The sequence below is a fragment of the Streptomyces sp. 142MFCol3.1 genome (assembly GCF_000424945.1).
In the GTDB taxonomy this organism is placed as follows: domain Bacteria; phylum Actinomycetota; class Actinomycetes; order Streptomycetales; family Streptomycetaceae; genus Streptomyces; species Streptomyces siamensis.
In genome coordinates, this window is record NZ_AUKV01000006.1 from 57,672 (window position 1) to 115,086 (window position 57,415).

47 protein-coding genes (1 of these 47 running past the window's edge) are annotated in these 57,415 nt (G+C 71.4%); 25 read left to right on the forward strand and 22 right to left on the reverse strand.

Annotated features, from left to right (window positions below; translation table 11 throughout):
* Window positions 1-181, reverse strand: partial view of an aldo/keto reductase gene (locus tag H305_RS0110115; protein WP_028800275.1) — the 5' end (the start) only. The gene continues 785 nt to the left of window position 1, outside the view; the window shows 181 of its 966 coding nt (coding positions 1-181); it begins with the start codon at window positions 179-181; its stop codon lies off the left edge, out of view.
* Between the two features lie 95 nt (window positions 182-276).
* Window positions 277-411: a hypothetical protein gene (locus H305_RS55740; RefSeq protein WP_267880791.1), complete on the reverse strand. Its 135-nt coding sequence runs from the start codon at window positions 409-411 to the stop codon at window positions 277-279.
* Window positions 412-472: 61 nt separating this feature from the next.
* On the opposite strand from H305_RS55740, the gene H305_RS0110125 reads away from it, so the two are divergent.
* The 5 genes from H305_RS0110125 (at window position 473) to H305_RS0110145 (ending at window position 9,832) form a co-directional block, all read left to right on the forward strand.
* Window positions 473-1,153: a class I SAM-dependent DNA methyltransferase gene (locus H305_RS0110125; RefSeq protein WP_028800276.1), complete on the forward strand. Its 681-nt coding sequence runs from the start codon at window positions 473-475 to the stop codon at window positions 1,151-1,153.
* Window positions 1,154-1,217: 64 nt separating this feature from the next.
* The gene (locus H305_RS45315; RefSeq protein ID WP_051370506.1) at window positions 1,218-3,278 is read left to right on the forward strand and encodes an ATP-binding SpoIIE family protein phosphatase; all 2,061 of its coding nucleotides are present in this window, start codon (window positions 1,218-1,220) and stop codon (window positions 3,276-3,278) included.
* 212 nt (window positions 3,279-3,490) lie between these two features.
* On the forward strand, window positions 3,491-7,582 hold the full coding sequence (locus H305_RS0110135; protein WP_234020742.1) for a bifunctional nitrate reductase/sulfite reductase flavoprotein subunit alpha: 4,092 nt from the start codon (window positions 3,491-3,493) through the stop codon (window positions 7,580-7,582).
* Window positions 7,583-7,734: 152 nt separating this feature from the next.
* On the forward strand, window positions 7,735-8,922 hold the full coding sequence (locus H305_RS0110140; protein ID WP_028800278.1) for a cytochrome P450: 1,188 nt from the start codon (window positions 7,735-7,737) through the stop codon (window positions 8,920-8,922).
* 160 nt (window positions 8,923-9,082) lie between these two features.
* Complete coding sequence (locus tag H305_RS0110145) at window positions 9,083-9,832, forward strand: class I SAM-dependent DNA methyltransferase (RefSeq protein ID WP_028800279.1); 750 nt, start codon at window positions 9,083-9,085, stop codon at window positions 9,830-9,832.
* Between the two features lie 105 nt (window positions 9,833-9,937).
* On the opposite strand, the gene H305_RS45320 is transcribed toward H305_RS0110145, so the two are convergent.
* The 3 genes from H305_RS45320 to H305_RS0110160 all read right to left on the reverse strand — a co-directional run bounded on the left by H305_RS45320 (window position 9,938) and on the right by H305_RS0110160 (window position 12,631).
* A complete protein-coding gene (locus H305_RS45320; protein WP_037763344.1) occupies window positions 9,938-11,419 on the reverse strand; it encodes a DEAD/DEAH box helicase in 1,482 nt (493 codons plus the stop codon).
* Between the two features lie 171 nt (window positions 11,420-11,590).
* Window positions 11,591-11,794: a cold-shock protein gene (locus H305_RS0110155; protein WP_028800280.1), complete on the reverse strand. Its 204-nt coding sequence runs from the start codon at window positions 11,792-11,794 to the stop codon at window positions 11,591-11,593.
* 414 nt (window positions 11,795-12,208) lie between these two features.
* Window positions 12,209-12,631, reverse strand: coding sequence for a YjbQ family protein (locus tag H305_RS0110160; protein ID WP_028800281.1), 423 nt, complete (start codon window positions 12,629-12,631; stop codon window positions 12,209-12,211).
* Between the two features lie 134 nt (window positions 12,632-12,765).
* On the opposite strand from H305_RS0110160, the gene H305_RS0110165 reads away from it, so the two are divergent.
* Entirely contained in the window at window positions 12,766-13,854 is a 1,089-nt protein-coding gene (locus H305_RS0110165) for an NAD(P)-binding domain-containing protein (protein ID WP_028800282.1), read from the forward strand.
* A 16-nt stretch (window positions 13,855-13,870) separates the two neighbouring features.
* Here H305_RS0110165 and mltG read toward each other — a convergent pair whose 3' ends face one another.
* Both mltG and H305_RS0110175 read right to left on the reverse strand, forming a co-directional pair.
* On the reverse strand, window positions 13,871-14,851 hold the full coding sequence (gene mltG, locus H305_RS45325) for an endolytic transglycosylase MltG (protein WP_078628977.1): 981 nt from the start codon (window positions 14,849-14,851) through the stop codon (window positions 13,871-13,873).
* Window positions 14,852-14,912: 61 nt separating this feature from the next.
* Window positions 14,913-16,712, reverse strand: a complete 1,800-nt coding sequence (locus tag H305_RS0110175; RefSeq protein ID WP_028800283.1) for an ABC transporter ATP-binding protein — start codon at window positions 16,710-16,712, stop codon at window positions 14,913-14,915.
* Between the two features lie 94 nt (window positions 16,713-16,806).
* Here H305_RS0110175 and H305_RS0110180 point away from each other — a divergent pair, with 94 nt between their 5' ends.
* Window positions 16,807-17,262, forward strand: coding sequence for a MarR family winged helix-turn-helix transcriptional regulator (locus H305_RS0110180; RefSeq protein ID WP_028800284.1), 456 nt, complete (start codon window positions 16,807-16,809; stop codon window positions 17,260-17,262).
* Between the two features lie 260 nt (window positions 17,263-17,522).
* On the opposite strand, the gene H305_RS0110185 is transcribed toward H305_RS0110180, so the two are convergent.
* Window positions 17,523-18,260 (reverse strand): L,D-transpeptidase family protein, encoded by a 738-nt coding sequence (locus tag H305_RS0110185; protein WP_078628992.1) that lies wholly within the window; start codon window positions 18,258-18,260, stop codon window positions 17,523-17,525.
* Between the two features lie 300 nt (window positions 18,261-18,560).
* Between H305_RS0110185 and H305_RS0110190 the strand changes: the two genes are divergently transcribed.
* From H305_RS0110190 to H305_RS0110205, 4 genes are all read left to right on the forward strand, one after another.
* Window positions 18,561-20,444, forward strand: coding sequence for an ABC transporter transmembrane domain-containing protein (locus tag H305_RS0110190; RefSeq protein WP_028800286.1), 1,884 nt, complete (start codon window positions 18,561-18,563; stop codon window positions 20,442-20,444).
* On the forward strand, window positions 20,441-22,222 hold the full coding sequence (locus tag H305_RS0110195; protein WP_028800287.1) for an ABC transporter ATP-binding protein: 1,782 nt from the start codon (window positions 20,441-20,443) through the stop codon (window positions 22,220-22,222). The genes H305_RS0110190 and H305_RS0110195 overlap by 4 nt, the downstream gene beginning before the upstream one ends.
* Window positions 22,223-22,522: 300 nt before the next feature.
* Complete coding sequence (locus tag H305_RS0110200) at window positions 22,523-22,993, forward strand: DUF5709 domain-containing protein (protein ID WP_028800288.1); 471 nt, start codon at window positions 22,523-22,525, stop codon at window positions 22,991-22,993.
* Between the two features lie 21 nt (window positions 22,994-23,014).
* Entirely contained in the window at window positions 23,015-23,284 is a 270-nt protein-coding gene (locus H305_RS0110205) for a type B 50S ribosomal protein L31 (protein ID WP_028800289.1), read from the forward strand.
* Between the two features lie 53 nt (window positions 23,285-23,337).
* Here H305_RS0110205 and H305_RS0110210 read toward each other — a convergent pair whose 3' ends face one another.
* Complete coding sequence (locus H305_RS0110210) at window positions 23,338-24,132, reverse strand: metal-dependent hydrolase (protein ID WP_028800290.1); 795 nt, start codon at window positions 24,130-24,132, stop codon at window positions 23,338-23,340.
* Between the two features lie 145 nt (window positions 24,133-24,277).
* Here H305_RS0110210 and H305_RS0110215 point away from each other — a divergent pair, with 145 nt between their 5' ends.
* On the forward strand, window positions 24,278-26,791 hold the full coding sequence (locus tag H305_RS0110215; RefSeq protein ID WP_028800291.1) for a DEAD/DEAH box helicase: 2,514 nt from the start codon (window positions 24,278-24,280) through the stop codon (window positions 26,789-26,791).
* Window positions 26,792-26,810: 19 nt separating this feature from the next.
* Complete coding sequence (locus tag H305_RS0110220) at window positions 26,811-27,677, forward strand: acyl-CoA thioesterase (RefSeq protein WP_028800292.1); 867 nt, start codon at window positions 26,811-26,813, stop codon at window positions 27,675-27,677.
* A 65-nt stretch (window positions 27,678-27,742) separates the two neighbouring features.
* Here H305_RS0110220 and H305_RS45330 read toward each other — a convergent pair whose 3' ends face one another.
* Both H305_RS45330 and H305_RS0110230 read right to left on the reverse strand, forming a co-directional pair.
* The gene (locus tag H305_RS45330) at window positions 27,743-28,678 is read right to left on the reverse strand and encodes a DUF6397 family protein (RefSeq protein WP_037763350.1); all 936 of its coding nucleotides are present in this window, start codon (window positions 28,676-28,678) and stop codon (window positions 27,743-27,745) included.
* A gap of 127 nt (window positions 28,679-28,805) precedes the next feature.
* The gene (locus H305_RS0110230; RefSeq protein ID WP_028800293.1) at window positions 28,806-29,219 is read right to left on the reverse strand and encodes a roadblock/LC7 domain-containing protein; all 414 of its coding nucleotides are present in this window, start codon (window positions 29,217-29,219) and stop codon (window positions 28,806-28,808) included.
* Window positions 29,220-29,315: 96 nt separating this feature from the next.
* On the opposite strand from H305_RS0110230, the gene H305_RS0110235 reads away from it, so the two are divergent.
* Window positions 29,316-29,744 carry a PPOX class F420-dependent oxidoreductase gene (locus tag H305_RS0110235; RefSeq protein WP_028800294.1) on the forward strand — a complete coding sequence of 143 codons (429 nt, stop codon included), beginning with the start codon at window positions 29,316-29,318 and terminating at the stop codon, window positions 29,742-29,744.
* 54 nt (window positions 29,745-29,798) lie between these two features.
* Here the strand turns inward: H305_RS0110235 and H305_RS0110240 are convergent, their stop codons facing one another.
* The 5 genes from H305_RS0110240 to H305_RS0110260 all read right to left on the reverse strand — a co-directional run bounded on the left by H305_RS0110240 (window position 29,799) and on the right by H305_RS0110260 (window position 34,858).
* Window positions 29,799-30,407, reverse strand: a complete 609-nt coding sequence (locus tag H305_RS0110240) for a GTP-binding protein (RefSeq protein ID WP_028800295.1) — start codon at window positions 30,405-30,407, stop codon at window positions 29,799-29,801.
* Window positions 30,408-30,635: 228 nt separating this feature from the next.
* Window positions 30,636-31,031 (reverse strand): DUF742 domain-containing protein, encoded by a 396-nt coding sequence (locus tag H305_RS0110245; RefSeq protein ID WP_028800296.1) that lies wholly within the window; start codon window positions 31,029-31,031, stop codon window positions 30,636-30,638.
* Between the two features lie 19 nt (window positions 31,032-31,050).
* A complete protein-coding gene (locus tag H305_RS0110250) occupies window positions 31,051-31,485 on the reverse strand; it encodes a roadblock/LC7 domain-containing protein (RefSeq protein WP_028800297.1) in 435 nt (144 codons plus the stop codon).
* Window positions 31,482-34,019 carry a nitrate- and nitrite sensing domain-containing protein gene (locus H305_RS0110255; RefSeq protein ID WP_028800298.1) on the reverse strand — a complete coding sequence of 846 codons (2,538 nt, stop codon included), beginning with the start codon at window positions 34,017-34,019 and terminating at the stop codon, window positions 31,482-31,484. Before H305_RS0110255 ends, H305_RS0110250 begins: the two co-directional genes overlap by 4 nt.
* A 65-nt stretch (window positions 34,020-34,084) precedes the next feature.
* Window positions 34,085-34,858, reverse strand: coding sequence for an MHYT domain-containing protein (locus tag H305_RS0110260; RefSeq protein WP_028800299.1), 774 nt, complete (start codon window positions 34,856-34,858; stop codon window positions 34,085-34,087).
* A gap of 152 nt (window positions 34,859-35,010) precedes the next feature.
* Here H305_RS0110260 and H305_RS0110265 point away from each other — a divergent pair, with 152 nt between their 5' ends.
* The gene (locus tag H305_RS0110265) at window positions 35,011-35,610 is read left to right on the forward strand and encodes a class I SAM-dependent methyltransferase (RefSeq protein ID WP_037763448.1); all 600 of its coding nucleotides are present in this window, start codon (window positions 35,011-35,013) and stop codon (window positions 35,608-35,610) included.
* A gap of 66 nt (window positions 35,611-35,676) precedes the next feature.
* On the opposite strand, the gene H305_RS0110270 is transcribed toward H305_RS0110265, so the two are convergent.
* Window positions 35,677-36,435, reverse strand: coding sequence for an alpha/beta fold hydrolase (locus tag H305_RS0110270; RefSeq protein ID WP_028800301.1), 759 nt, complete (start codon window positions 36,433-36,435; stop codon window positions 35,677-35,679).
* 120 nt (window positions 36,436-36,555) lie between these two features.
* Between H305_RS0110270 and H305_RS0110275 the strand changes: the two genes are divergently transcribed.
* The 3 genes from H305_RS0110275 to H305_RS0110285 all read left to right on the forward strand — a co-directional run bounded on the left by H305_RS0110275 (window position 36,556) and on the right by H305_RS0110285 (window position 38,563).
* Entirely contained in the window at window positions 36,556-37,089 is a 534-nt protein-coding gene (locus tag H305_RS0110275; RefSeq protein WP_028800302.1) for a PadR family transcriptional regulator, read from the forward strand.
* A gap of 121 nt (window positions 37,090-37,210) precedes the next feature.
* Window positions 37,211-37,516 (forward strand): hypothetical protein, encoded by a 306-nt coding sequence (locus tag H305_RS0110280; RefSeq protein ID WP_028800303.1) that lies wholly within the window; start codon window positions 37,211-37,213, stop codon window positions 37,514-37,516.
* A gap of 135 nt (window positions 37,517-37,651) precedes the next feature.
* Window positions 37,652-38,563: a hypothetical protein gene (locus tag H305_RS0110285; RefSeq protein WP_028800304.1), complete on the forward strand. Its 912-nt coding sequence runs from the start codon at window positions 37,652-37,654 to the stop codon at window positions 38,561-38,563.
* Window positions 38,564-38,694: 131 nt separating this feature from the next.
* Here the strand turns inward: H305_RS0110285 and H305_RS45335 are convergent, their stop codons facing one another.
* Window positions 38,695-42,090, reverse strand: coding sequence for a hypothetical protein (locus tag H305_RS45335; RefSeq protein WP_037763354.1), 3,396 nt, complete (start codon window positions 42,088-42,090; stop codon window positions 38,695-38,697).
* Between the two features lie 381 nt (window positions 42,091-42,471).
* Window positions 42,472-42,984 (reverse strand): CAP domain-containing protein, encoded by a 513-nt coding sequence (locus tag H305_RS45340; RefSeq protein ID WP_051370507.1) that lies wholly within the window; start codon window positions 42,982-42,984, stop codon window positions 42,472-42,474.
* A gap of 537 nt (window positions 42,985-43,521) precedes the next feature.
* Between H305_RS45340 and H305_RS0110305 the strand changes: the two genes are divergently transcribed.
* Both H305_RS0110305 and H305_RS0110310 read left to right on the forward strand, forming a co-directional pair.
* Window positions 43,522-43,842 (forward strand): GYD domain-containing protein, encoded by a 321-nt coding sequence (locus H305_RS0110305; protein WP_028800306.1) that lies wholly within the window; start codon window positions 43,522-43,524, stop codon window positions 43,840-43,842.
* 148 nt (window positions 43,843-43,990) lie between these two features.
* Window positions 43,991-45,367 (forward strand): tannase/feruloyl esterase family alpha/beta hydrolase, encoded by a 1,377-nt coding sequence (locus H305_RS0110310; RefSeq protein WP_028800307.1) that lies wholly within the window; start codon window positions 43,991-43,993, stop codon window positions 45,365-45,367.
* A gap of 4 nt (window positions 45,368-45,371) precedes the next feature.
* Here H305_RS0110310 and H305_RS0110315 read toward each other — a convergent pair whose 3' ends face one another.
* Window positions 45,372-45,554 (reverse strand): hypothetical protein, encoded by a 183-nt coding sequence (locus tag H305_RS0110315; RefSeq protein ID WP_028800308.1) that lies wholly within the window; start codon window positions 45,552-45,554, stop codon window positions 45,372-45,374.
* A gap of 480 nt (window positions 45,555-46,034) precedes the next feature.
* Here H305_RS0110315 and H305_RS0110320 point away from each other — a divergent pair, with 480 nt between their 5' ends.
* The 3 genes from H305_RS0110320 to H305_RS0110330 all read left to right on the forward strand — a co-directional run bounded on the left by H305_RS0110320 (window position 46,035) and on the right by H305_RS0110330 (window position 51,644).
* A complete protein-coding gene (locus H305_RS0110320; RefSeq protein WP_037763357.1) occupies window positions 46,035-48,935 on the forward strand; it encodes a DEAD/DEAH box helicase in 2,901 nt (966 codons plus the stop codon).
* A complete protein-coding gene (locus H305_RS45345; RefSeq protein ID WP_037763361.1) occupies window positions 48,932-50,212 on the forward strand; it encodes an SWF or SNF family helicase in 1,281 nt (426 codons plus the stop codon). The genes H305_RS0110320 and H305_RS45345 overlap by 4 nt, the downstream gene beginning before the upstream one ends.
* 88 nt (window positions 50,213-50,300) lie before the next feature.
* Window positions 50,301-51,644, forward strand: coding sequence for an esterase-like activity of phytase family protein (locus tag H305_RS0110330; protein ID WP_028800310.1), 1,344 nt, complete (start codon window positions 50,301-50,303; stop codon window positions 51,642-51,644).
* 154 nt (window positions 51,645-51,798) lie between these two features.
* Here H305_RS0110330 and H305_RS53955 read toward each other — a convergent pair whose 3' ends face one another.
* Both H305_RS53955 and xylA read right to left on the reverse strand, forming a co-directional pair.
* Entirely contained in the window at window positions 51,799-52,413 is a 615-nt protein-coding gene (locus H305_RS53955) for a hypothetical protein (protein ID WP_199791376.1), read from the reverse strand.
* Window positions 52,414-53,046: 633 nt separating this feature from the next.
* Window positions 53,047-54,213, reverse strand: coding sequence for a xylose isomerase (xylA, locus tag H305_RS0110340; RefSeq protein ID WP_028800311.1), 1,167 nt, complete (start codon window positions 54,211-54,213; stop codon window positions 53,047-53,049).
* Between the two features lie 165 nt (window positions 54,214-54,378).
* Here xylA and xylB point away from each other — a divergent pair, with 165 nt between their 5' ends.
* Both xylB and H305_RS0110350 read left to right on the forward strand, forming a co-directional pair.
* Window positions 54,379-55,812 (forward strand): xylulokinase, encoded by a 1,434-nt coding sequence (gene xylB / locus H305_RS0110345; RefSeq protein WP_028800312.1) that lies wholly within the window; start codon window positions 54,379-54,381, stop codon window positions 55,810-55,812.
* A 73-nt stretch (window positions 55,813-55,885) separates the two neighbouring features.
* Entirely contained in the window at window positions 55,886-57,094 is a 1,209-nt protein-coding gene (locus H305_RS0110350) for an ROK family transcriptional regulator (protein WP_028800313.1), read from the forward strand.
* Window positions 57,095-57,415: the final 321 nt, after the last annotated feature.

Sequence of the window (57,415 nt, forward strand, 5' to 3'; positions counted from 1 at the left end):
CGCTCTCGCCGTAGCCGCGGGCGGTGTCGACGAAGTTGACCCCCAGATCGACGGCACGGTGCAGGGCACGTACCGATTCGTCCTCCGACGCTCCCACCCAGCCGGACTCACCGATCCCCCACGCTCCGAAACCGATCTCGGACACGGACAGTCCACTGCGGCCCAGCTCCCGGTAACGCACAATCACCCTCCACTTCAGCACCCCCGCCGGCCACCCGGACGGGCCGCGCGCCCCGCCGGAAATCACGTTGACCATAGGCGAGTTGAGCGATTCGGTCAGGTGAGTTTCACTTGGGTCCGCCACGGGCGGGCGTCGGCCGCGGCGCGCGCGAGCGTGCCCTTCTTCCGGCGCACCTCGGCGACGGTCACGTCGGTACCGAGGTCCTCGGCACCCTCCAGGGGCCCGGCCACACAAGGTCACCCCCGACTTAATCATGGGATAATCCCATATGCCCGATGAAAGGTTACTTTCGTGGCCAACAGCGACCATGGGACCGCATACGAGAGCATCTGGCTCGACCGCAGCGGGCAGGCCGAGGCCTTCGACGCCATCGGCGACCGCTACGACGAGGCATTCCCCCACAAGGACGGCCAGCTCTTCGCCGGCAAGTGGCTGATCGAGCAGCTGCCGGCCCGGTCCCGGGTCCTGGACCTCGGTTGCGGCACCGGAGTGCCGACATCTCGCCAGTTGGCGGACGCCGGGTTCGAGGTCGTGGGCATCGACCTGTCCGGCCGGATGGTGGAGCTGGCCCGGGGCTATGTGCCGACGGCGATGTTCCACCAGATGGACATCGCCGACCTGAGGCCGGGCGGCCCCCGGGACCTCGGCCGGTTCGACGCCGTCGCGGCCTTCTTCTCCCTGCTCATGCTGCCGCGGGCGGAGATACCCCTCGCACTGGCGACGATCCGCCATCTGCTGGTTCCCGGCGGACTGTTCGTCCTGTCGATGGTCGAGGCCGACGTGGACGACTTCTCGATCCCCTTCCTCGGCAACACGATCCGGGTCTCCGGCTTCCTGCGGGAGGATCTGCTCAAGGTCATCGAGGCGGCGGGCTTCGACGTCGCCGAGGAGTCCTCCTACACCTACGCCCCGGCCGTTTCCGACGTCCCGCCCGAGGAACAGGTGTTCCTCTGCTGCCGTCGGGCGGACTGAGCACGACGATCCATCACCGCGGACCGCGACATCCCCGCGGCACCCACTGGACGGAACGAGAAGCGTGACGGAGCAGCACACACCCCGCGAAGGCTCGGGCGACGCACCCCGGCGGTCCGGCGCCCCGCCGACCCGGACCGAGCACCCCGGCACGCCCGAGCCGTCCCCGGGCCGGTGGCGCGCGGAGCACTCCTCCCCCTCGTCCTCGCCCGACGGGAAGCGGCCCGCGTCCTCGGACTCGGCGCGGCCCTCCTCTCCGGACGGGCACCGGCCCCAGCCCTCCGGCCCGGAACGGTCCGCGGGCCCCGGCGCGGGCCGGTCCGGGGCACGGCACCACGCGCCCGCGGACGTCCCCTCGCACGAGGCGGTCCCGGACGGCGCCGACCCGCAGACCGACCGGCTGCGCTACCTCGACGTGGCGACACGGCGCATCGCCCGCGGGATGGACCTGGACGAGACGCTGCGCGAATTACGGCGGGCGGCCGTTCCGTCCTTCGCCGACGCGATCTTCGTCCATCTCCACGATCCGCTGCCGGTCGGACAGGAGAAGTCGGCCGCACCCGTCGTCCTCCAGTTGCACAGCGTCGACCGGGCGCCGGAGACATCCGGTACCGGAAGGCCCGCCCCTTCGCCGCCGGCGGTCCATCCCCTGCACACGAACGTGGCCGAGCGGGTGCACGTGACGGTCACCGGGCGTCTTGCGGAACTCCTGCTCGCCGGGCGTCCGGCGTTCGGTGACGCCCCCGGCATCGGGGCCGCGGTGGCCGAGCTGCTCGGCCCGGTGACGGGCGAGCCGGGCACTCTGCCCCCGGGACGCAGGCTGATCATCGCTCCCCTGCACGGCCGCCATCACGTCATGGGTACCGTCGTCCTGCTGCGCCGGCCCGAGCACCCCGCATTCACCGCGGACGACCTGCTCGTCGCCTCGCAATTGGCGACGCATACGGCGATCGGTGTCCAGAAGGCGGTGATGTACCGGCACGAGGCCGCGGTGGCGGACACCTTGCAGCGCACCATGCTCCCGTCGTCGCTGCCCGAACCCACCGGCGTCCGGCTCGCCAGTCGCTATCTGCCCGCCTCCCGAACCGCTCAGGTCGGCGGCGACTGGTACGACGCGATCCCGGTTACCGGCAACCGGATCGCACTGGTCGTCGGCGACGTCATGGGCCACTCCATGACGTCGGCCGCGATCATGGGCCAGCTGCGCACCACCGTGCAGACCCTCGCCGGGCTCGACCTGCCCCCGGACGAGGTCCTGCACCACCTGGACGAACAGGCCCGGCGCCTGGGCAGCGACCACATCGCGACCTGCCTCTACGCGATCTACGACCCGATCTCCCACCGGCTGCTCATGGCGAACGCGGGTCACCCGCCCCCCGTCCTGCTGCATCCGGACGGACGGACCGAGATCCTGCGCGTTCCGCCGGGCCCACCCATCGGCGTCGGCGACGTCCTGTTCGAGTCCGTGGAGCTGCCCGCGCCCACCGGAGCCACACTGCTGCTGTACACCGACGGCCTGGTCGAGACCCGCGACACGGACGTGGGCACCGGCGTCGAGGCGCTGCGCAGGCGGCTGGAGACCGCCGTCGACGGACGCCCCACACTCTCGCTGGAACTGCTGTGTGACCAGGTGCTGGGCAACTTGGGTCCGGCCGCACGGGACGACGACATCGCGCTGCTGGCCGCCCGGTTCGAGGGATTCCCACCGGACAGCGTCGCGTACTGGTTTCTGGACCCTCGGCCGAGAACCGCCGGACAGGCACGCCGGCTGGCCCGCAGGGTCCTGCACCGCTGGGGCCTGGAGTCCCTGCTGGACACGACCGAGCTCATGGTCAGCGAAGTCGTCACCAACGCCGTGCGCTTCGCCTCGCGCCCCATCTCACTGCGGCTGCTGCGCACCGACGTACTGCGCTGCGAGGTGACCGACGACTCGCCCGAGGTGCCCCGGATGCGGCATGCCGCACCGGCCGACGAGGGAGGCCGCGGCCTGTTCCTGGTCAGCCAGCTCGCGCGGCGCTGGGGCGCGACACGGCTGAGCACCGGGAAGGTCGTCTGGTTCGAGCAGCCGACCCCGCGGAACCAGCGGCCGACCCCGCGGGACCAGCGGCCGACCCCGCGGGACTAGCGGCTCCGGACGCGGGCACGGAGCCGGTCTCACAGATCACCGGTCGCCGGTGTGTGGTGCACGTAACCACCGATGATCAGCTCGTGTGACACCCGCGTAACGGGCATTTCGTACGGTCGACGGGACGAATCCGGTGACGAGAGGGACCGCCCGTGACCACGACCGCGACGCAGGTGCGCACGGTCTGCTCGTACTGCGGTGTCGGCTGCGGGATGGTGCTCGACATCGGCATGGGACCCGACGGCCGGCGTACGGTCCTCAAGGCGTCCGGCGACAAGGCGCACCCCGCGAACTTCGGCCGTCTGTGCACCAAGGGCGCCACGACGGCCGAGATGCTCGCCGCACCCGGCCGGCTGGAGACCGCTCTCGTCCGGGAGCGGCGCGAGGAGGAGCCGGCGCCCACGGACGTGCACGCGGCGATCAAGGAGACGGCCCGTCGGCTGCGGTCGGTCGTCGACGAGCACGGCCCGGACGCGGTCGCCTTCTACGTCTCCGGGCAGATGGGGCTGGAGGCGCAGTACCTGGCGAACAAGCTGGCCAAGGGCTTCGTGCGGACCAACCAGATCGAGTCGAACTCACGGCTGTGCATGGCCGGCGCGGGCACCGGCTACAAGCTGTCGCTCGGCGCCGACGGCCCGCCGGGCTCGTACCAGGACTTCGACCACGCGGACGTCTTCCTCGTCATCGGCTCCAACATGGCCGACTGCCATCCCATCCTGTTCCTGCGGATGACGGAGCGGGTCAAGAAGGCCGGCGCCAAGGTGATCGTGGTGGACCCCCGACGCACCGCCACCGCGGCCAAGGCCGACCTGTTCCTGCAGCTCAGGCCCGGAACCGACCTGGCGCTCCTGAACGGCCTGCTGCACCTCCTGCACGAGAACGGCCACACCGACACGGAGTTCGTCGCCGCCCACACCGAGGGCTGGGAGGCGATGCCGCGGTTCCTCGCCGACTACCCGCCGGCCACGGTCAGCGAGATCACCGGCATCGCCGAGGAAGACCTGCGCGCGGCGGCCCGGCTGATCGGCGAGGCCGGGGAGTGGATGAGCTGCTGGACCATGGGCCTGAACCAGTCCACTCACGGCACCTGGAACACCAATGCCCTGATCAACCTCCACCTGGCCACCGGGGCGATCTGCCGTCCGGGCAGCGGCCCGTTCTCGCTGACCGGGCAGCCCAACGCCATGGGCGGCCGGGAGATGGGCTACATGGGGCCCGGTCTGCCGGGCCAGCGTTCGGTCCTGGTGGACGAGGAGCGGGCGTTCACCGAGGAGTTGTGGAGGCTGCCGCCGGGCTCGATCCGCGAGGACGGGGCCGGCCGGGGCACGGTGGACATGTTCCGGCGGATGGCGGACGGCCACATCAAGGCCTGCTGGATCATCTGCACGAACCCGGTCGCGTCGGTCGCCAACCGCAAGACCGTCATCGAAGGGCTGGAGACGGCCGAGTTCGTCGTCACCCAGGACGTCTTCGCCGACACCGAGACCAACGCGTACGCCGACGTGATCCTGCCCGGTGCGCTCTGGACCGAGACCGAGGGCGTGCTGGTCAACAGCGAGCGCAACCTCACGCTCGCCCGGCCCGCGGTGGAGCCGCCCGGCGAGGCGATGGCGGACTGGCGCATCATCGCGGCCGTCGCGCGCGAGATGGGCTACGCGGAGGGCTTCTCGTACGGCAGCGCGGAGGAGGTCTTCGAGGAGATCAAGCGCGCCTGGAACCCGAATACCGGCTACGACCTGCGCGGCGTGTCCTACGAGAGGCTGCGCTCGACCCCCGTGCAGTGGCCGACGGCAGCCGCCGACGGGCCGGACCGCAACCCGATCAGGTACCTGGGAGCCGACGGGCGGCCGTCCTTCCCGACCGCGAGCGGCCGGGGTGTATTCCACGCCCGCCCGCACGTGCCGCCGGCCGAGATGCCCGACGACGACTACCCATTCGTGCTGAACACGGGGCGCGTGCAGCACCAGTGGCACACCCTCACGAAGACGGGCAGGGTCGCCAAGCTCAACAAGCTGAACCCGGGGCCTTTCGTGGAGCTGCACCCGGACGACGCCCTGGCTCTGGACGTGCACGACGGGGACGCGGTGGAGGTCGCCTCGCGGCGCGGCCGGGCCGTGCTGCCCGCGGTGGTGACGGACCGGGTGCGGCCGGGGAACTGCTTCGCCCCGTTCCACTGGAACGACCTGTTCGGCGAGTACCTCAGCGTCAACGCCGTGACCAACGACGCCGTGGACCCGCTGTCCTTCCAGCCCGAGTTCAAGGTGTGCGCGGTGTCGCTGGCGAAGGTGACCGCGCCGGCTGCCGCACGAGCGGACGGGCCCGGACCGGGTGCGGAGGTGGCGCACGTGCCCGGTACTCCGCCTCCCGGGGCCGGCGCGGCGGTACCGCCCGTGTCCGTCGGCCCGGCTCCCGTGGCGGCCCCGGTCGCACCGGGCACGGCGGGCGCCGGCCCCGCGGCTGCCGTGCTCGGTCTGGCCCCCGTCCCGGTGCCGCCCGTGCTGAGCGAGACCGAACGCCGCTATCTCGTCGGCTTCCTCGCCGGTGTCGAAGCGGGTACCCCGGGTGTGCCGGTGCTCCCGCCGACGGCGCCGTTCAGTCCCGAGCACGCGCTGTGGGTGAACGGTGTACTGGCCGGGATGTACTCCAGGGCGGCCGAACCCTCCCCGGTCCTCGCCGCGTCCGCGTCCGCGGGACGCGAGGTCGTCGTGCTGTGGGCGTCGCAGACCGGCAACGCGGAGGAGTTCGCGACGGCCGCCACCGAACGGCTCTCCTCGGCCGGGCACAGCGCGAGCCTCGTCCCCATGGACGACGTCGACCTCTCCGCGCTCCCGCCCGCCGCCGGTCTGCTGCTGATCACCAGCACGTTCGGCGACGGGGACGCTCCGGACAACGGCGCCTCGTTCTGGGACGTGCTGGCCTCGTCCGACACCCCGAGCCTGGCGGGCCGGCCGTACGCGGTCCTCGCCCTGGGCGACTCCTCCTACGACGACTTCTGCGGGTACGGCCGACGGCTGGACCACCGGCTGGACGAGCTCGGCGCGGTGCGTCTGGCACCGCGCACGGACTGCGAGCCGGACTACGAGCCCTCCGCGACGGCCTGGCTGGACCAGGTCCTCACCGCGCTGACCGACGAGGCCGCCCCGGCCCCGGCAGCCGCCCCGGTGGCGCCCCCGAGCACCCGGAAACCCGCCCCGGTCACCGCACGTCTCGTCGGCAACCGGCTGCTCAGCGGCCCGGGGTCGGGCAAGGAGGTGCGACGCTTCACCTTCGACACCCGCGACAGCGCCGTACCGCTGACCTACGAGACGGGTGACGCACTCGGCGTACGCCCCGTCAACGCCCCGGAACTGGTGGCGGAGTGGCTTGCCGTCACCGGGCTCGCCGCGGACGCCGAGGTGACGGTGCCTGGCGTCGGCGGGACGACGTTCCGTCAAGCCCTCCACGAACACCTGGACATCACCCGCGTCACCACCGACATGCTGCGTTTCCTCGGCGAACGCGTCCACGAGCCGCGCGAGCTGAAGAAGCTGCTGCGCCCCGACAACAAGGACGAGCTCGCCAAGTGGTGCTGGGGCCGGCAGGCCGTCGACGTCGTGGCGGACCTGCCCGTACGGGCCAGTGCCCAGGAATGGGCCGACACGCTCAAGCGGCTGCAACCGCGGCTGTACTCCATCTCGTCCAGCCCGCTCACCGATCCCGCCCTGGTCTCGCTGACGGTCTCCGTCGTCCGCTGGGAGAACCGGCACGGCCGCACCCGTCAGGGCGTGTGCTCGCCGTTCCTCGCCGACGCCGCGCCGGACAGCCCCGTGCCGGTCTTCGTCCAGCGGTCCCCGCACTTCCGGCCGCCCGCCGACCCCGCCGCGCCTATGGTGATGGTGGGCCCCGGGACCGGGGTCGCACCGTTCATGGGCTTCCTCGACGAACGTCGCGCGCTCGGACACCGGGCCCCCAACTGGCTGTTCTTCGGCGAACAGCACCGCGCCGGCGACCACTACTACGAGGAAGAGCTCACCGCCCACCTGGACGCAGGCACCCTCGCCCGGCTCGACACCGCGTTCTCGCGCGACCAGCGCACCAAGGTGTACGTCCAGGACCGCATGCGCGAACACGGGCCCCAGCTGTGGTCCTGGCTCCAGGACGGCGCCCACTTCTACGTCTGCGGCGACGCCTCCCGGATGGCCAAGGACGTCGACCGGGCGCTGCGCGACATCGCCGTGGTGCACGGCGGTCTCGACGAGGACGGCGCCGCGGCCTTCGTCAGACAACTCGCCGCCGACAAGCGCTATGTGCGCGACGTGTACTGACACGTCGGTGACGTGCGCGTGCGGGGTACAGCCGGCCGAAGGAGGCGGTGCCACGACGTGGGACCGCCTCGACTCGCCACCGAAGGCGCATAGGCTCTGAGTGGCCTCCGGGGCGGCCGGAATTCCAGGGACGGGAGCAGAGGGCAACTTCCATGGTGACAGAGCGCCGGTTTCCCCTCGGCTCCGCGACCACGCTCACGGAACTGGAGGACGATCCCCACCCCCGGCTGGCCCTGCTGCGCGCCCGCGAACCGGTGTCATGGGTCCCCGTGCTGGGCGGCTGGCTCGTGACCCGGCATGATCTCGCACTGCGCGTGATGCGCGACGCGGCGACCTTCACGGTGGACGACCCCCGCTTCTCCACCGCCCAGGTCGTCGGTCCGAGCATGCTCTCCCTGGAGGGCGCCCAGCACAAGCGGCACCGTGCCCCCTTCACCGACCCGTTCCGCCCGCACGACGTGCACGACCGGTTCACCGGATTCGTGGAACACGAAGCCGCCCGGCTCGTGGAAGGCATCCGGCCGCGTGGCAGCGCCGAACTGCGCCGGGCCGTGGCCGGGCCTCTGGCCGTCGCCGTCGTCGCCGAGTCGCTGGGCCTGGTCGACGCGGACGCCGAGGCGGTGCTGTCCTGGTACGACGCCATCGTGGGCGCGGTCTCCGACATCACCGCCGGGCAGCCGGCGAACCCCGACGGGGCGGCGGCGTTCGAGCAGTTGCGGGGAAGCGTCGAGATGACGGTCGCGACCGGAACCGATGCGTCAGTGCTGGTCGCGGCGGCCGCGAGCGAACGCCTGAAAATGCCGGAGGTGGTCGCCAACGCCGCCGTCCTGATGTTCGGCGGTATCGAGACCACCGAGGGCATGATCGCCAACGCCGTACTGCACCTGTTGGCACACCCCGATCAACTCGCCCTCGTACACGCCGATCCGGGCCTGGTCGACGCGGCGATCGAGGAATCGCTCCGGCTGGAACCCGCCGCTGCCGTCGTGGACCGCTACGCCACTGCCGACGTGACGATCGGCGGGGCCGACGTGCGGCGCGGTGATCTCGTGGTCGTGTCGCTGGCCGGCGCGAACCGCGACCCCGAGGTCTTCGAGGACCCCGACAGCTTCGACCTGCGACGGAGCAACTCCCGCCTTCAGCTGGCCTTCGCGCACGGTCCGCACTTCTGTCTGGGCGCCCACCTCGCCCGGCTGGAGACCCGCGTCTGCCTCCTCGCACTTCTCGACAGCCTCCCCGGCCTGCGGCTCGACCCGGCCTCGCCCACCGCGCCCAGGGGCCTGGTCTTCCGGAAGCCCCCGGCTCTGCGCGTCCGCTGGGACGTGCCCGCACAGCGCTGACTCGACGCCGGCCACTCCTGCCTTGCCATCGGGCCGACGCCGCCGCGGCAGGCCAGCCGTGTGCGGCAGCACCGAACGGTGACCGGCTGTCGCGACTCCTTCAGTCGTGGAACGTAAATACGTCGACAACGCCCCACCGCGCCCGGCACAGTGGCCACCCGTGACTAGCAGTGAGCCATGGACCCGTGCGACCGCCGACCGCTACGACGCCGAGGAGGTCGAGATGTCCTCGGCCGCCGTCCTCGGACCGACTCTCGCCTTCCTCGCCGAACTCGCCGGAGACGGCCGGGCGCTGGAGTTCGCCATCGGAACCGGACGCGTGGGCATCCCGCTCCGGGAACGCGGCGTGCCCGTGGTGGGCATCGAGCTGTCCGAGCACATGGCGGCGGTCCTGCGGCGCAAGATCGACGAGCACACGCTTCCGGTCGCCATCGGGGACATGGCCACAACCCTCGTCCCCGGCGAGTTCACCCTGGTCTATCTCGTCTACAACACCATCACGAACCTGCTCACGCAGGACGAGCAGGTCGAGTGCTTCCGCAACGCCGCGCGCCATCTGTCGCCCGGCGGCCGGTTCGTCATCGAACTGGGCGTACCGCCACTGCGGTTCCTGCCGCCCGGGCAGGTCGCGGTGCCGTTCGACGTCTCCGAGCGGCACCTCGGCTTCGACACGTTCGACCTGGTCGAGCAGATCCTCGTCTCGCACCACCTCACCCGCGACGGCGACGACGGCCGCTACCGCAGCGACAACTCCCGGCACCGGTACGCATGGCCGGCCGAGCTCGACCTGATGGCACGGATCGCGGGACTCGAACTGGAACGACGCGTCGCGGACTGGGACGGGACGCGGTTCGGCCAGGACTCCGCGAAGCACATCTCCGTGTGGCGCAAGCCGGTCCACCCCGAGTGAGGGCGTCGCTCTTCCTGAAGCCGCCGGTCGAACCCGGGCGTACGCGGTGCTGCGACTCGACGCGCTCGCGGAGGAGGTGGAGCTCAGGACCAAGAGCGGCGACCGTCAGCCACGTGAGTCACGACGGACCCGGGCGGCCTTGCGGGCCTCGGCGATCCGGCGGGCCTCGGCGGACCGGCGGGACTCGCCACCCCCGCCGTCCCGTCCCGGGCGCGTGCCCAGACCTCGGAAGGGGGCACCGCCGCGCTTCGGGCGCTCGACCGGTCCGCTGCCGCCGACGGGGACACCGGAGGGAGCCTGGGCGCCGGTGATGCGGCTCAGCTCGGCCTCGCCGGAGCGGACCTGCGTGATCCGAGCCCTGATGCCTGCGTCGGACAGGAGACGGGCCATGTCGCGGCGTTGGCCCGGCAGGACCAGCGTGACGACACTGCCGGACTCTCCGGCGCGGGCGGTGCGGCCGCCACGGTGCAGGTAGTCCTTGTGGTCGCTGGGCGGATCGACGTTGACGACGAGATCGAGGTCGTCGACGTGAATGCCCCGGGCCGCGACGTTGGTGGCCACCAGCGTCGTGACATCACCTGTCTTGAACTGGGCCAGGGTGTGGGTGCGCTGAGGCTGGGACTTGCCGCCGTGCAGCGCCGCGGCCTTCACGCCGCTGCTCAGCAGGTGCCTGGTGAACTGGTCGACGGCATGCTTGGTGTCCAGGAACATGATCACGCGCCCGTCGCGGGCGGCGATCTCGGTGGCGGTGGCGTACTTGTCGGCGCCGTGCACGTGCAGTACGTGATGCTCCATCGTGGTGACCGCGCCCGCCGACGGATCGACCGAATGAACCACCGGGTCATGGAGGTAACGGCGGACCAGGAGGTCGACTTCGCGGTCCAGCGTGGCCGAGAACAGCATGCGTTGGCCGTCGGGACGCACCTGGTCGAGCAGTTCCGTGACCTGCGGCATGAAGCCCATGTCCGCCATCTGGTCGGCCTCGTCCAGGACGGTGATCCTCACTCGGTCCAGACGGCAGTCCTTGCGTTCTACGAGGTCCGCGAGGCGGCCGGGCGTCGCGACCACCACCTCGGCCCCCTCACGCAGCGCTCCTGCCTGCCGGCCGATCGACATGCCGCCGACCACCGTGGCCAGCCGCACCTTCAGCGACCGGGCGTACGGGGTGAGCGCGTCGGTGACCTGCTGGGCCAGCTCGCGTGTGGGGACGAGGATCAGGGACAGCGGCTTCCGCGGCTCCGCGCGCTGCCCGGCCGTGCGCGCGAGGAGCGCCAGGCCGAAGGCGAGCGTCTTGCCCGATCCGGTGCGCCCGCGGCCCAGGACGTCGCGGCCCGCGAGGGAGTCCGGCAAGGTGGCGGCCTGGATCGGGAACGGCGCGTTCAGGCCGCGACCGGCGAGCGTCTCCAGCAAGGCGACGGGCATGTCCAGTTCACCGAAGGTCGCAGCGGCGGGGAGCGACAAAGTGGCGGTGACCGGCAGCGCCAACTCCCCCTCCGACGGTGCGGAACGGCGCTCGGTGTCGCCCGGACCTGCATCGGCGCGGCCCTGCCCCCGTGGCTGATCGTTCGTGCGGGCTGAACGGCTCATGGAAAACCTTCCTCAAAGGGCACGCATCGAGGAATTCCCGACAAGAATGAGCCGGACAAATTGCAAGAACGAGCCGAATATGAATATCGAATTACTCCAGCGAAATACGAAAAGCAGTGAGCTGGAGCCCCGCCACATGGCGGGGCCCCAGTCATCTCGTCCGCTTGGACGTCAGGCGGGAGTGATGTTCTCCGCCTGCGGGCCCTTCTGGCCCTGCGTGATGTCGAAGTTCACCCGCTGGCCTTCCTGGAGCTCACGGAAGCCCTGGGCGGCGATGTTCGAGTAGTGGGCGAACACGTCGGGACCGCCACCGTCCTGCTCGATGAAGCCGAAACCCTTTTCCGAGTTGAACCACTTGACGGTGCCAGTAGCCATGTCACATCTCCTTGGGGGCAGTACTCGGGGACCCACGGCGTGCGAACCCCTTGTTGTCACAATGCGCCCCGTCCGGACAAACACCGGAGATACAAAAAATGCCCGACGCTACACAGGCACCAAGACACTTGAAGTTCGGGAACCACAACTGCAACTGACGTCAAGTTTAGCACGGTTCACACTTCCGCCACATTTTTGCCCATGCCGCACGACAGCGGCCTGGCGGGAGCACACCAGGGGGTCGGCCGACGTGAACTCGACCGAATGAGGAAGGTTAATTTTCGAATGATACAAAGTGCGATCGAGGAAAAATCGACTCTTCAGTGACCAGCACCTGGCCTCCACGATCGACGGACGAACCGGCTCGCCCGGAGCGGCCGGCCACCCGGCGCGCGGTCGTCGCGCCGCGTCGTCTCAACCCAGGAACGACAGGCGGACGTTCCGATTCGGATTGTCCTTGTTCGTATCCACCAGGCACACCGACTGCCAGGTCCCCAGCTCCAGCCTGCCGCCCAGGACCGGCAGCGTCGCGTGGGGCGGGACGATCGCCGGGAGAACGTGGTCACGGCCGTGGCCGGGGCTGCCGTGACGGTGCTGCCAGCGGTCGTCGGCGGGAAGCAGGGAGTGCAGGGCGGTGAGGAGGTCGTCGTCGCTGCCGGCACCGGTCTCGATGATCGCGATGCCGGCGGTGGCGTGCGGCACGAAGAGGTTCAGCAGGCCGTCACGGCCTGCCGCGACCTCACGCAGGAACGCCTCGCAGGCGTGGGTGAGATCGACGACCGTCTCGGACGAACCGGTGGCGACGTTCAGGACGCGGGTGCTGAAGGCATCGGACATGGCTCAATCCTCGCCCATGATCCGGATTCCGTGCCCGAACCGGATTTCGCGCCCCGCCCGCTCGCCGATCGCTGATCGCTCGCTCCCGCGGAGCCTTCGGGAAGATCCACGGCTCCTGCCGAGTTGGTGGAAGCGTGAACGATTCCGGGACGAGTGTGCGTGAGGTCGCCGTGGTGGTGATCGGCGCCGGGCAGGCGGGCCTGTCCAGCGCCTTTCATCTGCGGCGCACCGGCTTCGAACCCGGGCGGGACTTCGTGGTCCTCGACCACGCCCCCCGCCCGGGCGGCGCGTGGCAGTTCCGCTGGCCGTCGCTGACGTACGGCAAGGTGCACGGTATGCACTCGCTGCCCGGCATGGAGCTGACGGACGCGGACCCCGCACGCCCGTCCTCCGAGGTCATCGCGGAATACTTCGACACGTACGAGCGGACCTTCGACCTGCGGGTACGGCGGCCGGTCGACGTCAAGGCCGTCCGGGAGGGCTCCGACGGGTCGCTGCTCGTGGAGACCGACGACGGCGTGTGGTCGACCCGGGCGCTGATCAGCGCGACCGGCACCTGGGACCGGCCGTTCTGGCCGCACTACCAGGGACAGGAGACCTTCCGTGGGCGCCAGCTGCACACGGCGCAGTACCCCGGCCCGGAGGCGTTCGCCGGCAAGCGCGTGATCGTGGTGGGCGGGGGCGCGTCCGGCACGCAGCACTTGATGGAGATCGCCCCGTACGCGGCCGCCACCACCTGGGTGACGCGACGGCCGCCGGTGTTCCGCGAAGGCCCCTTCACGGAGGAGTACGGCCGGGCCGCCGTCGCGCTCGTGGAGGAGCGGGTCCGCCGTGGGCTGCCGCCGCGGAGCGTCGTCTCGGTGACGGGACTGCCCCTGAACGAGGCGATCCGGCAGGCGCTGGCCGACGGCGTGCTGGACCGGCAGCCGATGTTCGACCGGATCACCCTCGACGGCGTGGCGTGGGACGACGGCCGTCGCGTCGACGCCGACGTCATCCTGTGGGCGACGGGCTTCCGGGCCGCCATCGACCATCTGGCGCCGCTGCGGCTGCGCGAGCCGGGCGGTGGCATCCGCGTCGAGGGGACCCGCGTCGTCGCCGACGCGCGGATCCATCTCGTCGGATACGGGCCCTCGGCGAGCACCATCGGCGCCAACCGTGCCGGGCGCGCCGCGGTACGGGACATCAGGCGGCTGCTGGCGGAGGAGCCGGTCGCCGCCTGACGTCCCGCCGGGCGGCTCACTCGGTGGACGTACCCGCGGGTGCGTCGGCGGAGTCGCCCGCAGGGGCACCCGCGGAGACACTCGCGGCGACGCCGGGAGATGCGCCCGCGGACGCCGGCGGCGTCGCGGGGACTGAGGAGGACGCCGAGGGCGCGGCGGGGGACGCGGGGACCGCGCTCCTGCGATAGGCGTTGAACTCGGCGACGTTCTTCAGGTGTTCCTCGTAGTCCGCCGTGAAGCGTGTGTCGCCCGGCTTGACCGTCACGAAGTACAGCCAGTCGCCCGCGGGCGGACTGATGGCCGCGTGCATCGCCTCCTCGCCCGGGTTGGCGATCGGCGTGGGCGGCAGCCCCATGCGCTGGTAGGAGTTGTAGGGACTGTCGACGGCGGTGTCGTTCTGCGTGGTCTTCAGGGTGGACCGGTTCAACCCGTAGTTGATCGTCGAGTCCATCTGCAGCGGCATGCCGCGCTCCAGGCGGTTGAAGACGACCCTGGCCACCTTGCCCATGTCCGCCTTGGTCGCCGCCTCGGCCTGGACGATGCTCGCGATGGTGACGGCCTGGTAGAGGTTCATGGCGTTGCGCTGCGCTCCGGCGGCGACCGGCGCCTTGTTGAACTTCTGGTTCGCCGTGTCGACCATGTACTTCAGCAGCGACTCCGGGGTCGCCTTGTCGCCGATCGGATACGTCGCCGGGAACAGGTATCCCTCGGGGTTGCCCCCGGCGTCGTTCGGCAGCTTGAGCTTGGCCTTCCCGATGGCCTTCTTCGTGGTGCCGGAGGGCACCTTGAGGGCCTTGTCGACGGCCTCGTAGACCTGGCCGGCACGCCAGCCCTCCGGGATGACGAGGGTCCTCGGCTTCTCGTGACCGCCTGCCCCCAGGGTCAGCAGCGGCACCGCCACGGCGGTGGCCGCCACGACGGCTCCCGTCGCGATGAGGGCGGCCCGGCCCCGGCGCGTCAGTCGGATCGTGCTCCGTGGCGGAGTGTTCGTCTCCATGCGGGCACGGTAACCCGCAGATCATCGCAAACCCGGCATATCGTCATCTTGTCGACCCCCGTCAGGTCGTCGGCTCCAGTTGGGCGTCCCTTCTGACGAGGGCGGCGTACCGGCCGTCCAGGCCGAGGAGTTCCTCGTGGGTGCCGCGCTCCACCGTGTGCCCGGCGTCGAGGACCACGATCTGGTCCGCGCCCCGGACGGTCGACAGCCGGTGCGCGATGGTGAGCGTGGTGCGGTTCGCCGACAGGGCGTCGATGGCCTCCTGGACGGCGTACTCGGTGCGGGTGTCCAGGGCGCTCGTGGCCTCGTCGAGGATGAGCACGGGCGGGTCGCGCAGGATCGTGCGGGCGATGGCCAGACGCTGCTTCTCGCCACCGGAGAACCGGTGGCCGCGCTCGCCGACGATCGTGTCGTACCCGTCGGGGAGGGACGCGATGTGCTCGTGTATCTGGGCCGCGCGCGCCGCCGCGTACAGCTCCTCGTCGGTCGCGTCCGGCTTGGCGAAGCGCAGGTTCTCGGCGACCGAGGCGTGGAAGAGGTACGTCTCCTGGGAGACGACACCGACCGCGCGCGCGAGCGTGTCGAAGTCCAGATCGCGCACGTCGACGCCGTCGAGGGTCACGCGTCCGCCCGACACGTCGTACAGCCGGGGCACCAGGTGGCTCAGCGTGGACTTGCCCGAGCCGGTCGGGCCGACGACGGCGAGGCTCCCGCCGGCGGGGACGGTGATGTCGATGCCGTCGAGGATCGGTCCGCTCTTGCCGTCGTAGCGGAACACCACGTCCTCGAAGCGGATCTCGCCCTTGACCTGGTCGAGGTGGACCGGGCGCTCGGGTTCGGTGATGTCGATCGGCAGGTCGAGGTACTCGAAGATCCGCTGGAAGAGGGCGAGCGAGGTCTGGATCTGCACGCCGGTGGAGAGCAGGCTCACCGTCGGCCGGAACAGGCCCTGCTGGAGCGAGACGAAGGCGACGAGCGTGCCGATCGATATGGACGGGCCGCCCATCTGGAGGGCGATGCCCGCCGTCCAGTAGATGACGGCCGGCATGGCGGCCATCACGATGCCGATGACGGACATGCGCCAGCGCCCCGCCATGTTCGACCGCACTTCGAGGTCGACCAGGCGCTCGGACTCGTCCGCGAAGGAACGGGTGAGCGAGTCGGCGCGGCCCATGGTGCGGCCCAGCAGGATGCCGCTGACCGAGAGCGACTCGGTGACGGTGGCGGCCATCACGGCCATCTGCTTCTGGCGCTGCGTGGTGATCTTCTTGCGTTCGTTGCCGACGCGTCGGCTGATCCAGACGAACACCGGCAGCAGGAGCAGCGAGACGACGGTCAGGCGCCAGTCCAGGGCGACCATCGCGACGATGGTCGCGACCACGCTCGTGAGGTTGGAGACGAGCGACGTGGCGGTGGAGGTGACGGTCGCCTGCATGCCGCCGATGTCATTGGCGATGCGCGACTGGACCTCGCCCGTGCGGGTCCGCGTGAAGAAGGCGAGCGACATGCGCTGGAGCCGGCCGTACACGGCGGTGCGCAGGTCGTGCATGACGCGCTGGCCGACCGTCGTGGAGATGAGGGTCTGGAGCACGCCGAAGACGCTGGTCAGGACCGCGCTGAGGATCATGCCGAGCGCGAGCAGGCTGAGCAGGCCCGTGCGACCCTCGGGGATCGCGACGTCGAGGATCTCCTTCAGCAGGAACGGCGTCGCGACGGAGACGAGTGACGCCGCCCCGACGAGCAGGCCGACGATCACGAGCCGGCCTCGGTAGGGCCGGAAGAGTTTCAGGATGCGGCGCACCTGCCGCGGCTGTTCCGTGTCGGCAGGTGCGGGGGTCCAGGTGGGTTGGTCGGGATGCATGGGCTCCTACGGGAGGTGAGGGGTCGATGACGAACGGAGCGTAGCTCATTGTTACCTATACTCACAATGAACGGCATCCTGATATTGTTCCCTCATGACCACCCCCGATGCCGACGGCCTCCTCGCCGAGCAGTTGCTGCGGCTGACGCGCCGCGTGCACCGCATCCAGAAGCGCCATCTGGAGCAGCGGGAGCTGGGCATCACTCCGGCCCAGTCCAGGCTGCTGCGCACCCTCGCCCACTACAGCGCACCGCCCCGCATGGCCGATCTGGCCGAGCGCCTGGAGGTGGTGCCGCGCGCGGTCACCACTCTGGTCGACGGTCTGGAGGCGAGCGGCAAGGTGCGCCGCGTGCCCGACCCCACCAACCGCCGCGTGATCCGCATCGAGGTCACCGACGAGGGACGCAAGGCGCTGCGGGAGCTGCGTGCCGCGCGCCGTTCGGCCGCGGAGGAGATCCTGGCTCCGTTGACGGACGAACAGCGCGACGTGCTCGGCGGCCTGCTGAACACCCTGGTGGACGGCGTGCCGCACACGGAGCACCGCTGCTGAACCGCCGCGGCTACTGCTCCGTACCGCTGGAGCTGGAGCGCGCGACCCGGCCGACGGACGACGACACCTGACCTGCCCCGCCCTTCCACCGGAACACGGCGCGCGTGTCGACGCCCCTGGGGCCCGCTGATCAACGGCCCCTGGGAACGGCGGATTCGCGGACGAACCCACCCATCGGCGGACCCCACGTGCTGGCGGACGCCACAGAACGGCGGGCCCCGGGTATGACGCGTAGAGCTGCCCACCCCACCAGCAGCCTTCTAGGCGTTCAAGTCGGCCTCGTCCCCCATCACCACGACAGGATGCCGATGTGGATCGAGCGTGCGCAGCAGATATTCCATGGCCGGCCGGGACACGCTCACGCACGCCGACGTACCGCTGCCGTGGTCCATGTGCAGCCAGATGCCGCCCCCCTTGGACTGGCCCTCGGGGCGGGTCGGGTCGTTCGGTGCGGTGCCCTTGACGCGGTTGTAGTCGATGGCGATGACGTAGTCGAAGTCGTGCCAGTGGGACTTCGCCCAGGAGCGCGGCGCGGCGAACGACGGGGACCGGGTGTACGGCAGCAGGGCGCCCGGGTCGGCGAGCACACCGCCCGCGTCGCTGAGCGTGAACACACCGACGGGGCTGCGGTTGTCGCCCTCGTGATGGTCGACGGTCCAGCCCTTCTTGCCGTTGTGCGCGGGCCAGCTGCGGGTCTTCTCCCACGTCGGGCCCGACTTCGTGTACAGCGTGACCGTGGAGTCCGCTGAGTCCACGCCTTCGCCGTGGACCGCCACGACCTGACGCGCGTCCGACGGGATGCGGGCCCTCATCACGTCACCGATGCCGGGGATGCGTTTCAGGTCCGCGCTGCGGCTCGGGGCGTCCGACCTGCCGGGCCGGCCGTCCCCCTCGGCCCGGCGACCGGAGTCCGAGCCGCCACAGGCCGACAGGGAGGCGGCGAGCACCCCACAGGCCAACGCAACGACTCCCGCACCGCTCACTCCGACCGATCGCATGCCGACCATGGTGACACCCCGACGAGACGCGGAACGCAGCCGGTCACGGTAACCCCCCTCCCTCGCCTTCCACCCCTCTCAGGGGCGGTTTCGCAGGAACTCCTCCGGCACGGTGCTCGACGCCTCCGGACCTGCCGCGCGTCACGGACCGCGGGCCGAATCCGTGCCGCGAGGCGATAAATCGTTTGCCTACGGCCACGCTGCGGCGCGAACCTTTCACGGTTTGTTGCCGGCCTTCAGGGCCGGCCGGCTGCCGAGAACGCCGCTCCTTCCACCCCTGACACGAGCCACTGGGACGTCATGCAGATTCAAGACCTTCCGTATCCCGACCCGGGTGTGCCGGACGCACGCTCAGGTCCCCGATTCCTGTGGTGGCTCGGTCGGAATCAGCTCGGCGGGCAGTTCAAGGCCCTCGCCTGGGGTCTGCTGCACTTCGTAGCCGTCTCCGGGCTGCCGTTCTGCGTCGGCCTCGCCGTCCAGGCCGTCGTGGACCCCTCCGGCGCCCGGCTCGCCCTGGCGGGCGGGCTGATCGCGCTGTGCGGCGTGGGCATCGCGCTGGGCGACACCATGCTGCACCGCGCCGCCGTCACCAACTGGATCACCGCGGCCGCGCGCGTCCAGCAGCTGCTCGCTCGCAGGACCGCCGAGCTCGGCTCCGCGCTGACCCGGCGCGTCGCGGCCGGCGAGGTCGTCGCCGTCTCCACCGGAGACGTCGAGAAGATCGGCTGGTTCGTGGAAGCGGTGTCACGATTCGCGGCGGCGGCCCTCACCGTGGTCCTGGTCTGCATCGGCCTTGTCGTCTACCAGCCCGCGCTCGGCGTCATCGTCGCGGTGGGCGTGCCCGTCCTCGCGCTCGCCGTGCTGCCGCTGCTGCCCCGCGCGACACGGCGTGCCGACTCCCAGCGGGAGAAGGCCGGACGCGCCACCGAACTGGCCTCGGACACCGTCGCCGGTCTGCGCGTGCTGCGCGGCATCGGCGGCGAGGAACTCTTCCTCGACCGCTACCGCAGCGCCTCCCAGGAAGTCCGCCGGGCCGCCGTGCGCAGCGCCCGCATGTGGTCGCTGATCTCGGCGATCCAAGTACTGCTGCCGGGTCTGCTGATGGTCGCGGTCGTCTGGCGCGGCGTCGGGCTGGCCCGCGACGGGAGCATCACCGTGGGCGAACTGGTCACCGTGTACAGCGCGGTCATGCTGCTGACCTACCCGCTCAGACACTTCGAAGAGATCGCGATGGCCTACTCCTTCTCCAGGCCGTCCGCCCGACGCGCCGCCCGCGTGTTGTCCCTCCGACGCGCCGTGGACAGCGGCGGGACGCGGACGGAGCGGACACCGGGCGGGGATCTGCACGATCCCGCGACCGGCCTGCTCGCGCCCGCGGGACGCCTCACCGCCGTGGTGTGCGGAGACCCGGACGCGGCCGGTCTGCTGGCCGAGCGGCTGGGCGGACACCCGTCCGACGAAAGCACCTCGGTGCTCCTCGGCGGCGTACCGCTGGACGAACTCCCGCTCGACATCGCTCGCACCGCCGTACTCGTCCAGGACAAGGATCCGGTGCTGCTGTCCGGCTCGCTGAGCGAACTGCTCGACGTGCCCTCCTCCGGCACGGTGAGCGCGGCCCAGGCGCTGGCAGCCGCACAGTGCGGCGACGTCCTGGACGCGCTCACCCAGGGCTCCCTGGTCGCCCAGGACCCGATGGACGCCCACATCACCGAGCGCGGACGGTCCCTGTCGGGCGGCCAGCGCCAGCGGCTCGCGCTGGCCCGGTCCCTGTTCACGGACCCCGAGGTTCTCGTCCTGGACGAGCCGACGTCCGCCGTCGACTCGCACACGGAGGCCCGGATCGCCGACGGCGTGCGCTCCCTGCGTACCGGGCGGACGACCGTGGTCTTCACCTCCTCACCGCTCCTGCTCGACCACGCGGACCGGGTGCTGCTGGTCCATGACGGCGACGTGGTCGCCGTCGGCGTCCACCGCGAGCTCGTGCACAACGAACCGCGGTACCGGGCCGTGGTGACCCGGGAGACCGAGGACGAGGCCGCCGCCACTGCGAGCGGCGGACACCAGAAGGGCGAGGCAGCTCCTGGCAGCGCCCCCGACGACGAGGAAGCCGTCCTGAGCGGCGTCCTGGAAGACGACGCGGCCCCTTTGGGCGGCGTCCTGGAAGAAGTCGAGGAAACCGCATGATCGGCGTGGCGCCCCCGGCGTACGACCCGGCCGCCCCGACGACGGCGAGCACCCTGCCCGTCGGCGCCCCCGAGACCGTACGCGCCTACGTGACCGAGCTCTTCCGAAGGCACCGCACCGCCTTCCTCCTCCTGATCGCCGTCAACACGGTCGCCGTCGTGGCCTCGATGGCCGGGCCCTATCTGCTCGGCTCGGTCGTCGAGCGGGTCTCGGACCGATCGCGGGATCTCCACCTGGAGCTCACCGCCGGACTGTTCGTCGCCGCACTGCTCGTCCAGGCCGTCTTCGTGCGCCAGGTGCGGCTGCGCGGTGCCGTCCTCGGCGAACGCATGCTCGCCGACCTGCGTGAGGACTTCCTCGTGCGGTCGGTGGGACTGCCGCCCGGTGTCCTTGAGCGGGCCGGCACGGGCGACCTGCTCTCGCGCATCACCACGGACATCGACCGGCTGGCCAACGCCATGCGCGAGGCCGTGCCCCAGTTGGCCATCGGTGTGGTGTGGGCCGCGCTGCTGCTCGGCGGCCTCGCCGTGACCGCGCCGGCGCTCGCCCCCGCCGTGCTCGTCGCGGTGCCCCTGCTGGTGGTCGGCTGCCGCTGGTACTTCAAGCGCGCACCGTCCGCGTACCGCTCGGAGGCCGCCGGTTACGCGGCCGTCGCCGCCGTCCTCGCCGAGACGGTCGACGCCGGTCGGACCGTGGAGGCACACCGCCTGGGCGCGCGCCGCATCGAACTGTCCGACCGCCGGGTCGAGGAGTGGACCGCGTGGGAGCGGTACACCCTCTGGCTGCGGTCGGTCCTCTTCCCCGTCATCAACCTCACCCACGTGACGGTGCTCTGCTCGGTCCTCATGATCGGCGGGACCTTCGTCCTGCACGGATGGATCAGCGTGGGGCAGCTGACGACGGGCGCGCTCATCGCCCAGATGCTCGTCGACCCGGTGGGCCTGATCCTCCGCTGGTACGACGAGCTCCAGGTCGCCCAGGTGTCCCTGGCCCGCCTCGTCGGCGTCCGGGACATCGAGCCGGACGCGGGCGACCCGTCGGTGGCCCCGGACGGACGGGACGTCCAGGCGGACCAGGTCCGCTTCGGCTACCGGGCCGGCGTGGACGTGCTGCGCAAGGTGTCCCTGGAGGTCACCCCCGGCACCCGGCTGGCCCTCGTCGGTCCGTCCGGCGCGGGCAAGTCCACCCTGGGCAGGCTGCTCGCCGGTATCTACGCGCCCCGGGCCGGCCGGATCACGCTCGGCGGCGCCGAACTGTCCCGGATGTCCGCAGAGGAGGTCCGCTCCCACGTGGCCCTGGTCAACCAGGAGCACCACGTCTTCGTGGGATCCCTCCGCGACAATCTGCTGCTCGCCCGGACCGGCGCGGCCGACGCCGAGCTGTGGTCGGCTCTCGCCGCCGTCGACGCCGACGGCTGGGCCCGGGCACTCGACGACGGCCTGGACACCGAGGTCGGCTCGGGCGGACTCGCGCTCACCCCGGCCCAGGCCCAGCAGATCGCGCTGGCCCGCCTGGTCCTGGCCGACCCGCACACGCTGGTTCTGGACGAGGCGACCTCGCTCCTCGACCCGCGCGCGGCCCGCCACCTCGAACGTTCGCTCGCACGCGTCCTCGACGGCCGCACCGTGGTGGCCATCGCGCACCGCCTGCACACCGCGCACGACGCCGACGTCATCGCCGTCGTCGAGAACGGCCGCATCAGCGAACTCGGCAGCCACGACCAGCTCGTCGCGGCCGACGGCGCCTACGCGGCGCTGTGGCGATCCTGGCACGGATGACCTCGGCCCCTGCCGTCGCTCCCGTGTCGCAACCCCCTGCCGTCGCACCCGTGTCATCGCCCGCCGGCAGGGGTGCGGCGGCCTCCGAGGCGCCGTTTCGCACGTGCTCCGGTTCCGTTGCCGGAGCACGTGCCGTTGCGCGGTGCCGAAGGGGGGTGGAAGGCTGGATGTGGGCACCGGCTCGGGGTACTCCCCCGGAACCACCCGGTTCGCGTGGGGCGGCGCCTGTGTCCAGCGGCCCGAGCGCCGACCGTCGAGTGCGGCGGCACCGAGCCCCGCCCGCACCCTCTGGAGGTACCCGTGGACAGCGCCGACGGATGGGGGGACGACGTCTACCAGCCCGACGGATCCGAGGTACAGGACGACGCAGGACTGCTCGACGCCGAGGACACTCTGCTCGCCGACGGCGTCGGCGACCCCCTGGACCGTGGCTGGTCCCCTCCGGAGCGGCCGTGGGCCGTGGAGCGCGCCGGGGTGACCGCCGCGGAGGGCCATCAGGGCGAGAGCCTGGATCGGCGGCTCGCCGAGGAGCTGCCGGACATTGCGGAACCCGCCGGAGACGGCATCGGCGACTCCCAGGGCACGGACGGTGAGCTCCTCGACAACGAGGTGGGCAATGTGCGCTCCGGCCGTCTCGTCGCCCCCGACGAGGGCGCGCACGAGGACGAGGAGAGCGGGCTCATCGCCACGGACGTGGGCATCGACGGTGCCGCGGCCTCGGCCGAGGAGGCGGCGATGCACATCGTCGACGAGGACTTCCTGTCCGGCTGACCATCCCCTCAAGGAGCATCCATGCAGCAGGACAAGCAGCCCGACTACCATCTGGTCGTCTTCCGCGACCGGTCCGCCGGCTACGCCTTCCTCACCCGGTCCACGGCGACGAGCGACCGGACCATCGAATGGGACGACGGCGAGACCTACCCGGTCGTGGATGTGGAGATCTCTTCGGAGAGCCACCCCTTCTACACCGGCAAGGCCCGGACCGTGGACTCGGAGGGACGCATCGCGCAGTTCGAGCGGCGCTACGGCGCACAGGGCTCCGGGGGCGACGGGGCCGCCTGATCGCAGCGTCGCCGGCGAGGTCCGGGGACCGGCCCCGCCCGGCGACAGCAGCCTCAGATGACGTTGAGCGCCGCGGCGCAGCCCACTCCGCCGAGCAGCATGAACACCGGCATCAGCACCTTGAGCTCGACCCAGCTGCCGGCCCTGAAGCGCATCGCCTTGGGCGGACCGATCGGGTACCAGCGCTTGCGGCCGACCGGGATCGGCCACAGGATCGGGCAGCCGGACACCGTCAGGGCGTCCCCGATGTCGTGGACCAGGGCTCCGAGAACGATCGGGAGCCCGAGCCACAGGTACTCCTGGCCCGGCGCGGTGAACAGCCAGTTTGAACCGTTGCCCGGCTTGTCCAGGACTCCGGCGAGGATCCAGGCGCTCGTCGCGGCCAGCAGCCAGACCAGCACGTCGCTGCTGGAACCGCGGGCGGCTCGCCACAGCAGCCCTTCGATGGCGAGCACCATGTGCACGAACAGGATGGCCAGGACCGCCCAGCGGCCTCCCGTGATGGCCAGGACGGACGTGCCCGCGCCGATCAGCACCGCCCACAGCCACGTGTGCGTCAACGTGCGGTGACCGCCCGACCGCCGGGGGTCGCCCTGCTTCCTCGTCCCCTTGTAGACGGCGTACGAGAGCTTGTCGACGATCTCGCACAAGCCCCGCGACAAAGGTCCGAAGGCTCGTGAGATCGTGGCCGCCTTGTGGTCCAGGTCGGGGGCGAGCGCGGCACCGGCGCAGATCAGGGCGCCGACCAGGAGGACCGGCCAGGGCATGGCATGTCCTGCGGCGGCAGCTGCCGCTCCGACCCCGAGCCAGGCAGCGGCTCCCGACAGTGAGTGTGCTGGTCCCATCATGGCCGCTCCCCGCCCCATTCCTCTTGTGCCGCTGTCCAGTTGCCCGTGCGCACTGATGCTCCGTCGGCGCCACAGCGTAGCGTTCGTGATCTTCGGACCAGCATCCGATTCCCCCATCGGGCGGGTCGACAGGCAAGATGGGGGCGTGACCCTTATCGATCAGCTCCCGCAGACCGCAGATCCCGACGCCCTCTACGAAGCCTTCGAGTCGTGGGCCGGGGAACGCGGTCTCACCCTCTATCCCCACCAGGAGGAGGCGCTGATCGAGGTGGTCTCGGGTGCGAACGTGATCGTTTCGACGCCCACGGGCTCCGGCAAGAGCATGATCGCCGCCGGCGCCCACTTCGCGGCGCTCGCCCGTGACGAGGTCACCTTCTACACAGCGCCGATCAAGGCGCTCGTCTCGGAGAAGTTCTTCGAGCTGTGCAAGATCTTCGGCACCGAGAACGTCGGCATGCTCACCGGCGATGCCTCGGTGAACGCCGACGCCCCGGTGATCTGCTGCACGGCCGAGGTGCTGGCCTCCATCGCACTGCGGGACGGCAAGCACGCCGACGTCGGCCAGGTCGTGATGGACGAGTTCCACTTCTACGCGGAGGCCGACCGCGGCTGGGCGTGGCAGATCCCGATCCTGGAGCTGCCCCAGGCGCAGTTCATCCTCATGTCGGCGACGCTCGGTGACGTCTCGATGTTCGAGACGGACCTCACCCGGCGCACCGGACGGCCCACGGCGGTCGTCCGCTCGGCGACCCGTCCGGTCCCGCTGTCCTACGAGTACATGCTCACTCCGCTCACGGAGACCCTCACCGAGCTGCTCGCCACCAAGCAGGCGCCGGTCTACATCGTGCACTTCACACAGGCCCAGGCCGTGGAGCGGGCGCAGGCGCTGATGAGCATCAACATGTGCACGCGTGAGGAGAAGGACCAGATCGCCGAGCTGATCGGCAACTTCCGCTTCACCACCAAGTTCGGCCGCAACCTCTCCCGCTACGTGCGTCACGGGATCGGTGTGCATCACGCGGGCATGCTGCCCAAGTACCGGCGTCTGGTGGAGAAACTGGCCCAGGCCGGCCTGCTGAAGGTCATCTGCGGCACGGACACCCTCGGCGTCGGGGTCAACGTCCCCATCCGTACCGTGCTGTTCACGGCGCTCACCAAGTACGACGGCAACCGCGTCCGCACGCTGCGCGCTCGAGAGTTCCACCAGATCGCGGGCCGCGCCGGTCGCGCGGGCTTCGACACGGCGGGTTTCGTGGTGGCTCAGGCACCCGAGCACGTCATCGAGAACGAGAAGGCCCTCGCCAAGGCCGGCGACGACCCGAAGAAGCGACGCAAGGTGGTGCGGAAGAAGGCTCCCGAGGGCTTCGTCGGCTGGACGGAGAACACCTTCGAGAAGCTCATCGCCTCCGAGCCCGAGCCGCTGACCTCGCGCTTCCGCGTGACGCACACCATGCTGCTGTCGGTGATCGCCCGACCGGGCAACGCCTTCGAGGCGATGCGGCATCTGCTGGAGGACAACCACGAGCCGCGCAAGCAGCAGCTGCGGCACATCCGGCGGGCGATCGCCATCTACCGCTCGCTCCTCGACGGCGGCATCGTCGAGAAGCTCGACGAGCCCGACGCGACCGGCCGCATCGTGCGGCTCACCGTCGATCTCCAGCAGGACTTCGCGCTCAACCAGCCGCTGTCGACCTTCGCGCTCGCCGCGTTCGACCTGCTGGACCCCGAATCCCCCTCGTACGCCCTGGACATGGTGTCCGTCGTCGAGTCGACGCTGGACGATCCACGACAGATCCTCGCGGCGCAGCAGAACAAGGCGCGCGGTGAGGCCGTCGCCGCGATGAAGGCGGACGGCGTCGAGTACGAGGAGCGCATGGAGCGGCTCCAGGACGTGTCGTACCCCAAGCCGATGGAGGAGATCCTCTTCCACGCGTACAACACGTACCGCAAGAGCCACCCGTGGGTCGGCGACCATCCTCTGTCCCCGAAGTCCGTGATCCGCGACATGTACGAACGGGCGCTGTCGTTCACGGAGTTCGTCTCGTTCTACGAGCTCGCACGCACCGAGGGCATCGTCCTGCGTTACCTGGCCAGTGCCTACAAGGCCCTCGAGCACACCGTCCCGGACGACCTGAAGTCCGAGGATCTGGAGGATCTGATCGCCTGGCTGGGCGAGATGGTGCGCCAGGTCGACTCCAGCCTCCTCGACGAGTGGGAGCAGCTCGCCAACCCGGAGGAGATGACGGCCGAGGAGGCCCAGGAGAAGGCCGACCAGGTCAAGCCGGTCACGTCGAACGCCCGCGCCTTCCGTGTCCTCGTCCGCAACGCCATGTTCCGCCGTGTCGAACTCGCCGCTCTCGACAACGTCGACGAACTGGGCGAGATGGACGGCGACTCCGGCTGGGACGCCGATGCCTGGGGCGAGGCGATGGACAAGTACTGGGACGAGTACGAGGACCTCGGCACCGGACCGGACGCCCGTGGGCCCAAGCTGCTCCTCATCGAGGAGGAGCCGGAGAACGGTCTGTGGCGGGTGCGCCAGGCCTTCGCCGACCCGAATGGTGATCACGACTGGGGCATCAGTGCGGAGGTGGACCTGACGGCCTCCGACGCGGAAGGACGTGCCGTCGTCCGCGTCACCGATGTCGGCCAGCTGTGAGCTCAGGAGAATCCCACACATGACGAACCCCGCCGAGAGGCTCGTCGACCTGCTCGACCTGGAGCAGATCGAGGTCAACATCTTTCGTGGCCGCAGCCCGCAGGAGTCCCTGCAGCGGGTCTTCGGTGGCCAGGTGGCCGGCCAGGCACTGGTCGCCGCCGGCCGCACCACCGAGGGCGACCGGCCCGTGCACTCGCTGCACGCGTACTTCCTGCGGCCGGGCCGGCCGGGCGTGCCCATCGTGTACCAGGTCGAACGGGTCCGGGACGGCCGGTCGTTCACCACCCGTCGTGTCACCGCCGTGCAGCAGGGACGCACGATCTTCAATCTGACCGCCTCCTTTCACAAGCCTGAGGAAGGGAGCTTCGAGCACCAGCTGCCGCCGGCCCGCGAGGTTCCGGACCCGGAGTCGCTTCCGACGGTGACGCAGGAGATCGAGGAGCATCTGGGCGCGCTCCCCGAAGCGTTGGAGCGCATGGCGCGGCGCCAGCCGTTCGACATCCGTTATGCGGACCGGCTTCGCTGGACCCCGGAGGAGATCAAGGACGCCGAGCCGCGCAGCGCGGTGTGGATGCGGGCGGTCGGGCCGCTGGGCGACGATCCGCTCGTGCACACCTGCGCCCTCACGTACGCCAGCGACATGACGCTGCTCGACGCCGTCCGCATCCCGGTGGAACCGCTGTGGGGCAAGCGGGGCTTCGACATGGCCTCGCTGGACCACGCCATGTGGTTCCATCGCCCGTTCCGCGCGGACGAGTGGTTCCTGTACGACCAGGAGTCCCCGATCGCGACGGGAGGGCGTGGTCTGGCGCGCGGACGCATCTACGACCTTCAGGGACGCCTGCTCGTCTCGGTGGTGCAGGAGGGGCTCTTCCGGGCGCTGTGAGGATGTGCCCTGTGCCCGGCCGTCCGTGAAGGGGCGCCATCGGCATGAGGGAGAGAGGCCCGCCGTCAGGGGTTTCTGTGACGCAGCCACCCGAGCAGTCCTCGTGGCCGCTCGGGCCCCTCGCTGCCGGCCTGGTCTTCCGTCCCCTTGAGTTCGCTCCCGGTGTGGTCTTCCGTGCCGTCGCTCCCGGGCAGGTCCTCCGTCCCCTCGGCCTCCTCGACCGGTAGCGGGTGCGGCGCGGGGCGCAGCGCCCTGGCCTCGACGATCGCCTGGCACAGGTCGGCCTTGAGCCAGCCGATCTCGTCCGGCGCGTCGGCCTTCGTCATGCGGGCGGCCACGAGCGCGGCAGGAGAGTCCGGTGCGCCCTGGGAAGGGTGCTCGGGCCTGAGCCTGTTCAGATGGGACCGCTCGTACGGGTCAGCGACGACCTCCGCCACATGCGTGGTGTCGAGCAGTGATGCCACGACCGCGGCCCGCGCCCAGGGATCCTCGGTCTGCCGCAGCAGGAAACCCATGTGACGTCCCCGCCAGTTGCGGGGCCGGAGGTCGACTCCTTCGTCGAGCTGGTCACGGAGCCTCTCGGGCGTACGGCCGCTGAGCAGCGGCGCGTTCTGCTCGTCGGTCGCGAACTGGCGCAGTTCCTCGGCGAGATACAGCCAGACCACTGCCCGATAGCGGTTCAGGTAGAACCTGACGGGGACGATCAGGCCCAGGCGGGCCAGGCGGGTGAACCGGGCGGTGGTCACGCCCATGAGGGCGGCGCCCTCCGTCGTACCGACGGCTTTGACCCGCTCGCGCAGTGCTTCGGGAAAGCCGTCCGCGGTCCGCAGGCGGTCGATCTCGCCGCGAGTGACACGTCGTCCCCCTCCGCCCTCGTCCGGGACGGAGCGGATGCAGCCGAGGTGCAGGGCGAGGTCGAACTCGCCTCGCCTGAGCTCCAGCTCTCGTGCGGCACGGCTGAACGACGAGGTGGTGGACTGCGCGATGGTGCGGCCGGACATGACGGTCTCCCCCGTGGAGTCGGTTGCTCGCGCCGGTGTGCGCTCGCTTCGGGAAAAACCGTAACCGGCTCGGCGGACATCGCGGGCAACCTGTGGATAACCTCGATCGCAACTGGATTTGCGCAGGTCAGAGATCTACGATGGGTGATCCTTCACGCTGCCGCGCGTCCACTCCCAGGTGCTCGCCGACGCGGTTCACGAGCAGCGTCATCTCGTAGGCGACCTGGCCGATGTCGGCCTCCGCGGCGCTGAGGACACACAGACAGCTGCCGTCCCCGGCGGCGGTGACGAAGAGCACCGCGTCGTCGAACTCCACCATCGTCTGGCGCACGTGTCCGGCGCCGAAGTGACGGCCTGAGCCCTTGGCCAGACTGTGCAAACCCGAGGAGACGGCGGCGAGATGCTCGGCGTCCTCCCGCCTCAGCCCTGTGCTCGCCGCCGTCACCAGTCCGTCGTTGGACAGCACCAAGGCGTGCCGTACGTGTTCGACGCGCTGCGTGAGGTCGTCCAGCAGCCAGCCGAGTCCCGTGTTCTGCGCCATGATCCGGTCTTCCCCCTGAAGTCCTTCCCCCTGGCCGGAGGATCTGACCAGCCAGCCTTCCCCACGCCCGTCGTCCGAGCAAGGAGGATGGACGGCATGGCAGAGAAGATGACCGACGAGCAGTGGCGCGCGTTCGTTTCACAGGGCACACGCACCGGAAAACTTTCCACCGTCCGGGCCGACGGAGGCCCGCACGTCGCGCCGATCTGGTTCGTGCTGGACGGCGACGAGCTGGTCTTCAACACCGGGAAGGAGACCGTCAAGGGAAGGAACCTCGCGCGGGACGGCCGGGTCGCTCTGTGCGTGGACGACGACCGGCCGCCTTTCGACTTCGCCGTGCTGGAGGGACGGGCGACGCTCTCGGAGGAGTCCGGCGAACTGCTCCACTGGGCGACCAGGATCGCCGCCCGCTACATGGGCGAGGAGCGAGCCGAGGAGTTCGGCAGACGCAACGGGGTTCCGGGTGAACTCCTTGTCCGGGTGAGGATCGAGAAGGTGGTGGCCTACGCCTCGGTGACCGCCTGAGCCACTCGGTCCGTGCTCGAACGGCCGCCCTTTGCCGAGCGGCCCTTCGCCGTGTCAGCCGACCGAGTCGAGCAGCCGGGCGGTGTGTACCCGCCCGGCGTACTCGACGAGACGAATCAGCACCTCCTTCCCGGAGTCGCGGTCGCGCGCGTCGCAGAGCACCACTGGCGTGCCGCGGTCGAGGTCGAGGGCGCGGGAGACATCCTGCGCACCGTAGGTGCGGGCACCCGCGAAGCAGTTGACGGCCACGACGAACGGGATGTGCCGGTGCTCGAAGTAGTCCACGGCGGGGAAGCAGTCTTCGAGCCGACGGGTGTCGGCGAGGACGACGGCGCCGAGCGCCCCCTGTGACAGTTCGTCCCACAGGAACCAGAACCGGTCCTGCCCCGGAGTTCCGAAGAGGTAGAGCGAGAGGCCGGACCTGATGGTGATCCGCCCGAAGTCCATGGCGACGGTGGTGGTGACCTTCTGGTCCACACCGTCTGTGTCGTCCACCGACTGACCTGCCTCACTCAGCAGTTCCTCGGTCCGCAGCGGCCTGATCTCACTGACCGCGCCCACCAGGGTCGTCTTGCCGACGCCGAATCCGCCGGCGACCAGAATTTTCAGGGCCAGAGCGGCGGCCGTCTCGCCACTCGGGGCGTCGGGGTTCTCGGAGACCATCGATCACTTCTCTCGGGAGTGCCGACAAGGGTCGACGTCGGTACGGCGGTGCGGGGTGGTTGTGGGACAGGTGTACAGGAACGGGGAATCAGCGAATCCAGCATCATGACGACTGCGTTCCCGCTTCGAAGGACAGGACCGCAAGCTGACCGTTGTGACCGGCTCACGTCCGTTCGGTGTCGGATCCGAACCACAAAAGAGCGCGTAGGAGATGCTGATGCTGTTCATCTAGAGCGCCCTCAGACCGTCGATCACCTCGCGGAGAATGCGCTCGTCGGGTAGTTGGGCGGGCGGCACCGGGCGGCTGACCGTGACGCAGCCGAGCTCCAGGAGGTCACCGAGCAGCACCCGGACCACTCCGACCGGGAGGTCGGCGTCCGCGGCGAGTTCGGCGACCGACTGCGTCTCGACGCGGCACAGTTCGATCAGCGCCCGGTGTTCCGGACCAAGTGAGGTGTCTTCGTCCGCGCCGGGTGCGCCGGTGTCGAGGGTGACCAGGGCTATCAGGTCGAACCGCACGCCGGTGGGGCCGGGCTTCGTGCGGCCGCCCGTCATGGCGTAGGGACGGACGAGCGGTCCGGCCTCGTTGTCGAACCACTGGCTGCCCGGCATGTCCTCGGTCATGTGCGCCGCCCGTCCTCGGTCACCTGGCCGCGGGCGGCTGTGCGCCGACGCGCGGCGGCGTGTAGAGGTGCTCGCCCACCCGCTTGACCAGCAGCGCCATCTCGTAGGCGACCAGACCGATGTCGGCCGTGACGGCGGTCAGCACGGCGAGACAGGAACCGTCTCCCGCGGCGGCGACGAACAGGAATCCGTCGTCCATCTCCACCATCGTCTGGCGCACGCCGCCGGCACCGAAGTGGCGTCCCGCGCCCTTGGCCAGGCTGTGGAATCCCGAGGCGACCGCCGCGAGATGTTCGGCGTCCTCGCGGCACAGGCCGTTCGACGCGCCGACCGCGAGGCCGTCGTTCGACAGCACCACGGCGTGCCGTACGGCAGCCACTCGCAGCACCAAGTCGTCCAGCAGCCAGTCGAGTTCACCGGACCGCTGACCCGTCGTGCTCGGGTCCTGGATCATGCGGGGTCTCCTTCCCTGCTGTCGCTGCCCACTGCCGGGCCAAAGGTGGCTCCGCGGCCGGGCGGTCTGCCGCCGCCGCGCACCCAGCCGTCGCGGTAGGCCGCCATGCGGTCACGTACGAGTTCGGGTGTGCGCTCACCGTCGTGGTGGGAATCAGCTGCTCTTTCCGTGGACTCCTCGGAACGCCGAGCGCGCAGTTGGGGGGCCAGGTTCGCCTGCCGCACCCGCTTGGGGAGGTCGTCGGAGCTGTCGGAGTCGTCCGGCGGACGGTGCAGCCGGAGGGTGCCGACCGGGGATGTCGGATTGTTCGGCAGGCCGGGCTCAGTAGATTTTGGGCCGGTCTGTACCGGCGGCACCAACGCGGGCCTCTCGGTGATGGCCGGGACTGATTCCTGTTCCGGGACCGCGGACACCCGTGCGTACTCACGTGCTTCGGGCTTCTCGGTGTCCGTCCGGTGGGTGGAACGTTCCGCCGGGCCGCTTTGGAGCAAAGCCGTGGGCAGCAGGACGACCGCCGTGGTGCCGCCGTAGGGCGAGGGCCGCAGGTGCACTTTGATGTCGTGCCGGGCCGCGAGCCTGCTCACCACGAAGAGGCCGAGCCGGTCGCTGTCGAACAGGTCGAGGGCCTCGGACTGCTCGATGCGCCGGTTGGCATCGGCGAGCCGCTCCTTGCCCATGCCCAGCCCCCGGTCCTCGACTTCGATCACATAGCCGTTGCCGACCGGCTCGCCGGTGATCCGCACCCTGGTGTGCGGCGGCGAGAACTGTGCGGCGTTCTCGACGATCTCCGCCAGGAGGTGTGTGAGGTCGGCCACCGCGGAGCCGACCACGGACGCCTCGGGGAGTTGCCGTACCTCCACGCGCGCGTAGTCCTCGACCTCGGAGACGGCCGCGCGGACCACGTTGGTCAGGGAGACCGGCATGCGCCAGGCGCGGCCGGGTGCGGCCCCGGACAGGATGATCAGGCTCTCCGCGTGGCGTCGCATGCGTGTGGTGAGGTGGTCGAGGCGGAACAGGTCGCCCAGTTCGTTCGGATCCTCGGACCTGCGTTCCATGCTGTCCAGCAGGTTGAGTTGGCGGTGCACGAGCACCTGGCTGCGGCGGGCGAGGTTGACGAAGACGCCGGAGATTCCGCTGGCGAGTTCCGCGCGTTCGACGGCGGCGCGCAGGGCGGCACGGTGCACGGTGCCGAGGGCCTCCGCGACCTGTCCGGTCTCGTCCTCGGCGGACGGCCCGGGCGGAGCCTCGGCTCGCACGTCGATCTCCTCCCCCGCTCGCAGTCTGCTCATCGCGTGCGGGAGCTTGCGCCGTGCGATCTCCAGGGCGGTGTTGCGCAGGCTGACCAATTCGACGACGAGGGCCCGTCCGATGCGTACGGAGATGACGAGTGACGCCACGACGGCGGCGAGCCCGAAGAGAACGGCGGCACCGGCGGGAGTGAGCACACCACGGGTGACGGGGTCGGCGCGGTCCGCGACGTCCCGGCCCGCGTTCGCCTCGATGGTGCGCATGCCGTGCTGCACGCGCGCGTGAGCCGCGTCCCAGTCCCCCTGCGGTGCGGCGCCGAGCGCCTTGGCGCCCGGCGGGGCGACGAGCACTTTGTCCTCGACGGCGCGCACGTCGGTGTACGCGCTCCCCTCCACGAGGTCCTGCCAGGCGGCTCGTTCCGTTCCGCGCAGGTCCGCCACCGCGGAGTCCGTCAGGGTCCGGCGGGTGGCCACGGCACCGGTGAACAGCCGTAGCCGCTCGCCGTCGAGGCGCTCGGCGAGCCGGGCGCCGGCCAGCACCGCGTCCTCCTGGGCGAGCGCTTCACCGGCGCGGGAGAATTCGAGCAGCACGCGCGCGTCGGAGCCGAGGTCGTCGTCCGGGACGCCGGTGAGCGCGCCGCCCACGCCGAAGGCTGTCGAGACCGTCCGGGTGTACCGCCGGTAGGCCTCGTTCCAGTCGGCGCGTCGCTCCAGTACCGCGGTGCGCAGGGACGCGAGTCCGTCGGCGGCGGTGACGAACGCGTCCAGGCGTCCGGCCACACCCGCGGGAAGGTCCGCGCCGTCCGCGACGGTGTTGTGGTCGCCCATCCGAAGCTTCGCCACCGCTCGATCGGTGCGCCGTGCCGACTCCTTGAGATCGCCGGGCCGTTCGACGGCGGGGTCGGTCGCGTAGCGCACGGCGGCGGTGCGCTCGGCCTGGAGGGCCGCGACGGCGTCGGCGACCGGGCTCCGGACCGTGGAGTCCACACGCTGCAGCTGTCGCAGCCGGGCGACATCCTGGGCGGTGCTCACCGTGGCGTAGGCCCACAGGGCGAGCAGCGACATGACCGGCACCATCAGGAGGCAGACGATCTTGGCTCGTACGGTGCGCGGGCGGATGCGCCACCGCCCCGCACGCGTGGTCGCCGCCTGCGGTGGTGCGGCGAGGGTGTCGTCGGGGTCCGCACGCTCGTCGGCCGGCGGTCCGGCGTGTGCACGGCGGCCGCGTGCGGGTGGCTGGGCCGGCGGCTCAGCGCCGGAGGTCGGGGTCCTACGGGGTGTACGCATGGCCTCCTCGCTCGGAGAGGTTCGGGGCGCGCCGTCCCGGCCGCCGTGGCTCCGGGCCGGCGCCGTCAGCGGGCGACGCTCTCGACCGGCCGCTGGGCCGACGCGGACGCTTCACGCTCTTCGGAGGTCGGGGACAGGGCGACGAAGGCCGACGTCAGGAAGAGGTAGGACCCGAGGCCGACGGCGAGGGGGAAGATGAACTGCATCGCCGTGGCCCCGGGGAGTGTCCCGCCGGAGGGGCTGACCCGCACGCCCACCGCCATCATTCCTGTGTAGTGCATGCTGCTCACCGCCCCGCCCATGACGAGGGACGCGAGGGCGACCGCCACCGGTGACTTGATGTTGAGCGCCGCCCACAGAGCCGCGGTCGCCGCGACTACTGCGATCGCGACGGAGAGGGCGACGAGCGTCGGGTCGTAGTGCACTTGGCCGTGCAATCTCAGCGCGGCCATGCCCAGGTAGTGCATGCTCGCGACGCCGAGCCCGGTGGTGAGGCCGCCCAGAACGAGCGCGCGGCCCCGGTCACGGCCGTAGCCTACGGCGAAGACGCCGGCACCGACGACGACCATGGCGACGATCAGGCTGAGTACGGTCAGCGGCACGTCGTAGCGCATTTCGGTGCCGCTGACGCTGAAGCCGAGCATCGCCACGAAGTGCATGGTCCAGATGCCGGTGCCGATCGCGGAGGCCGCGGTGAGCAGCCAGTTGCGGCGCGAGCGTCCGGTCGCGGCGAGCGCGCGGACGGTGCAGCGCAGCCCGAGGGCGGCGCCTATGCAGGCCATCACGTACGACAGTACGGGGGTCAGCCAGCCGAATGCGGCGTGGTCCAGGTGTCCCATGGCCCAGGGACGCTAGTCCCGGCAGGGGCGCACAACGGGAGCGCATTTCGAAAGCTGTTGGAATATGACGAAGAGGTGTACTTGGACGATCGTGTCACGCCCGAACGTGTGCGCCACGACGTCCATCGTGTCGGTGAGAGATCATGCGGAACATGAGCGACGACCACACACATGTCCAGGAGTTCTTCGCGGCTCGCGCGGCCGGCTGGGACGCCCGCTTCCCCGACGACGGGCCGGCCTACGCGGCCGCGGTCGCCGCGATGAGCCTGCGTGAGGGCGACCGCGTGCTCGACGCGGGCTGCGGTACCGGAAGGGCTCTACCGCCCCTGCGCGCGGTCGTGGGGGCCTCGGGAGCGGTCATCGGGGCCGATCTGACTCAGGCCATGCTGGAGGCCGCCGTGCGGGCAGGACGCGACCGCGACGGGCAGCTGCTGCTGACCGACGTCGCCGCGCTGCCCCTGCGCACGGAGTCGTTGGACGCGGTGTTCGGAGCGGGTCTTGTCTCGCATCTGCCCGAGCCGGCCGAGAATCTGCGGGAGTTGGCCCGGGTGGTGCGGCCGGGCGGGACACTGGCGCTGTTCCACCCGGTCGGCCGGGCCGCTCTCGCGGCCCGGCAGGGCAGGCAGATCACCCCGGACGACCTGCGCGCGGAGGTCAATCTGCGTCCCGTGCTGGCGGACGCCGGGTGGGAGCTGACGTCGTACGTCGATGAGGACACCCGCTTCCTCGCGCTGGCCGCGCGACGCGGCTGACGCGTCCCTGGCGGACGTACCCCGCGACACGAGCGTCTGCGCCGCCGGCGCGGCGCGACCGACGCCTCAGAGAGTGCCCGCGACCGCAGCCGCGAAGACGTCGGGATTGTCGAACATGATGTTGTGCCCGGCGCCCGGCACGGTCACGACGCGCACTCCGGCGGCCTCCAGGGCTCCCCTGCCGGGCAGTTCACCGCTGGACTCGCCCTGGAGGTAGACACGCTCCACCGACAGAGCTTCGAGCAGGCGGCGCATCGTGGGGTTCGTGCCATGCCTCAGACCGGTCGCCGTGCGGTGCAGGGCGCGGGGGTCCGCGAGTCGCATGGTGGCCGCCCACAGGGGGCCGACCTTCTCCAGCACGCGCGCGTGGCCGCCGTTCTCGACGAAGTCGACCTCCTCGTAGGAGGCGATGCCGCTGCTGCCCGTGGTGCCCGGAGGATACGGATCGAGGTTGGCCTCCACCAGGACGAGCCGTGAGGCGAGATCGGGCCGCCGGTGGGCGAGCACGATGGCGACCGCACCGCCCATGCTGTGGGCGACGAGTTCCGCCTTGAAGACCCCGGCGGCGTCCATAGCGGCCGCCAGCGCGTCCGCGTGGTCCGCCAGGGTGTACCCGAAGTCCGCGGGCCGGTCGCTGATGCCGTGGCCGGGCAGATCGACGAACAGGGTGCGGCGGCCCGCCAGTTCGGGGCGGGCGGCGACGTGCGCGTGATAGACGGTCGAGGCCGCTCCCAGACCGTGCACGTACACCCGCGCCGGGTCCGCGCCCGCAGCCTCGGTCCAGCGGACACAGCTTCCCTTGTCGTCGAACTCGGCCTGCTTCATGCCTGTCTCCCCTGCCCTCATGGTTCCTCGTGTCCCCAAGAGCATACATCGATGTCGAGGTATTGCGGCTACGGGGTATTGAGGGGTCGATATACAGCGGGACTGCGGCACAATGGGGCCATGCTGGAGCTGACCATCCTCGGTTTTCTGTACGACGCCCCGCTGCACGGCTATGAGCTGCGCAAGCGCATCACCGCGCTGACCGGTCACGTGAAGCCCGTGGCCGAGAGCACGCTGTATCCGGCCATCAAGCGGCTGGAGAAGGCTGGCCTGCTGGAGCGGGCGACCCGCCCCGGATCGGTCGCCGCTCCGCGCCATGAACTGACCCTCACCGAGGAGGGCCGACGCGAACTGCGGCGCCGACTCGCAGAACCGTCGCGGAGCGACATCACCGACGAGAACCGCTGGTTCACCGTGCTCGCCTTCCTCCGGCACCTGGAGGACCCCGGCGCGCAGGCCGCCGTGCTGCGCCGTCGGCTCGCCTTCCTGGAGGAGCCGGCGAGCTTCTTCTACGACGACGACCGGCCGCTGCGCGCCGAGGAGTTGGACGACCCCTTCCGGCGCGGCATCCTCACGATCGCCCGCGCCACGAGTGAGGCCGAGCTGGCGTGGCTGCGGGAGACCGTCGCCTCACTCGACGCCGGCAGCAGGTGATCGACGCAACGTCACGGCCGTTCCCCCTTCTGCCGCCGGGACTTCAACTCTATGTTGAACAGCAGCAGATGAGCAGTCGACGATGGCAACCGCACTGGGGGAAGGTGGCCCGATGTCCGGCATGTTCGGCAGACTCCGCAAGATCTGGGGCAAGAAGGCGGCCGAGCGCAACGAGGAGCCCCGGCCCACGGCGCCCACCGCCGAGAGGCGCGCGCACAATCTCTTCGAAGCGGCCGCGGCGTACGTGTCGGCGTGCGCGGAGGACGACCAGGACCGGATCGACGAGGCGGCGGGATGGGTGTCTCCGGAGGCGCTGTCGTTCGGGGTGAACGAACTGGCGTGCCGTGCCGTGATCGCCTTGGCGCGGGAGCGCGACGAATCGCCGCGGGCGGTCGCCCGTACGCTCCTCGGGCTGCCCGCGGTGTGACCCGCGGTTACCCGGACGGCCGATTCGCCCCTGTCCAGCCGGAAAACTGCAGCTCCGCGTGTGTCGGGGACCCGTGACAAGCGGGTTCCGGTCGCATTAGGGTGCGCCGACGGACGTAGCGATCGGGAGGCTGGGATGGCCGGGACGGACGACGAAGCCGTCGCCACCGGGGACGAGGACGCACTGTATGTGCTGACGGCGGTGTTGCTGACACCGGCGAAGTTCCCCAGCGTGCTGGGCGACGACTACCCGGAGGCCTGCGCCGCGCTCGACCTCGCGCCGCTCGCCGACGGATACGGTCTGGTGCTCGGCCAGGACAGTGAGGGCGCCAGGTGGACGGTCGTCGTCGACGACGTGTCGCTGGTCGCCGTCGCCATCGCCGCCTGGGACTGCGGCATGGAGCAGGAACTCTCCCCTGACGAACGCACGGTCGTCGCCGCTCTGCCGGGCTGGCCCCTCGACGTGGCGGTGGCGGCCCCGGGGGTGCCTGCTCCGCACGATCCGTCGCCCGAGCTCACGGACCTGCCTCCCCTCGCTCCGCCGGACACGGCGACGTGGGGGCCGGCGCAGCGGCGCCTCGGTGCCGACGAGATCGCGCTCCAGTGGGCGACCTGGCGCGAGCAGATCGACGACGGCGACTTCGTGCAGCCGGGAGACGACGCGTCGAAGGGCGCAGCCGCACCCTCGGGGACCTCCGACGCCGAGACGTCGGAGAGCAAGACCTCCGAGAGTGAGGCCGGGAGCGCCTCGAAGGAGGACGGCGCCGGTTCCGGAGAGCTGCGCAGCGGTGTCCAGCGGGTGCTCGCGGAGGCCCGCGCCTACGTGGACACACCGCCGCCGCTCGGCCGGGTCCGCTCGTCCTTCGCCACGGGCGACGCCCGCACTCTGCGGGCCGACGGCCCCGGCTGGTCGCTGGTGGCAAGGACCGACGACATCGCGTTCGTCCTCCTCGACGAGGAGCCGGGCGAGGTCCTGCCCGTCGGTCGTGGTCCGGAGCTGCCCGGCCTCCTGGAGGCACTCGACAAGATGGCCGTACGCCCCAGCTGAACAGCCACGCCCCGGGCGACCCGGCGGAGTTGCCCTCACCGGGCGACCCCGCGGAGTCGCCCGGCGACACGGCCGAGTTGCCGCGCGCCGGGCCGCCCCGTGACGCGGGGCCTCGCCCGGCGGGGCGGTCCTCAGCAGTACTCGTCCGGGTCCACCAGGAGGGCGCTCACGGCCGTCTCGCGGTCCTCGTGGGCGCGCAGGGCGTCGAGCTCGGCTCGCCAGGGTTCGCTCCAGCGGGATCCCCGGCCTCCCATGCCGACCAGCGCGAGCGTGAGCGGTCCGCACGAGGGAGTCCGGCGGGCTCGGACGGCCCGCACCGCCTCGAGCAGCGCCGCGTTCACACGGGGACGGCCGACGTCCATGGACAGGTGCTCCATGGACCGCAGGCGCTCGGGCCGTTCCTCGTACTGCCGCAGCAGGCGTTCCCACCGGTGTTCCTCGTATTCGCCCTGTCGCACGCAGGCCATGGCCACGTGCCAGCTGAGGCGCGCGGCATCCGCGTGGAGCCCCACGGCTTCGAGGGTGTCCGCGAGCGTGTCGGCGACGGCGAAGGTCTGGGCCGCGCCGCGACCCGGCTGAAGGACGCCGGAGCACTCGTGCAGCCGTCTGAGGGCATCGGCACGGACCCCAGGATCCAGGGAGCGGGCGCGTTCCCTCAGGACGTCGAACGCGTCGCGCAGCAGGCCTTCGACGGTCGGCCCCGGTATGAGCAACGCCAACTGCCGACCGGCCGTTTCCCACACCCTGCGGGGCCTTTCCGGGGCGGTGAAGGCTTCGACGAGCGCCTTCATGGCGTCGCGGGCACCTGGTGGCAGCCACACGGGGAGCGCGCGGCACGCGCCGACGACCGTCTCTTCGTCACCCGTCTCGACGAGTCGCGCCAGAAAGGCCGCGTACGCCTCACGGTCGGCGACGCGCACGACGTCCACGCGCGCGTGGACGACGGCGTCCCGCACGGCGGCCTCTCCCGCCGCCTCGACGAGGCGCCGTGCGACGTCGGGGCGGTCGACCCTCGTGAGGAGGCCGCGGGCCAGCACGGCGCGGACGTCGGGATGCTGCCCCGGCACGTCCCATGCCGCCATCAGCGCTTCGAAAGCCTGCTCCCCGGGGAGGAGCCCCAGCACCCGGGCGGCCTCCTTGCGGGTCCCCACCGGGGCACCGGTCGCAGCCGCCACCGGTGCGAGCAGGGGCACGGTCTCGCGGTCGGGAAGCCGTCCCAGGAGCCGCCGGAGCGATGCCATCGCGGCCCGCCCTCGGACACCGCCGGCCGCCGCGTGCCGCAGAAGGACGTCGCGGAGGTCCTCCCTCGACTCGATGCCGGGTCCCTCGGCCAGCGCCGCGAGGGCTGCGGCCGCCACCGGTTGCGGGGCGCTCTCGGCCAGCGCCGTGAGCCGTCCGTGGTCGCGGACCAGGGCTGCCGCGTCGGCCCTGGAACGCAGCGGTGCGGCCTCGTCCGCGGCCACGCGCGCGTGGTGCTCCTCCCACTGTTCCCGCTGGCGGGGGAGCCACCGGCCGACGACACCGGCCGGCAGACCGGGCGCCCAGGCCGTGGCACGGGGACGCACCCGGCCAGAGAACCGTCCGAGAGCGGCGGTGAGGACGGGATCGAGCAGATCGGTGCGGCGCGCCGCGATCGTGCCCAGGACGACCGGAACGGTCGCGAACGTCGCGTCCGCGGCGATCAGTTCGCCACACCGCTGTTCCCTCGTGCGTGGTGACCGCACCCAGGCGGCAGCGGCGCGGGCCGCCAGTGCCGGATCGTCCGTTTCGAGCGCGGTCCGGTGTACTTGTGCTTCGAGGTCGGGCAGTGCGGCGAGGTGGTGCCCGAGGAGTTCCGCCACCGCGGTGCTCAGCTCGGCGCGGTGCGCAGCGGTCGAAGACACGGCGGACCACAGGGTTCGGGCGACCTCTTCGTCGATGTGGAGGGGTGTCACAGGTCCCGTGAACCGTTCCGTGGCGACGACCTGGCCGAGCAGTTCGACCGCGTACGCGGCCCGTTCGTGACGGCCGGTGGCGGCGGCGCGCTCGGCGACGCGCCGCGCCAGCCGTGCGGCCGCGGACAGGGAGGCGCTCGTGGAGTCACGGGACTGCACCGTGGTGAGGACGGCGTCGCGCAGGACCTGTTCGGGCAGGGCGGTGAGCAGGTGGGGCGCTGCTCCGGCGAGTTGCTGGAGGGCCGCGCGACGCACCTCGTCCTGGTCGTGCCAGGCCCGTTCGCAGTCACGCGCGATCCGCGCGAACCGGTCGGCGTCGCCTTCGAGTTCGGCACAGGCCAGCAGGGCCGGCCAGGCCAGGGCACGATGGTGGACCAGGTGGTCGGCGGCGAGCTCGCGCAGCAGCGGTTCGCCCTGGGCGAGGGGAAGGGCGGCGGCCAGGCGAGCTGCCGACCAGGGAGATCTCCGCTGCCGCCGCAGCCAGGGGGTGAGCAGGTCCGCGCGGTCGCCGGGGGCGAGCGCCGCCAGCGTGGTGAGCGCGACACCGCGCAACCGGCCGCGCGCCACCGTGCGGCTTTCCACGATGCGCAACCGCTCGGCGGGCGGCAGGAGTTGCAACAGTCCATCTGCCGCCACCTCGCGGCGGCCCGGCGCGCGTTCACGACTGCCGGTGGCTGGAAGGTGTTCGGCCAGCGTGATGAGGTCGTCGACGGCCAGGTCCTTCAGGGCCCTGCGTTGGGACGGCGGCAACGGCCCGGCGGGGATCGGGTACTCCCGGGGCTGTCCGTCGGTCCGTGGCCGGGCCGCGCGCAGCACCGCGAGCACGTCGGCGGGGCGCAGGAGGGCCGCGACGACGGCCGGTGGGGTGAGGAGGTCGGGCGCCCGCTCCAGGAGGGTCAGGGCCGCGGACGGGTCTCGTCCGGCGGCGACGGAGGCGACCGCCCGGTATCGGCGCACAATGGTCGCGGCCTCGTGGGGCGTTCTGTCTTCCCAGCGTCCGGCGAGGTGTTCCGCCACGGCGCCGGGTGCCGTGCGGGCCAGAGAATTGAGGGCCCCGATCGGTGCGTCGAGCCTGGGCAGCCACGCGAGCACGGTTGCGGGCGGGCAGGCGGACAGCAGGAGGGCCGCCTCCGGGGCACCGTGGCGCTCGTGGACCCGAGGCAGCATCCGCGCGGCGAGCGAACGTCGGCGGCTGAGCCTGAGGAGCCGGTAGGTGTCGTGACGGATCGCCCTGATGTCGCTCAGGACGAGACTTTCCAGGGCGTGTTCGGGAACGGGCAGCCGCAACGCGGCCGAGCGTGCACGGCGTCCCAGCAGCGGGTCCATGAGGGCTTCGGTCACCCGGTCGAGGTCGCGACGTGCGACGGCGAGGAAGAGACCGGTGTGCCGCTCGCCGGGATCCCCGGCGTCGAGGGACTGCTGGAGCGATGCGTACACGTGCGGAGTCAGCGTGCGGGCGTAGCGCGCGAGGGCGCTCATACGTGCCGGGAAGGGCAAGTGGTCGAAATGGGCCCTCAGCCAGGCGGGCGTCAGCGGCGCCGGCGGCATGTGGGACGGGGACTGCGGCGTCTGCGACGCCTCGTGTTCGGCCATCAGCGCTCACCGTGGAGCCGCTGGGCCTCCTCTCCATGCTTCATGCCGGCCATCGTCGGGGACGAGTGATCAAGTGCGCAACGGGTTTTCGTGGATCTGTGCTCTGGTCACCGAGGTGACGCACGTCGCTGCCCACCGTGGGGCGGCTCGAGCCGCTGTCAACTCCCGGTCGATACAGCGGCGTTTCACCTCCGGTGGGCCGATGCAGCGGCGTTTCAGCTCCGGTGGGCCGATGCAGCGGCGTTTCAGCTCCGGTGGGCCGACGGCCGCGCCTACTCGGCGACGCCCCTCTTCCCGGGGCATGACGTGCCGGGTTCCGTCCACCCGGTCGGAGCCCGGCCCTGCCCTTCGCACGGATCACTGTCCGTCAGGGAAGCGGTGTCACGCGGGCGATGCGAAGACCTGCACCGCGTACTTGCCGCTGACGGCGACGCCGGTGTCGACGTAGCTGCAATTGACCATGTTGCCGTGGTGGCCGGGACTCTTGATCCAGCCGTCGACGATGGTCTTGGCGTCGGTGGAGCTGCCCCAGGCCATGTTCTCGCCGACACCGATGGACTCGTTCGCGGTGTAGCCCGCGTCCTTGACCCGCTGCGCGTCGCTGGAGCCGTCGGAGCCGGTGTGGTTCGTCAGGTTGTTCTTCGACGCGTCGTCCGCGAAGACCTGGGCGGCCTTCGTGAGCTGGGCGTTCTCCTTGAGGGCGGGGCAGTTGGCCTTCGCGCGTTCGGCGTTGACCAGACTGAGGATCTCGCTGGACGTGGCCTGGACGGCATTCGGTGGGGTCGCCGGCACGGTGACCGTGGCGGCACCGGCGCCGGCTGCTCCGGCGAGCACCAGAAGGGGTGCCGCGCAGGTGGCGGCGCAGAGACGGCGTATTCGTGTGCTGGTGCGCATGGGTATGGCCTTCGATCGGAAGGGTGAATCCCCCGGGGGCCCGGATGCGGCGCGGGACCGCGGTCCTACACGCCCACACTGTGCGGCCGGCCGCGTGCGGCGCCGGCCGGTTCGGCCCGGCCGAGGGAGCGCGGAGTGGACGCGAGCACGGAATGCGGCCGTCCGGAGAATCTTGGCCACCGGCGGCCCCACCAGGAGCCCTGCGCCTGCGCTCGTACAACTCCACGTTACGCCCGGGGCGCCCGGGCCACGAATCCAGCCGGGAGGGGGGCTCGGACGCGCGGGGGCGTTGACGGCCCTGTCCGAGGAACGCTGTCCGAAGCGGGCGCTTTGCCGCTCCACACGCCTCGGCCCACGTGCGGTTACATCCGTCGGCCCCTGCCCACAGAAACCCGCGTAGCACCCCTTGGTGACACTTCATCAGTGACGACAGGTTGCGCTTCCAACGGGTGAATCCGGCCGTTCGGCACGTGGCGCTCCGGTCCCAGCGGGAAGCCCACTCTGCGTACCGGACCGTCGACGGACAGGGAGCGCCCCATGCCGAAGTTCCTCATTCAGGCCACCTACACGCCCGAGGGCACGAAGGGGCTGCTCGACGAAGGCGCAAGTGGCCGCCGCTCCGCCGTGGACCAGGTGGTGACCGGACTCGGCGGGACGGTCGAGGCCATGTACTTCGCCTTCGGGCAGGACGACATCGTGATCATCGTCGACTTCCCCGACCCGATCTCCATGGCCGCCGTGAGCCTCACCGTCAAGGCCAGCGGCGTCCTCCACACCCGGGCCACTCCGCTGCTCACGCTCGACGAGATCGACGAGGCCGCCCGTCGGCAGGTGCCCTTCCGCGCTCCCGGCCGGTAGCCCAACGGGCTTTCAGAACGGCCTGTTTCTCCATATGCGGCGTCCGTTCCATGTGGTCCGACCCCATGGTCGAGCCGGAAACTGTTCCGCACCATGAGGCAGCGCTTCGCTCCCCTTCAGCTCTCGCGCCCTGTCTCGGAGGCCGGTCATGCGTGTGTCTCGTGGTGTCCCCCTGTTCGCCGCAGCTCTGATGGTGTTGACCGTGCCGGGTTCCGCCTCGGCCGACGGCAGCGCGGGGCACTGTGCGCGGCAGGAGAGGGCCACGGTGCCCGGTGCGGCCCATCAGCAGAGTGCGTGCCTGGCCGACCTGACCACGTCGGGGCTCGCCGGGACCCCCTACACGGACATGGCCGATCAGGCGGGACTGACGGCCAAGGGCACGCGCAATCCTTCCGGGGTGCCCGGCGTGCAGATCGACGGGTACTTCCCCGACAGTTCGCACTTCAACGCCACGCACGGCTGGCAGCACGACGCGCAGTTCGTGATCCGGCTGCCCGACCACTGGAACGGCGGTCTGGTGGTCACCGGCGCGCCCGGCACGCGCAAGCAGTACGCGACCGACACGGCCATATCCGACCAGGTGCTCGCCCAGGGATACGCGTACGCCGCCACCGACAAGGGCAACGACGGAGCCGACTTCTACCGCGACGGGAAGCGGCCCGGTGACGCCGTCGCCGAGTGGAACGCGCGGACGACACAGCTCACCCGCGCGGCCCGGAAGGTCGTCGCCGAGCGGTACGGCCGGGCACCGCGACGCACGTACATGACGGGCATCTCCAACGGCGGCTACCTCACCCGGTGGCAGCTCGAGAACCACCCAGAGCTGTACGACGGCGGCGTCGACTGGGAGGGCGCGCTGTGGACCGCGCACGGGCCGAACCTGCTCACCTCGCTGCCGGCCGCCGTGGCGCGGACGCTCGGCTCGGCGGGCGACGGGGCCTTGTACGACGCGGGATTCGCCCACGGCTCCGAGTTCCTGTGGCCGTACCACGAGAAGGCCTACTGGGGAGTGACACAGAAGATCTACCGGGCCGAGTTCGACCCCTCGTACGACGCGGACTGCCCGGGCGTCTCGGCCGGGTCCTCCGCCGAACAGATCCTGGCACCGTGCGCCTCCGACGCAGCGTACGACTACGCCGCACGGCCGGCGTCCGTCCACCGCGCCGTGGCCCGGGTCGCCCTGTCCGGACGGATCGGCAAGCCCATGATCACGCTGCACGGCGACCTGGACGCACTGCTGCCCGTCGCGGCCGACTCCGACGTGTACGCGGGGATGATCGACGAGCAGGGCCGGGGAAGGCTGCACCGCTATTACGTGATCGAGGGCGGCACGCATGTGGACGGGCTGTACGACACCTACCCGGAGCGGCTGCGGCCGATCCTGCCCTGCTACCGGTCCGCGTTCGACGCGCTGACCGCCTGGGTGGAGCGGGGCGTCCGACCGCCCGCGGACCGTACCGTCGGCAGGCCCGCGAACGGGGACGTGCTCGCCTCCTGCGCGCTGGAGGGCGCACGACGTCGGTGACGCCTCAGCGGCCGAGCTCCTTGCGCGTGACGCGGCGCAGCCTGCGCCGCTGCGAGGGGTCCAGCGCAAGGTACGCGGCTGCCGGGACGCCCAGCACGATCAGGAAGGCGACCCACCAGGGTACCCAGATCAGCAGGATCAGGCCGACCGCCACGCCTCCTGCGGCGATCTTCGCGTTCTTCGACATGTGTGTCGCCTCCTCCGCGGCTGCTGCCGCTCTCTGTTCTGAGAACGGGTTCCCGTGTCCGACGGTTCCGGACCGCGACCCTGACGCGTCCCTGAGGCGCGCCCCTTACTGGACCCTGAGGTCTCACCCACCTCGCGCATGTGGCGCGGGGCCTGCCGGCAGCAGTCGACGAGCCAGGTCTCCGCGTAGTGGATACCCAACTCCTCGCAGTGCGCGCGCACCAGGGGGTGGGCGAGACGGAGAGGGGGCGCGGCACGCTGGGGAACAGGTGACGCATAACCGGATTTCCTAATTCCGGATCAGCAATCACCGGACAGCGGCACGATGGGGCGTACACGCCTATAGCAGCTTTCACCACCAATTGCCCGCCCCGCCCCTCACGCCTCACGCCGCACCCCTCACGCCTCACGCCTCACGCCTCACGCCTCACGCCGGAGTGCTGTACCCTCGGCGACCCGACCCGGTAGTCAAATTTGAGGAATGGTCATCGTCGAGCACAGGATTCCCGCGACGACTCCCGCCGAGATCGCCGAACTGGCCCGCTGCTGCGCCGTGTTCGTGCCGGCCGATCCGCCCCGGACCAGCCGCGTCGCGTTCTGGTGCCCGGAGGGCGACGTCCCCTCTCCCGCCGTGGCGTCCGGCTCCCCCGGGGATCTGACGGTCGCGCTGCCCGGCGAGGAGGGCGTCGAGCGTGTGGCCGTGCCCGCCGTGCTGCTGCCGGTGCGGGCCGCTCTGCCGTTGCTCACGCGCGCGCGTGCCGTCGCCGGGGCGCACCGGTCCGCCTCTTTCTGGAGCGCCGCGGCCGTGCTCGCCCTCCAGTTCGCCGCACGCGGACTGCTGCTGCCCGGCCTGTCCCCCGGCGACCACGACGCGTGGCGCGCGGGTCCGCTGCGCGCCCAGGACATGGAGCGCGTCCGCGAGCTTGCCGCCGCCATGCCTCCCGAGGCGCACGCGATCCCCCTGGACGACGTCGAACCGTTGCGGCTGCCCGATCCGGAACGGCTGTTGCGCGCGTTCCTGGACGCGGTCGCCGACGGGCTGCCCCGCTCGCCGGCGGCACCGCTCGCCGCGGGCGGACCTGCCTTCGCGGCGCCGGAGCCGCAACGCGTGCCCCAGCACCGTGCCTGGCTCGACGACGTCGCCGCCGTGCACGACTCGGACGTACGCATCTCTCTGCGCGTCGAGGTGCCGGGGCTGGAGCACGACGCGCCCGAGGACGCGCGGCTGGTGTTCCGGGCCGTCCTGCAGTTGCACAGCGTGAGCGATCCCTCTCTCGTCGCGGACGCCGCCGACGTGTGGTCGGTGTCCACCGGGTTCGGCCCGCGCGCGCGGATGGACGCCCTGCTCGCGCTGCGTCGCGCCGCACGCGTCTGGGCACCGCTGGCTCCGCTGCTCTCGGCGGCCGTGCCGGACACCGTGGAACTCGCCGAGGAGGAGATCGCCGAGCTCCTCGGCGAGGGCGCCCGCAGCCTGGCGTCGGCGGGTGTCGACGTGCACTGGCCCAAGGAACTGTCACGAAAGCTGACGACCGGCGCGGTCATCGGCCCGCCGGACGACGCGGACGATGCCCGCGGCGCCGCTCGGAACGCGGGCGGCGGCCCCGGGAAGGCCGGGTCGGACGCTCCCTCGTTCCTGTCCGCGGACGCCATGCTCGCCTTCGACTGGTGGTTCGCGCTGGGCGATCAGCAGCTCACCCGCGCGGAACTGGACCGGCTGGCCGAGGCGAACCGGCCCATCGTGCGACTGCGCGACCAGTGGGTCCTCGTGGACCCCCAGGAGGTGCGGCGCGCGCGGGCCCGGCTGGACCGGAAGGTCACGCCCATCGACGCGCTGAGCGCGGTTCTGATGGGCTCAACGGAGGTCGACGGGCGCAGGGTCGACGTACGCCCGACGGGGTGGCTGGCGGCCCTGCGGGAGCGGCTGGCGGACCCCGAGGGCCAGGAGCCGGTCGGACAGCCCGCCGCACTGGACGCGACGCTGCGCGACTATCAGGCACGGGGGCTCAACTGGCTCGCCCGCATGACCTCCCTGGGCCTGGGCGGCTGTCTCGCCGACGACATGGGCCTGGGCAAGACCATCACGCTGATCGCCCTGCACCTTCACCGGCAGACGGCCGAGTCGACCGCGGGACCCTCACTGGTGGTCTGCCCGGCCTCCTTGATGGGCAACTGGCAGCGCGAGATCGAGAGGTTCGCCCCTGGCACCCCCGTACGCCGCTTCCACGGTTCCAGGCGCTCCCTGGAAGGCCTGTCCGACGGCGAATTCGTCCTCACCACGTACGGCACGATGCGGCTCGACGCGCCGCGTATGGCCGAGGTGCCGTGGGGGATGGTGGTCGCGGACGAGGCCCAGCACGTGAAGAACCCCTACTCGGCCACGGCGCGGGCACTGCGCACGATCGGCGCACGATCGCGCGTGGCGCTCACCGGCACCCCCGTGGAGAACAACCTCTCGGAACTGTGGGCGATCCTCGACTGGACGACACCCGGCCTGCTCGGACCGCTCGGCGCCTTCCGCTCACGGTACGCGCAGGCGGTCGAGGGCGATCTGGACCCCGCGGCGGCCGAGCGGCTCGCCCGCCTCGTGGGGCCGTTCCTTCTGCGTCGCCGCAAGTCGGACCCGGGCATCGCGCCCGAGCTGCCGCCGAAGACGGAGACGGACCGCGCCGTGTCGCTGACCAAGGAGCAGGCGGGCCTGTACGAGGCCGTGGTGCGCGAGACCCTCGCGGAGATCTCGGAGGCGGACGGCGTCGCACGGCGCGGTCTGGTCATGAAGCTGCTGACCGGGCTGAAGCAGATCTGCAACCATCCGGCGCAGTTCCTCAAGGAATCCCAGCCAAGGGTTCCCGGCAGGTCGGGGAAGCTGGAGTTGCTGGACGAACTGCTCGACACGATCCTCTCCGAGGATGCGAGCGTCCTGGTCTTCACCCAGTACGTGCAGATGGCCCGCCTGATCGAGCGTCATCTGGCGAAGCGCGGTGTACCGACGCTGTTCCTGCACGGGGGAACACCCGTGACCGAGCGCGAGGCGATGGTGGAGCGCTTCCAGGAAGGTGAGGTCCCCGTCTTCCTGCTGTCGTTGAAGGCCGCCGGCACAGGGCTGAACCTCACGCGGGCCGAGCACGTCGTGCACTACGACCGTTGGTGGAACCCGGCCGTGGAAGCCCAGGCCACGGACCGCGCGTACCGCATCGGGCAGAGCCGCCCCGTCCAGGTGCACCGGCTCATCACCGAGGGGACCGTGGAAGACCGGATCGCCGACATGCTGCGGCACAAACAGCAACTGGCCGATGCCGTCCTGGGCTCCGGTGAGACCGCGCTCACGGAACTGACGGACGCGGAACTGGCCGACCTGGTGGAACTGCGAGGGGGCGCACGATGAAGGACCGTGACGAGGAACGCACGTTCGCCGCGCTTCCGCCCGCGCGCGGGCGGGGCTTCACGCGGACGTGGTGGGGCCTGGCATGGCTCAAGGCCCTGGAGGACGCGGCGTTGGACGCGGCGCAGGTGAAGACAGGCCGCAGGCTGGCACGCGCGGGTGCGGTGGGTGCCGTTTCCGTCCGCCCCGGGCGCATCACGGCCGTGGTCCAGGACAGCGACCGCACCGCCCACCGCGCGGACGTGCTGCTCCAGGAACTGTCCGACGAACAGTGGGACCGCTTCCTGGACATGGCCGTGGAGCGTGCCGGGCACGTCGCCGCGCTGCTCGACCACGACATGCCGCCGCATCTCGTCGAGGACGCGGCGACGGCCGGGATCGAGCTCCTGCCGGGACCCGGCGACCTGGAGGCGGCGTGCGACTGCGACGCCTGGGACCACTGCGGGCACACGGCCGCCCTCTGCTACCAGGTGGCGAGGCTGCTCGACCAGGACCCCTTCGTCCTGCTGCTGATGCGTGGGCGTTCCGAGCACGTCCTGCTGGACGAGCTCCACAAGCGCGGCAGCGCGCGGCAGCGGGAGCCGTCGGATGCAGCGCACGCGCGCGTGGAGGGCGTGGACGCGTCCGAGGCGTACACCGCCGGGGACATCCTGCCGTCACTGCCGCCTGTCGCCGAGCTGCCGGGCGAACCAGGCACGCCTCCCACCCTGGACGCCGAGACCGCACCCGCGCCCGGACTCACCCCGGCCGCCCTCGAGTTCCTCGCGGCCACCGCGGCGGGCGAGGCGTACCGGCTCCTCCGCGAGGCGCTCGCGGACGGGCACGGGCAGCAGGCGGTCGAGCAGGGGCTGTCGCTCGCCCAGGACGCGGTGCGGCTGGCCGCCACGGCCCCGGGCCAGGCTGTCCTCCAGCGACTGGCCGAGGGTTCGGGGCGCGACGCCGAGGCTCTGCGACTCGCCGTACGTGCCTGGCGTCTCGGGGGTGCGGCCGCGCTGTCGGTCCTTGAGGGCGCGTGGGCCGTGGAGGGCGAATCGCTGGCACGCGCGCGTGACGCCCTGGAGTCGGCCTGGGACGAGGACGAGCGGCCGCGGCTGGTCTCGGCCGACAACCGCTGGACAGTCGTCGGCATCGGCGGCAGTGGCATCCAGCTGCGCCTGGGCCGGGACGGCCGGTGGTGGCCGTACCGCGAGGAGCGGGGCCGGTGGGCCCCCGCCGGGCCGGCGGTACGGGACCCGGCGACGGCCCTCGCCGCGGCCGGAGGAGACCTGATGAATGGTTGACGCGCGGCGTTCATCTCGAGGTCGCCCCGCGTTGGATGTAGAGGCCAACTCTTGCCGCTGACACTGAACTTGTGCCCCAGGAGGCCTGATGTCCCCGCACGCCGTCGGCCGGCGCCGCGTCAACCGTTCCGTCGCAGCGGGCCTGCCGCTCGCCGTGCTGGCCGCCCTCGCGGTGGCCGGCTCCGCGAGCGCGGCCGGCAGCCCGGCGCAGCCGCAGGTGACGCGCACCGCCGCGCTCGGCGACGTCCCGCTCGGCGCGTTCAGCAACTCGCTGCTGCCGGGCACGGTGGACGACGACCGGGGTGTGGACCTGGGCGGCATCGGCAGCGACATCTACCCGGCGGGACGCAAGGACGAGTTCTGGACGGTCACCGACCGCGGCCCCAACGGCCAGATCAAGGTGGACGGCAAGAAGCGCCGGACCTTCCCCGTGCCGGGGTTCGACCCGGCGATCGTGAAGATCCGCGTGACCGGTGACAGCGTGGAGGTGATCGACGCGATCCCGATCACCGCGTCTTCCGGGAAGCCCGTCACCGGGTTGTCCAACCAGGCGGGACGCGACGAGGCACCGTACTCCTACGACGCGCTGACCCCACTCACCTTCAACCCGAACGGTGTGGACACCGAGGGGATCGTGCGCGCCGCGGACGGCACCTTCTGGCTCGTCGACGAGTACGGGCCGTCGCTGATCCACGTCTCCGCGCGCGGGAAGGTGCTCACGCGCTACGTGCCCAAGGGCCTGAACCTGACCGGCGCGGACTATCCGGTGGTGGAGGCGCTGCCGTCGGTCCTGCTGCACCGGAAGATCAACCGCGGTTTCGAAGGGCTTGCCCTGCTGCCCTGCGGCGACCTGGTGATGGCGCTGCAGAGCCCGCTCTCCCTGCCGGACGGCGCCGCGGGAGACGCCTCACGCACCACCAGGCTGGTGCGCTTCTCCCTCAAGAAGCGTGCCGTCACCGCCGAGTACGCGTACCGCTTCGACCCCGTGAACGTGGTCGACCCGAGCGAGGACGACACCTCGGAGCTCAAGATCTCCTCCGTGGTGGCCGTCGGAGGCGATCGGTTGCTCGTCGAGGAGCGCACCGACAAGGCTGCTCGTCTGCACCTGGTGAAGCTGTCACGGCACGCGGACATCCTCGGCGGCCCGTGGGACGACGACACGACCTCGCCCTCCCTGGAACAGCTCGACGACCCCGCTGCCGCCGATGTCCCGGTGCTGGGCAAGCACCTGGTCGTGGACCTGGGCACCGTCGCGGGGGTGCCCGGGAAGATCGAGGGCGTCGCGCGCGTGGATCACGACACGCTGGCCCTCGTCAACGACAACGACTTCGGGATGACCGACGGGTCAGGCGCGTTCGACGCGCAGGGCCGGCTGGTCGACAGCGGCATCGAGACGACGGTGACGTACGTGCGGCTGCCGCACGGCATCTGAGGTCTGCGCCCGCCGGTCACGTGCCACGCGCGCGTGGCACGTGACCGGCGGGCGCACGGGACGGCGACCGGCAGGCACGCGATCGCGCGGACACCGGCAGACTCGCGGTCGCGTGGACGGCGACGGAGCCGGCGGGCCCACCACTGCGTGCCGCTCAGTTCAGTGGCTCGGTGAGTTTGCGGGTGCCGTCGCCGACGTCCGCCGCCAGACTGCACGCCACCTTGTCGATGCCGATCCGGTAGCCGCTGGAATCCGGGTACTGCACGAGCGTGCCACGTACGGTGCCCGCGGACTGCTTGGCCGCCTTGCGCTCCAGGGGCACTCGGCAGAGGGCCGACGCAGCCTTCTTGAGGGCGGCGTCGGTGCTGTAGGTGCCTTCGAGCTCGGCCACCTTCACCACCTCGGCGTCGTGCGGCTTGCCGCACGAGCGCTTGGTGGCCTGTCCGGGCCGGCTTCCGTCCGCGTCGAAGCAGTCCCCCGTGGTCAGCATGTAGTACGGCAATTCGTTGCCCGCGGGCGTCGGGAAGAGCGACCGGAGGTCGCTGGGGACGACGCCGGTGGGCAGGTCCGAGGGGAGGGTCGGCACGGCACTGGGCAGTTCCGAGGGGGCGGAGGGCAGTTCGGACGGGATGCTCAGCGACGGACCGGGCTGCCGTCGCGTACTTCCGCCGGCCTCTGGCGACTTGTCGTCCTTCCCGCCACCACCGCCTCCCGTCGCCACCGCGATCACGGCAACCACGACACCGACGGTCACCATCAAGGCGAGCACCACGAGGAGCGTGTTCCGACGCCGTCCGCCCCGGTGGCCTCCGGGTCCGCCGCCCGGCGGTCGGGGAGGCGGCGGTGGCTGCCATCCCCCGCCCCCCTGCGACGGCGGCCCGAAGCCGCCCGGAGGCGGACCGTAGCCCCCTGGAGGGGGGCTGTAGCCACCCGACCGCGATCCATGGCCACTGGACGGTGGTCCGTAGCCACCGGACGAAGGCCCGTATCCGCCTGACTGCGATTCGTCGCCACCTGCCGGCGATCCATAGCCACCGGACGGTGGGTCGTAGCCTCCCGGTGGTGGGCCGAAACCACCGTCGTCTGGGGGCGGCGTGTCTCCCGGCGGTCGAGGCGGTACGGGCGGCATGGCCATACCGTCCAGAGTCGTGCCGAACCGGTCATCACGCGAGCCCTGCACCGAAGTTGATACCGACTCATGGCACGGATCGCACGATTCCGCATCATTCACGCAGGGAACGTTCCGAACCCACCGAACCCGCTGCCCCCTCTGAACTCACCGATCCCACCGGAGCCGCCGCGAGGTGGGATCTGAACGCGCCCGAGCACGAGGCCCGGGCACGAGATCCGGTCCCGCTGAGGCAGGCCCGCCCGAGGGCGGGCCCACGCCGCGTGGGACCGGTCAGCCCCGCGCACCCAGCAAGTGGTCCATCGCCAGCTGGTCCAGACGCTCGAAGGCCATGCCGCGCGCGGCCGCCGCGTCCACGTCGAAGTCCTCGAAGGCCGTCGGGTCACCGAGCAGCCCCTCCAGGCCGTCGGCCGCAGTGGGCTGCGCCAGCTCGTCCAGGCGCGAGGCACGCAGGGCCTCCTGGACCTCGGGGTCGGCACGGAAGGCCGCGGAGCGCTCCCGCAGGATCAGGTAGTTGCGCATGCAGCCGGCGGCCGACTCCCAGACACCGTCGAAGTCCTCAGTGCGCGGCGGCTTGAAGTCGAAGTGCTTCGGCCCGGCGTAACCGGCGCTCTCCAGGAGGTCGACGAGCCAGAACGCGGCACGCAGGTCGCCCGCCCCGAAGCGCAGGTCCTGGTCGTACTTGATGCCCGACTGGCCGTTGAGGTCGATATGGAAGAGCTTCCCCGCCCACAGGGCCTGCGCGATGCCGTGCGGGAAGTTCAGCCCGGCCATCTGCTCGTGACCCACCTCGGGGTTCACGCCGTACAGCTCCGGGCGCTCCAGGCGCTCGATGAAGGCGAGGGCGTGGCCCACCGTGGGCAACAGGATGTCGCCGCGCGGCTCGTTCGGCTTCGGCTCGATGGCGAACTTCAGGTCGTAGCCCTGGGAGGTCACGTACTCGCCGAGGAGGTCGAAGGCCTCCTTCATGCGGTCGAGCGCGACCCGGACGTCCTTGGCGGCACCGGACTCGGCGCCCTCCCGGCCGCCCCACGCGACATACGTCTGGGCGCCGAGCTCGACCGCCAGGTCGATGTTCCGGATCGTCTTGCGCAGGGCGTAACGCCGCACGTCGCGGTCGTTCGCGGTGAACGCGCCGTCCTTGAAGACGGGGTGCGTGAACAGGTTGGTCGTGGCCATCGGCACCTTCAGCCCCGTGGCGTCCAGGGCCTGCCGGAACCGCTTGATGTGCGACTCCCGCTCGCTGTCCGAGGACCCGAAGGGGATCAGGTCGTCGTCGTGGAACGTCACTCCGTAGGCACCGAGCCCGGCCAGACGCTGCACCGACTCGACCGGATCCAGGGCCCTCCGGGTGGCTTCGCCGAACGGGTCCCTTCCCTGCCAGCCGACGGTCCACAGGCCGAAGGTGAACCTGTCCTCGGGGGTGGGCTGGTAGTTCATGTCGCGGCTCCTTGTTTGCTCCGACTATTTCGTCATGGCGGTTAACAAATTAGTATGCGAACGCATCTCTGGGAAGAGACGAAGTTCGAAACCCGGGCCGGGAGCGGTCCGGACAGCCCCACAACCAGGACAGATCCCGCGGAGCCGCGGAAGAGGGAGAGCCCGATGTCAGCAGCCGAGGGTCCGCTCGTCGTCGGAGTGGACACGTCCACCCAGTCCACCAAGGCCCTGGTCGTCGACGCATCCACCGGACAGGTGGTTGCCAGTGGGCAGGCCCCGCACACCGTCTCCACGGGTGCGGGCCGCGAGAGCGACCCCCGGCAGTGGTGGGACGCGCTCTGCGAAGCGCTGAACCAGTGCGGCGACGCCGCCCACGAGGCCGCCGCGGTCTCGATCGGCGGCCAGCAGCACGGCCTCGTGACCCTCGACGCCCAGGGCGAGCCCGTGCGGCCCGCCCTGCTGTGGAACGATGTGCGCTCCGCACCGCAGGCGCGTCGGCTGGTCGAGGAACTGGGCGGCCCGAAGGCCTGGGCGGAACGCACCGGCAGCGTGCCCGGACCGTCCTTCACCGTCACGAAGTGGGCCTGGCTCGCGGAGAACGAGCCGGACGCCGTCCGGGCGACGGCGGCCGTGCGGCTGCCCCACGACTACCTCACCGAACGGCTGACCGGGCAGGGCACCACCGACCGCGGGGACGCCTCGGGCACGGGCTGGTGGGCCTCCGGGACGGAGGCCTACGACGACGAGGTCCTCGCCCATGCCGGGCTCGACCCGGCGCTGCTCCCCCGCGTGGTCCGGCCCGGCGAGGTGGCCGGAACGGTGCACGCTCAGGGTGGCCTGCCGTTCTCCAGGGGCACCCTGGTCGCCGCGGGCACCGGCGACAACGCGGCCGCCGCACTCGGCCTCGGCCTGCGCCCCGGCACCGCTGTACTGAGCCTCGGGACGTCGGGCACGGTGTACGCCGTGTCGACGCGGCGCCCCGCCGATCCAACCGGCACGGTGGCGGGCTTCGCCGACGCGCGCGGCGACTGGCTTCCGCTGGCCTGCACCCTGAACTGCACCCTGGCAGTCGACCGTATCGCCGCGCTCCTGGGCCTCGACCGGGAAGCCGTGGAACCGGGGTCCGGAGTGACGCTGCTGCCCTACCTGGACGGGGAGCGCACCCCGAATCTGCCGCACTCGGCCGGACTGCTGACCGGTCTGCGTCACGACACGACCGGCGGGCAGCTTCTCCAGGCGGCGTACGACGGTGCCGTGCACTCGCTGCTCGGCGCACTCGATCTCGTTCTCGACGCGGATGCCGACCGCACCGCGCCCCTGCTGCTGATCGGCGGCGGTGCCCGAGGGGCCGCCTGGCAGCAGACCGTGCGGCGGCTGTCGGGGCGGCCGGTGCAGGTGCCCGAGGCCAAGGAACTCGTGGCACTCGGGGCGGCCGCCCAGGCCGCAGGCCTGCTCACCGGCGAGGACCCGGCCGCCGTCGCCCGGCGCTGGAACACCGCCCGGGGACCGGTGCTCGACGCCATCGAGCGGGACGACGAGACGCTCGCCAGGATCGCCGGGGTACTCTCCGACGCGGCTCCGCTGCTGGAGCGGCCGTAGTCAGGCCCGCCCGTGCGGGTGGCGGCAGGAGCGTGGTCCCGCGAGGACGACAGGAACGAGGATTGACGGAGGCATGACCGCACCGCTGCACGAGACCCACCCGACCGGATCCGGCCGCCGCCTGCCCGACACTCAGCAGGGCATGCGTCGCCGTAACCTGTCCAGGGTCATGCACACCGTCAGTGCCGAGGGGCCTTTGTCGCGCGCTGCCGTCGCCTCACGGATCGGCCTGACACGGGCGGCCGTGTCGACGCTCGTCGACGAATTGATCCGCTCGGGGCTTCTCGAAGAGCTGGGTCCCGAACGGCCGGGCCGGGTGGGGCGGCCGGGCTCGGCGCTGGCCGTCAGCGGCCGCGGTCCCGCCGGGATCGGTGCCGAGGTCGGCGTCGACCACCTCGCGGTGTGCGCCGTCGACCTGCGCGGCGACATACGGGCCCGTGCGGTGCGCAACGGCACGAACCGCGGCCGGTCGCCGGAACCTGTCGTCGAGGAGCTGTCGGCCATGGTGCGGCAGGTCGTCGCCGAGGCGGAGCGCGAGGGGCTGTGGCCCGCAGGCCTCGCGGTGGCCGTGCCCGGTCTGGTGGCGCGCGACGCCCGGACCGTGATCCGCGCCCCGAACCTCCACTGGCAGGACACGGACCTGAGCGCACTGCTTCCCGCGGATCTGCCGCTCACCGTGGACAACGAAGCCAACTTCGGCGGCCTCGCCGAACTGTGGCTCGGCGACGCGACCCCGCGCGACTTCCTGCACGTGTCCGCGGAGATCGGTATCGGTGCCGCGGTCCTCGTCGACGGGCACCTGCTGCGCGGAACCCGTGGCTTCGCCGGCGAGTTGGGGCACGTGCCGGTGCATCCGGACGGGCCGGAGTGCCCGTGCGGTGGACACGGCTGCCTCGAGCAGTACGCGGGAGAGGAGGCCGTCCTTCGTGCCGCCGGTCTGGAGCCGGGCGAAGACCGGGTGGGACTGCTGTCCGAGCGCGCCGCGCAGGGCGACCCGCACGTACGGCATGCCCTGCGCGATGCGGGCACCGCGCTCGGCATCGCGCTGACAGGGGCGGTCAATCTGCTGGACCCCGAGACGGTCGTGCTCGGAGGCGCGCTGTCCGGTCTCGCACCCTGGCTTCTGCCGTCGCTGGAGGAGGAGCTGGCCCGCCGCACCGCGGGTCCCGCCTGTGCCGTGTCGGTTTCCCGGCTGGGACCCGAGGGGCCCTTGCTGGGCGCCGCGCATTCAGTGGTGCGGGGTGTGCTGGACGACCCGGCGGCGGTGGCGGGGCGGGCATAGCCCGCGCACGCGGCGGTGGCGGAGCGCGCCCGGTCCGATCCGGCAGCGGTCGCGAAGGCGCGCGAAGCAGGCACGGCCTGCTTCGCCGATCCTCGTGGAACAGGCTCAGCCGGACACGCTTCGCGCCGGTCAGTGGAAGGACGTCGACACACGGACGTCGGCACGCAACCGTCAGCACACGGCCGTCTTCCTGCCGGCGTCGGCGGGCGGGCGTCAACACACAGGTGGGGCTCCCCCATTCGGGTGGCCGAGTTGTCCACAGTCACGGACTTGTCCACGGACTGACGCCTCGCTCTTCCGGCCCAACCGGCAAGCGCCGTA

Coding starts and splice junctions, on each gene's coding strand:
- H305_RS0110270 (WP_028800301.1), bottom strand. CDS start 36,435: ATGAAGCAGGCCGAGTTCGACGACAAGGGAAGCTGTGTCCGCTGGACC.
- xylA (WP_028800311.1), bottom strand. CDS start 54,213: ATGAACTACCAGCCCACCCCCGAGGACAGGTTCACCTTCGGCCTGTGG.
- H305_RS45340 (WP_051370507.1), bottom strand. CDS start 42,984: ATGCGCACCAGCACACGAATACGCCGTCTCTGCGCCGCCACCTGCGCG.
- H305_RS0110280 (WP_028800303.1), top strand. CDS start 37,211: ATGTTCGGCAGACTCCGCAAGATCTGGGGCAAGAAGGCGGCCGAGCGC.
- H305_RS0110220 (WP_028800292.1), top strand. CDS start 26,811: ATGACGAACCCCGCCGAGAGGCTCGTCGACCTGCTCGACCTGGAGCAG.
- H305_RS0110205 (WP_028800289.1), top strand. CDS start 23,015: ATGCAGCAGGACAAGCAGCCCGACTACCATCTGGTCGTCTTCCGCGAC.
- H305_RS0110180 (WP_028800284.1), top strand. CDS start 16,807: ATGACCACCCCCGATGCCGACGGCCTCCTCGCCGAGCAGTTGCTGCGG.
- H305_RS0110315 (WP_028800308.1), bottom strand. CDS start 45,554: ATGTCGAAGAACGCGAAGATCGCCGCAGGAGGCGTGGCGGTCGGCCTG.
- H305_RS45320 (WP_037763344.1), bottom strand. CDS start 11,419: ATGAGCCGTTCAGCCCGCACGAACGATCAGCCACGGGGGCAGGGCCGC.
- H305_RS0110245 (WP_028800296.1), bottom strand. CDS start 31,031: ATGACCGAGGACATGCCGGGCAGCCAGTGGTTCGACAACGAGGCCGGA.
- H305_RS0110210 (WP_028800290.1), bottom strand. CDS start 24,132: ATGATGGGACCAGCACACTCACTGTCGGGAGCCGCTGCCTGGCTCGGG.
- H305_RS0110240 (WP_028800295.1), bottom strand. CDS start 30,407: ATGGTCTCCGAGAACCCCGACGCCCCGAGTGGCGAGACGGCCGCCGCT.
- H305_RS0110350 (WP_028800313.1), top strand. CDS start 55,886: ATGACCGCACCGCTGCACGAGACCCACCCGACCGGATCCGGCCGCCGC.
- H305_RS0110260 (WP_028800299.1), bottom strand. CDS start 34,858: ATGGGACACCTGGACCACGCCGCATTCGGCTGGCTGACCCCCGTACTG.
- H305_RS0110155 (WP_028800280.1), bottom strand. CDS start 11,794: ATGGCTACTGGCACCGTCAAGTGGTTCAACTCGGAAAAGGGTTTCGGC.
- H305_RS0110285 (WP_028800304.1), top strand. CDS start 37,652: ATGGCCGGGACGGACGACGAAGCCGTCGCCACCGGGGACGAGGACGCA.
- H305_RS0110310 (WP_028800307.1), top strand. CDS start 43,991: ATGCGTGTGTCTCGTGGTGTCCCCCTGTTCGCCGCAGCTCTGATGGTG.
- H305_RS0110255 (WP_028800298.1), bottom strand. CDS start 34,019: ATGCGTACACCCCGTAGGACCCCGACCTCCGGCGCTGAGCCGCCGGCC.
- xylB (WP_028800312.1), top strand. CDS start 54,379: ATGTCAGCAGCCGAGGGTCCGCTCGTCGTCGGAGTGGACACGTCCACC.
- H305_RS0110195 (WP_028800287.1), top strand. CDS start 20,441: ATGATCGGCGTGGCGCCCCCGGCGTACGACCCGGCCGCCCCGACGACG.
- H305_RS0110135 (WP_234020742.1), top strand. CDS start 3,491: ATGGTGCTCGACATCGGCATGGGACCCGACGGCCGGCGTACGGTCCTC.
- H305_RS0110185 (WP_078628992.1), bottom strand. CDS start 18,260: ATGCGATCGGTCGGAGTGAGCGGTGCGGGAGTCGTTGCGTTGGCCTGT.
- H305_RS0110230 (WP_028800293.1), bottom strand. CDS start 29,219: ATGGCGCAGAACACGGGACTCGGCTGGCTGCTGGACGACCTCACGCAG.
- H305_RS0110265 (WP_037763448.1), top strand. CDS start 35,011: ATGAGCGACGACCACACACATGTCCAGGAGTTCTTCGCGGCTCGCGCG.
- H305_RS0110320 (WP_037763357.1), top strand. CDS start 46,035: ATGGTCATCGTCGAGCACAGGATTCCCGCGACGACTCCCGCCGAGATC.
- H305_RS0110190 (WP_028800286.1), top strand. CDS start 18,561: ATGCAGATTCAAGACCTTCCGTATCCCGACCCGGGTGTGCCGGACGCA.
- H305_RS0110175 (WP_028800283.1), bottom strand. CDS start 16,712: ATGCATCCCGACCAACCCACCTGGACCCCCGCACCTGCCGACACGGAA.
- H305_RS45345 (WP_037763361.1), top strand. CDS start 48,932: ATGAAGGACCGTGACGAGGAACGCACGTTCGCCGCGCTTCCGCCCGCG.
- H305_RS45335 (WP_037763354.1), bottom strand. CDS start 42,090: ATGGCCGAACACGAGGCGTCGCAGACGCCGCAGTCCCCGTCCCACATG.
- H305_RS0110275 (WP_028800302.1), top strand. CDS start 36,556: ATGCTGGAGCTGACCATCCTCGGTTTTCTGTACGACGCCCCGCTGCAC.
- H305_RS0110250 (WP_028800297.1), bottom strand. CDS start 31,485: ATGATCCAGGACCCGAGCACGACGGGTCAGCGGTCCGGTGAACTCGAC.
- H305_RS0110330 (WP_028800310.1), top strand. CDS start 50,301: ATGTCCCCGCACGCCGTCGGCCGGCGCCGCGTCAACCGTTCCGTCGCA.
- H305_RS0110305 (WP_028800306.1), top strand. CDS start 43,522: ATGCCGAAGTTCCTCATTCAGGCCACCTACACGCCCGAGGGCACGAAG.
- mltG (WP_078628977.1), bottom strand. CDS start 14,851: ATGGAGACGAACACTCCGCCACGGAGCACGATCCGACTGACGCGCCGG.
- H305_RS45330 (WP_037763350.1), bottom strand. CDS start 28,678: ATGTCCGGCCGCACCATCGCGCAGTCCACCACCTCGTCGTTCAGCCGT.
- H305_RS0110160 (WP_028800281.1), bottom strand. CDS start 12,631: ATGTCCGATGCCTTCAGCACCCGCGTCCTGAACGTCGCCACCGGTTCG.
- H305_RS0110235 (WP_028800294.1), top strand. CDS start 29,316: ATGGCAGAGAAGATGACCGACGAGCAGTGGCGCGCGTTCGTTTCACAG.
- H305_RS0110140 (WP_028800278.1), top strand. CDS start 7,735: ATGGTGACAGAGCGCCGGTTTCCCCTCGGCTCCGCGACCACGCTCACG.